General features: G+C 70.7%; 46 protein-coding genes, 7 pseudogenes and 1 CRISPR repeat array (1 of these 54 cut by a window edge). Of the genes and pseudogenes, 30 read left to right on the forward strand and 23 right to left on the reverse strand.

The features are described from left to right. The 4 genes from ACZ5OX_RS32030 to ACZ5OX_RS32045 all read left to right on the forward strand — a co-directional run. Positions 1–634 carry the 3' portion of a sensor histidine kinase gene (locus ACZ5OX_RS32030; protein ID WP_465634862.1) on the forward strand. The gene continues 578 nt to the left of window position 1, outside the view, so the window shows 634 of its 1,212 coding nt (coding positions 579–1,212); its start codon lies beyond the left edge, outside the window; its stop codon occupies positions 632–634. Next, entirely contained in the window at positions 622–1,266 is a 645-nt protein-coding gene (locus ACZ5OX_RS32035; protein WP_449810123.1) for a LuxR C-terminal-related transcriptional regulator, read from the forward strand. Before ACZ5OX_RS32030 ends, ACZ5OX_RS32035 begins: the two co-directional genes overlap by 13 nt. 59 nt (positions 1,267–1,325) lie before the next feature. Next, on the forward strand, positions 1,326–1,934 hold the full coding sequence (locus tag ACZ5OX_RS32040) for a hypothetical protein (protein WP_465634864.1): 609 nt from the start codon (positions 1,326–1,328) through the stop codon (positions 1,932–1,934). Positions 1,935–1,998: 64 nt separating this feature from the next. Continuing rightward, the gene (locus ACZ5OX_RS32045; RefSeq protein WP_465634865.1) at positions 1,999–2,508 is read left to right on the forward strand and encodes a GNAT family N-acetyltransferase; all 510 of its coding nucleotides are present in this window, start codon (positions 1,999–2,001) and stop codon (positions 2,506–2,508) included. A gap of 4 nt (positions 2,509–2,512) precedes the next feature. On the opposite strand, the gene ACZ5OX_RS32050 is transcribed toward ACZ5OX_RS32045, so the two are convergent. After that, complete coding sequence (locus ACZ5OX_RS32050) at positions 2,513–2,746, reverse strand: hypothetical protein (RefSeq protein ID WP_465634866.1); 234 nt, start codon at positions 2,744–2,746, stop codon at positions 2,513–2,515. Between the two features lie 264 nt (positions 2,747–3,010). On the opposite strand from ACZ5OX_RS32050, the gene ACZ5OX_RS32055 reads away from it, so the two are divergent. The 7 genes and pseudogenes from ACZ5OX_RS32055 to ACZ5OX_RS32085 all read left to right on the forward strand — a co-directional run bounded on the left by ACZ5OX_RS32055 (position 3,011) and on the right by ACZ5OX_RS32085 (position 8,912). After that, complete coding sequence (locus ACZ5OX_RS32055; RefSeq protein WP_465634867.1) at positions 3,011–3,244, forward strand: hypothetical protein; 234 nt, start codon at positions 3,011–3,013, stop codon at positions 3,242–3,244. A 219-nt stretch (positions 3,245–3,463) separates the two neighbouring features. After that, positions 3,464–3,772 (forward strand): annotated as a pseudogene (locus tag ACZ5OX_RS32060) (winged helix-turn-helix domain-containing protein); the annotation flags it as partial. Further along, entirely contained in the window at positions 3,766–4,944 is a 1,179-nt protein-coding gene (locus ACZ5OX_RS32065; RefSeq protein WP_465634869.1) for a sensor histidine kinase, read from the forward strand. The pseudogene ACZ5OX_RS32060 and the gene ACZ5OX_RS32065, both read left to right, overlap by 7 nt. A 48-nt stretch (positions 4,945–4,992) precedes the next feature. After that, positions 4,993–5,208, forward strand: a complete 216-nt coding sequence (locus tag ACZ5OX_RS32070) for an IS1096 element passenger TnpR family protein (protein WP_465634870.1) — start codon at positions 4,993–4,995, stop codon at positions 5,206–5,208. A gap of 390 nt (positions 5,209–5,598) precedes the next feature. Next, the gene (locus ACZ5OX_RS32075; protein ID WP_465634872.1) at positions 5,599–5,937 is read left to right on the forward strand and encodes a hypothetical protein; all 339 of its coding nucleotides are present in this window, start codon (positions 5,599–5,601) and stop codon (positions 5,935–5,937) included. After that, complete coding sequence (locus ACZ5OX_RS32080) at positions 5,937–7,367, forward strand: hypothetical protein (protein WP_465634874.1); 1,431 nt, start codon at positions 5,937–5,939, stop codon at positions 7,365–7,367. The genes ACZ5OX_RS32075 and ACZ5OX_RS32080 overlap by 1 nt, the downstream gene beginning before the upstream one ends. A 180-nt stretch (positions 7,368–7,547) precedes the next feature. Then, positions 7,548–8,490: direct repeats of the CRISPR family, unit length 28 nt; unit sequence GAGCAACCCCCGCGAGCGCGGGGCCGAT. A gap of 233 nt (positions 8,491–8,723) precedes the next feature. Beyond that, positions 8,724–8,912, forward strand: coding sequence for a hypothetical protein (locus ACZ5OX_RS32085; RefSeq protein WP_465634876.1), 189 nt, complete (start codon positions 8,724–8,726; stop codon positions 8,910–8,912). Positions 8,913–9,060: 148 nt separating this feature from the next. Here ACZ5OX_RS32085 and ACZ5OX_RS32090 read toward each other — a convergent pair whose 3' ends face one another. The 3 genes from ACZ5OX_RS32090 to ACZ5OX_RS32100 form a co-directional block, all read right to left on the reverse strand. Continuing rightward, positions 9,061–10,140: a PLL family lectin gene (locus tag ACZ5OX_RS32090; RefSeq protein ID WP_465634877.1), complete on the reverse strand. Its 1,080-nt coding sequence runs from the start codon at positions 10,138–10,140 to the stop codon at positions 9,061–9,063. 226 nt (positions 10,141–10,366) lie between these two features. Then, positions 10,367–11,578 carry a hypothetical protein gene (locus ACZ5OX_RS32095; RefSeq protein ID WP_465634879.1) on the reverse strand — a complete coding sequence of 404 codons (1,212 nt, stop codon included), beginning with the start codon at positions 11,576–11,578 and terminating at the stop codon, positions 10,367–10,369. 843 nt (positions 11,579–12,421) lie between these two features. After that, positions 12,422–13,531: a PP2C family protein-serine/threonine phosphatase gene (locus tag ACZ5OX_RS32100; protein ID WP_465634881.1), complete on the reverse strand. Its 1,110-nt coding sequence runs from the start codon at positions 13,529–13,531 to the stop codon at positions 12,422–12,424. 891 nt (positions 13,532–14,422) lie between these two features. Here ACZ5OX_RS32100 and ACZ5OX_RS32105 point away from each other — a divergent pair. Next, the gene (locus tag ACZ5OX_RS32105) at positions 14,423–14,959 is read left to right on the forward strand and encodes a GNAT family N-acetyltransferase (protein ID WP_465635022.1); all 537 of its coding nucleotides are present in this window, start codon (positions 14,423–14,425) and stop codon (positions 14,957–14,959) included. A 323-nt stretch (positions 14,960–15,282) separates the two neighbouring features. Continuing rightward, positions 15,283–16,450: pseudogene (locus ACZ5OX_RS32110) on the forward strand (GDSL-type esterase/lipase family protein). Positions 16,451–16,600: 150 nt separating this feature from the next. On the opposite strand, the gene tpx reads toward ACZ5OX_RS32110, so the two are convergent. Together tpx and ltrA are read right to left on the reverse strand one after the other, a co-directional pair. Beyond that, positions 16,601–17,101 carry a thiol peroxidase gene (gene tpx / locus ACZ5OX_RS32115; protein ID WP_465634882.1) on the reverse strand — a complete coding sequence of 167 codons (501 nt, stop codon included), beginning with the start codon at positions 17,099–17,101 and terminating at the stop codon, positions 16,601–16,603. Between the two features lie 635 nt (positions 17,102–17,736). Further along, entirely contained in the window at positions 17,737–19,170 is a 1,434-nt protein-coding gene (gene ltrA / locus ACZ5OX_RS32120) for a group II intron reverse transcriptase/maturase (protein WP_465634884.1), read from the reverse strand. A gap of 1,505 nt (positions 19,171–20,675) precedes the next feature. On the opposite strand from ltrA, the gene ACZ5OX_RS32125 reads away from it, so the two are divergent. From ACZ5OX_RS32125 to ACZ5OX_RS32140, 4 genes are all read left to right on the forward strand, one after another. After that, positions 20,676–21,764 carry a 3-oxoacyl-ACP synthase III family protein gene (locus ACZ5OX_RS32125; RefSeq protein WP_465634885.1) on the forward strand — a complete coding sequence of 363 codons (1,089 nt, stop codon included), beginning with the start codon at positions 20,676–20,678 and terminating at the stop codon, positions 21,762–21,764. 162 nt (positions 21,765–21,926) lie between these two features. Next, positions 21,927–22,190: an acyl carrier protein gene (locus ACZ5OX_RS32130; RefSeq protein WP_449810299.1), complete on the forward strand. Its 264-nt coding sequence runs from the start codon at positions 21,927–21,929 to the stop codon at positions 22,188–22,190. Continuing rightward, complete coding sequence (locus ACZ5OX_RS32135; RefSeq protein WP_465634887.1) at positions 22,180–23,814, forward strand: amino acid adenylation domain-containing protein; 1,635 nt, start codon at positions 22,180–22,182, stop codon at positions 23,812–23,814. The genes ACZ5OX_RS32130 and ACZ5OX_RS32135 overlap by 11 nt, the downstream gene beginning before the upstream one ends. Further along, positions 23,742–24,887: an acyl-CoA dehydrogenase family protein gene (locus ACZ5OX_RS32140; protein WP_465634889.1), complete on the forward strand. Its 1,146-nt coding sequence runs from the start codon at positions 23,742–23,744 to the stop codon at positions 24,885–24,887. The genes ACZ5OX_RS32135 and ACZ5OX_RS32140 overlap by 73 nt, the downstream gene beginning before the upstream one ends. 170 nt (positions 24,888–25,057) lie before the next feature. Here the strand turns inward: ACZ5OX_RS32140 and ACZ5OX_RS32145 are convergent. Together ACZ5OX_RS32145 and ACZ5OX_RS32150 are read right to left on the reverse strand one after the other, a co-directional pair. Next, a pseudogene (locus ACZ5OX_RS32145) lies at positions 25,058–25,273 on the reverse strand (SDR family oxidoreductase); the annotation flags it as partial. Positions 25,274–25,399: 126 nt separating this feature from the next. Further along, positions 25,400–26,602: a hypothetical protein gene (locus ACZ5OX_RS32150; protein WP_465634891.1), complete on the reverse strand. Its 1,203-nt coding sequence runs from the start codon at positions 26,600–26,602 to the stop codon at positions 25,400–25,402. 163 nt (positions 26,603–26,765) lie between these two features. On the opposite strand from ACZ5OX_RS32150, the pseudogene ACZ5OX_RS32155 reads away from it, so the two are divergent. Then, a pseudogene (locus ACZ5OX_RS32155) lies at positions 26,766–26,852 on the forward strand (helix-turn-helix domain-containing protein); the annotation flags it as partial. A gap of 254 nt (positions 26,853–27,106) precedes the next feature. Here ACZ5OX_RS32155 and ACZ5OX_RS32160 read toward each other — a convergent pair. Then, positions 27,107–27,787 (reverse strand): hypothetical protein, encoded by a 681-nt coding sequence (locus ACZ5OX_RS32160; protein WP_465634893.1) that lies wholly within the window; start codon positions 27,785–27,787, stop codon positions 27,107–27,109. Between the two features lie 432 nt (positions 27,788–28,219). Continuing rightward, the gene (locus tag ACZ5OX_RS32165; protein ID WP_465635023.1) at positions 28,220–28,828 is read right to left on the reverse strand and encodes a TetR/AcrR family transcriptional regulator; all 609 of its coding nucleotides are present in this window, start codon (positions 28,826–28,828) and stop codon (positions 28,220–28,222) included. A 379-nt stretch (positions 28,829–29,207) separates the two neighbouring features. Here ACZ5OX_RS32165 and ACZ5OX_RS32170 point away from each other — a divergent pair, with 379 nt between their 5' ends. The 3 genes and pseudogenes from ACZ5OX_RS32170 to ACZ5OX_RS32180 form a co-directional block, all read left to right on the forward strand. Further along, positions 29,208–29,717: a hypothetical protein gene (locus ACZ5OX_RS32170; protein WP_465634894.1), complete on the forward strand. Its 510-nt coding sequence runs from the start codon at positions 29,208–29,210 to the stop codon at positions 29,715–29,717. Positions 29,718–29,741: 24 nt separating this feature from the next. Beyond that, complete coding sequence (locus tag ACZ5OX_RS32175) at positions 29,742–30,791, forward strand: threonine/serine dehydratase (protein ID WP_465634896.1); 1,050 nt, start codon at positions 29,742–29,744, stop codon at positions 30,789–30,791. Positions 30,792–31,305: 514 nt separating this feature from the next. Beyond that, positions 31,306–31,410 (forward strand): annotated as a pseudogene (locus ACZ5OX_RS32180) (IS481 family transposase); the annotation flags it as partial. 37 nt (positions 31,411–31,447) lie between these two features. Here the strand turns inward: ACZ5OX_RS32180 and ACZ5OX_RS32185 are convergent. Together ACZ5OX_RS32185 and ACZ5OX_RS32190 are read right to left on the reverse strand one after the other, a co-directional pair. Next, a complete protein-coding gene (locus ACZ5OX_RS32185; RefSeq protein ID WP_465634898.1) occupies positions 31,448–32,140 on the reverse strand; it encodes a hypothetical protein in 693 nt (230 codons plus the stop codon). A 185-nt stretch (positions 32,141–32,325) separates the two neighbouring features. Further along, positions 32,326–32,742, reverse strand: coding sequence for an SCO4402 family protein (locus tag ACZ5OX_RS32190; RefSeq protein WP_465634900.1), 417 nt, complete (start codon positions 32,740–32,742; stop codon positions 32,326–32,328). 563 nt (positions 32,743–33,305) lie between these two features. Between ACZ5OX_RS32190 and ACZ5OX_RS32195 the strand changes: the two genes are divergently transcribed. The 4 genes and pseudogenes from ACZ5OX_RS32195 to ACZ5OX_RS32210 all read left to right on the forward strand — a co-directional run bounded on the left by ACZ5OX_RS32195 (position 33,306) and on the right by ACZ5OX_RS32210 (position 35,227). Further along, entirely contained in the window at positions 33,306–33,800 is a 495-nt protein-coding gene (locus tag ACZ5OX_RS32195) for a hypothetical protein (RefSeq protein ID WP_465634902.1), read from the forward strand. Positions 33,801–33,839: 39 nt separating this feature from the next. Further along, a pseudogene (locus tag ACZ5OX_RS32200) lies at positions 33,840–33,932 on the forward strand (ATPase); the annotation flags it as partial. Between the two features lie 156 nt (positions 33,933–34,088). Beyond that, on the forward strand, positions 34,089–34,511 hold the full coding sequence (locus ACZ5OX_RS32205; protein ID WP_465634903.1) for a hypothetical protein: 423 nt from the start codon (positions 34,089–34,091) through the stop codon (positions 34,509–34,511). 311 nt (positions 34,512–34,822) lie between these two features. Then, positions 34,823–35,227: a hypothetical protein gene (locus ACZ5OX_RS32210; RefSeq protein WP_465634904.1), complete on the forward strand. Its 405-nt coding sequence runs from the start codon at positions 34,823–34,825 to the stop codon at positions 35,225–35,227. Between the two features lie 112 nt (positions 35,228–35,339). On the opposite strand, the gene ACZ5OX_RS32215 is transcribed toward ACZ5OX_RS32210, so the two are convergent. The 6 genes and pseudogenes from ACZ5OX_RS32215 to ACZ5OX_RS32240 form a co-directional block, all read right to left on the reverse strand. Continuing rightward, positions 35,340–35,789, reverse strand: a complete 450-nt coding sequence (locus ACZ5OX_RS32215; protein ID WP_465634906.1) for a hypothetical protein — start codon at positions 35,787–35,789, stop codon at positions 35,340–35,342. After that, a complete protein-coding gene (locus ACZ5OX_RS32220; RefSeq protein WP_465634907.1) occupies positions 35,761–36,177 on the reverse strand; it encodes a Ku protein in 417 nt (138 codons plus the stop codon). The genes ACZ5OX_RS32215 and ACZ5OX_RS32220 overlap by 29 nt, the downstream gene beginning before the upstream one ends. Before the next feature lie 68 nt (positions 36,178–36,245). After that, positions 36,246–36,494 (reverse strand): ribosomal protein L7/L12, encoded by a 249-nt coding sequence (locus tag ACZ5OX_RS32225; protein ID WP_465634909.1) that lies wholly within the window; start codon positions 36,492–36,494, stop codon positions 36,246–36,248. A 264-nt stretch (positions 36,495–36,758) separates the two neighbouring features. Next, the gene (locus ACZ5OX_RS32230; protein ID WP_465635036.1) at positions 36,759–36,977 is read right to left on the reverse strand and encodes a hypothetical protein; all 219 of its coding nucleotides are present in this window, start codon (positions 36,975–36,977) and stop codon (positions 36,759–36,761) included. A 184-nt stretch (positions 36,978–37,161) separates the two neighbouring features. Further along, positions 37,162–37,305: pseudogene (locus tag ACZ5OX_RS32235) on the reverse strand (IS5/IS1182 family transposase); the annotation flags it as partial. Between the two features lie 74 nt (positions 37,306–37,379). Continuing rightward, positions 37,380–38,378, reverse strand: coding sequence for an AraC family transcriptional regulator (locus ACZ5OX_RS32240; RefSeq protein WP_465634911.1), 999 nt, complete (start codon positions 38,376–38,378; stop codon positions 37,380–37,382). Positions 38,379–38,452: 74 nt separating this feature from the next. Between ACZ5OX_RS32240 and ACZ5OX_RS32245 the strand changes: the two genes are divergently transcribed. Continuing rightward, positions 38,453–39,271 carry an NAD(P)H-binding protein gene (locus tag ACZ5OX_RS32245; RefSeq protein WP_465634912.1) on the forward strand — a complete coding sequence of 273 codons (819 nt, stop codon included), beginning with the start codon at positions 38,453–38,455 and terminating at the stop codon, positions 39,269–39,271. 429 nt (positions 39,272–39,700) lie between these two features. Here ACZ5OX_RS32245 and ACZ5OX_RS32250 read toward each other — a convergent pair whose 3' ends face one another. Continuing rightward, positions 39,701–40,675: a transposase gene (locus tag ACZ5OX_RS32250; protein ID WP_465634914.1), complete on the reverse strand. Its 975-nt coding sequence runs from the start codon at positions 40,673–40,675 to the stop codon at positions 39,701–39,703. A gap of 301 nt (positions 40,676–40,976) precedes the next feature. After that, entirely contained in the window at positions 40,977–41,450 is a 474-nt protein-coding gene (locus tag ACZ5OX_RS32255; RefSeq protein WP_465634916.1) for a cupin domain-containing protein, read from the reverse strand. 53 nt (positions 41,451–41,503) lie between these two features. Here ACZ5OX_RS32255 and ACZ5OX_RS32260 point away from each other — a divergent pair, with 53 nt between their 5' ends. From ACZ5OX_RS32260 to ACZ5OX_RS32270, 3 genes are all read left to right on the forward strand, one after another. After that, positions 41,504–41,683, forward strand: a complete 180-nt coding sequence (locus ACZ5OX_RS32260; protein WP_465634918.1) for a ribbon-helix-helix domain-containing protein — start codon at positions 41,504–41,506, stop codon at positions 41,681–41,683. A gap of 1 nt (position 41,684) precedes the next feature. Then, positions 41,685–42,029, forward strand: coding sequence for a VOC family protein (locus tag ACZ5OX_RS32265; protein WP_465634920.1), 345 nt, complete (start codon positions 41,685–41,687; stop codon positions 42,027–42,029). A gap of 446 nt (positions 42,030–42,475) precedes the next feature. Then, positions 42,476–44,116 (forward strand): MFS transporter, encoded by a 1,641-nt coding sequence (locus ACZ5OX_RS32270; protein ID WP_465634922.1) that lies wholly within the window; start codon positions 42,476–42,478, stop codon positions 44,114–44,116. Between the two features lie 562 nt (positions 44,117–44,678). Here the strand turns inward: ACZ5OX_RS32270 and ACZ5OX_RS32275 are convergent. Beyond that, positions 44,679–45,041: a hypothetical protein gene (locus ACZ5OX_RS32275; protein ID WP_465634923.1), complete on the reverse strand. Its 363-nt coding sequence runs from the start codon at positions 45,039–45,041 to the stop codon at positions 44,679–44,681. A 410-nt stretch (positions 45,042–45,451) separates the two neighbouring features. On the opposite strand from ACZ5OX_RS32275, the gene ACZ5OX_RS32280 reads away from it, so the two are divergent. Then, positions 45,452–45,973, forward strand: a complete 522-nt coding sequence (locus tag ACZ5OX_RS32280) for an ATP-binding protein (protein ID WP_465634924.1) — start codon at positions 45,452–45,454, stop codon at positions 45,971–45,973. 122 nt (positions 45,974–46,095) lie between these two features. Here the strand turns inward: ACZ5OX_RS32280 and ACZ5OX_RS32285 are convergent, their stop codons facing one another. Both ACZ5OX_RS32285 and ACZ5OX_RS32290 read right to left on the reverse strand, forming a co-directional pair. Next, positions 46,096–46,623, reverse strand: coding sequence for a hypothetical protein (locus tag ACZ5OX_RS32285; RefSeq protein WP_465634926.1), 528 nt, complete (start codon positions 46,621–46,623; stop codon positions 46,096–46,098). A gap of 1,079 nt (positions 46,624–47,702) precedes the next feature. After that, positions 47,703–48,677: a phosphotransferase family protein gene (locus ACZ5OX_RS32290; protein WP_465634928.1), complete on the reverse strand. Its 975-nt coding sequence runs from the start codon at positions 48,675–48,677 to the stop codon at positions 47,703–47,705. Positions 48,678–49,319 lie beyond the last annotated feature (642 nt).

Below are 49,319 nucleotides of genomic sequence, written 5' to 3' on the forward strand. Positions count from 1 at the left end.
GGAACTCCGCCGGATCGAACGGGACCTGCACGACGGCACCCAGGCACGGCTGGTGGCCCTCGTGATGCGGCTGGGCGTGGCCCGCGAACTGCTGGACGACGACCCCCGACTGGTGGCCGGACTCCTGGCGGAAGCCCACGAGAACGCCGAGGAGGCCATGACGGAACTCCGCGCCGTGATCCGGACGATCCACCCGCCGATCCTCGCGGACCGCGGCCTCGCCGGGGCACTGACCGCGCTGGCCGCCCGCTCGGCGATCGACACCACCCTCGACCTCGAAGGCCTCGAAGGCCTCGAAGGCCTCGGAGGCCTCGAAGACCTCGACGACCTCGCCGCCCACGGCGCCGCCGCCCCCGCCGCGGTCGAGGCCGTCGCCTACTACACGATCGCCGAGGCGCTCACCAACGCCGCCAAGCACAGCCGGGCCACCCGCAGCACCGTCCGCGTCGCACGCGACGGCGACCGGCTGGCGATCGAGGTCACCGACGACGGCATCGGCGGCGCCGACGAGACGCTGGGCACCGGCATCGCCGGAATCCGCCACCGCGTCCTGGCATTCGACGGCACCTTCCGCCTCCACAGCCCGGCCGGCGGCCCGACCACGATCACGGTGAGCCTGCCATGCGGGTCGTGATCGCCGAGGACAACGTCCTGCTGTCCAGCGGGCTGGAACTCCTGCTGACCGCCAAGGGCTTCGAGGTCGTCGCGATCACCGAGGACGCCCCCGGCTTCGCCGCCGCCGTCGCCGAACACCGCCCGGACGTCACCATCGTCGACGTCCGGCTCCCACCGACCTTCCGCGACGAGGGCATCCACGCCGCCATCCGCGCCCGCCGCCTGCACCCAGGGCTGCCCGTACTCGTCCTCTCCCAGTACGTTGAGCAGCAGTACGCCGGCGAGCTGATCTCCGACGGCCGCGGCGGCGTCGGCTACCTCCTCAAGGACCGGGTCGGCCGGGTCAGCCAGTTCACCGACGCACTGCGGCGGGTCGCGGCCGGCGAGACCGTCATGGACCCCGAGGTGATCGGGCAACTCCTCACCCGCCCCGCCCACGACCCGATCGCCGCCCTCACACCTCGCGAACGCGAAGTCCTCGCCCTGATGGCCGAAGGCCAGGACAACACCACGATCGCCGACCGCCTCGTCATCACCGACAACGCCGTCCACAAGCACATCGGCCACATCTTCGCCAAGCTCGGCCTCTCGCCGGCCGACAGCGGCCACCGCCGCGTCCTCGCCGTCCTCAGCTACCTCAGCCGCCACTGAGGAGGCCGCGCGGGGACCGTACGCCGCCTCGACGTCCGGCAGTTGATAGCGTGACAGCCGTGACGGACGAGGTGGAAGAACTGTTCCTGACCCCCGGCGAGCGGGCCCGGGGAGTCGGCGTCGACAGCGTGATGTTCACGATGGACTGGACCGGCGATGACCACCCTGGCGGGCTGGCGGCGTTCGCGGCCGACCGGGTACGGGCCTTCGGCGCCGAGCCGACCGGCGTCGACACGGAAGCCTTCGACCGCGTGGCCTTCGACTGCGCGGCCGTCGACTGCGTGGCTGTCGACCGCGTGGCCGAGAACGACCCGACGCTGCGCCGCGGCGATCTCCCGGTCCGTCGGCTCGACCACCTGGCCGCCGTGCTGGCGGAGCTCGGCTTCACCCTCGCGGTGTGGGACAACGGCACCGACACCTACGAGCTCCTGGTCGCCCCCACCGGCGAGCGCGAGCCGGCCGGACTGCTGTACCAGGGCCTGCCGGTACGGCCCTGGGGCTCGGAACCCGAAGCGGCCCTGGTCAGCCTGAACTGTCCGAACTGCTCGCAGATGCTGGTCTGGGAACTACCCCCGACCGAGAACCTGGCCGACGAGCACTGCGACTGCGGAACCGCCCTGTTCGACGCCACCGGCAGCCCGCTGCCCGGCGTGAGGCTGCACGACTGAGTCGGCGGCTTCGCGCGGTGAATATCCCGTCGCGGAAACGTCCTCGCGTTGATGGGATGGAGGCATGACCTCCCCTCACACCGGAGCGGCCGGCATCGTCGTATCCGTTCACGTCCGCGATCTGACACCCGCCGACCTGCCAGACTGCACCTGGTCCGGGTCCGCGGCCCATCTACGCCAGGTCGCCCGGGAGTTGGCCCGGGCGGAGGCCGGCGAGGTGGACTACCTGGCCGTCTGCACCGCGGCCAGCCTGCCCGTGGCGATCGGTGGCGTCGACTACTGCGTCGCCCCGGGCGCGGGCACGCTCTGGCAGCTGGCCGTGCTCCCGGCCCTCCAGTCCTGCGGCCTCGGCTCGTTGCTCGTCCGGGCCGCGGAGGACCGCATCCGGGCGCGGGGTCTGCGGCGCGCCGAACTCGGCGTGGAGGACGACAACCCGCGGGCCCGCGCGCTCTACGAGCGGCTCGGGTACACGGCTTTCGACCGGAAGCCCGATGCCTGGGACGAGGAGGCGCCCGACGGCTCGATCCACAGGCACGAGACCATGTGCACGCTCCTGCGCAAGGACCTGACGTAGGGGCTCATTCCCCGCCGCAACCGCCTCCGCAGCTGCTCCCGCAACTGCTTCCGCAGCCTGAGTGGCCGCCGCCGTGGCCCCCGCCGCCGTCGCTCCCGTTCCAGCCTCCGCCGCTGTCCCCGCCTCCGCCCGTGTAGCGCGACTTCCGGCCCGCGTTGTCGCGGCGCCGCATCCAGGCGACGATCCTGAAGACGATCACGACGATGGCGACGATGACGATGAAGCCCATGAAGTTCATCCGAGTGCTCCCCCCATGACATGCCGTACGGGATGTGTCGTGGACGGCGGCTGAACGGCCTTCGCGGGAGGCGGGATCAGCCGTGCCAGGGCATTCCGATACCGGCGGCGGTACTTCATTGTGCTCGTTGGGACTGACACCGAAACTCCGAGGCGGCCGGAGTAATGATCACCTAAAGAACGGGGAGACGCTGCCGAAACACCGTGGCTGGTGAGCTGGGTACGGCAGACGGCCACAAGGGGCGTATACGGAAGGACAGAGACCATGAACCTCAGCTGGAACCTTCGCCACAAGACCACCCTCGTCCTGGGTGGCGGGGCACTCACCGCGCTCGCGGTGTGCGGCGTCGCCGCCGCACAGGGCCCGGACGGCGGCAGCGAGCCCTCCGGTGGCGCGGGCACGTACGCGACCACGGACAAGGACGGCCACCGGACCTTCAGCGACACCGACCCCTCCGCGGGCAAGGACCGCGCCCCCGCCCAGCCGCTACAGAAGTAGGGCGTTTCCGGTCCCTGGGGTTGTCGGCGTTCGGATCCACGACCACAGCCCCGGTGACAACGCGCTGACGCCGGGTGGCGCCACCTCCCGTCCGGGGAGGTGGCGCCACCCGTGCGACGTACCGCAGTGAGGGCCGACTGACAGCGACGACACCGCGGCACACCGCCGACTGGGGCCGCCGCCGACTCGGGCCGCCGCGACTGCCCTGGTCGCCCTGGCCGCCGGATCGCCCCCGTCACGCCGCCACGCCTGCGGCGCGCCGGCATCACCCTGGACACCGTCCGTCACCGCGCCGAACGCGACGGCCGCACGCTGTCCCTCACGGCGAAGGAGTTCGGGGTGCTGCGCGTGCTGATGGAGGCCGACGGGGGAGTGGTCAGCGCGGAGGAGCTGCTGGAACGGGTCTGGGACGCGCACGCGGATCCGTTTACCGGGGCCATCCGCGTCACCATGAGCAGGCTCCGCGGCAAACTCGGCGCCCCCGACCCGATCCGCACCCTCCCCGGCACCGGCTACGCACTGTGCTGAGACACCGCACCATCCGCACCCGCATCGCCATCGTCTTCGGGACCGCCTTCCTCGGCCTCGGTGCCCTCCTGCTGACCGCCGTCTACCTGCTCACCCGGCACGGCACCGACGCTCTCGCCACGCGGATCGCGCACTCGGTCGGCCAGCCCGCCGCCATGGCGCCGGCCCAACCCACCACCGGCCACCCCTCGCCGGGAACGACGGTGTTCAGCGCGGACGGGAGCATCGCCACCACGGTCAGCCGGCAGGTCACCGACGCCGCAGCCCAGCAGCAGCTCCTGTGGTCCCTCGCGGCGCTGGCCGTGGCCGCCGTCCTGGCCGCCCTGGTCGGCTGGTGGACCGCCGCCCGCCTCCTGCGTCCCGTACACCGGATGACCACCACCGTCCGCCGCATCAGCGCGGCCAACCTCCACCAGCGCCTGGAGACCGCCACCCCCCACGACGAGATCACCGCCCTCGCCGACACCTTCAACGCCCTCCTGGACCGCCTGCAGACCTCCTTCGACGCCCAGAGCCGCTTCATCGCCAACGCCTCCCACGAACTGCGCACCCCACTCGCGATCCAACGCAGCCTGATCCAGGTCGCACTCCACGATCCCGAACCGGCCGAACTCGACCAGATCCGCGACGACCTGCTCGACGCCAACCGCCGCAGCGAAAAACTCATCGACGCCCTGCTCCTGCTCGCCCAAGGCCGACACGGCCCCGAAACCCGCGAAAGCGTCGACTGGACCGCACTCGTCACCCGCGAGAGCGACGCCGCCGCCGATGCCGCACACACCGCACAGGTCACCATCCACCTCACCCAGCGGCCCGCCACCACCCACGGCGACCCGGTGCTGCTCGCCCACCTGGCCCGCAACCTGATCACCAACGCCGTCACCCACAACCACCCCGGCGGCACCGTCCACATCGATGTCGACGAGGACGGACTCCGGATCCACAACACCGGACCGCGACTGGACGACGCGACCGTCGCCGAACTCCTCGAACCCTTCCGACGCGGCCCCCGCCCCCGGCTGAACACCCCCGCCGGCGGAGCCGGCCTGGGCCTGTCCATCGTCCAGGCCATCGCCACCGCCCACCACGCCACCCTCACCGTGCGAGCCAACCCCGACGGCGGCCTCACCACCCACATCCGCCTGCCCGGTCGGACTGCCGCTGTCGCATAGACGATCAGCTGCGCGGGCCCTGCGTAGTGCCGGCCGGGTGGGATGTCCATGCCGGTCAGGATCCGTCCGACCCGGGAATCGGAGATCCTATGTCCTACTGGGGAGTCGGCGATCGGCCTCACCGGCCGTCGCGCCGGCCCGCCCGAGGACTGCGGTGGGATCTGGGGCTACGACCACCTCGCCGAGATTCCTGCCGACCCCGACCCCGACCCCGACCCCGGCCACGAAGAACACGAGGAACACCTCGAAATGGCTCGGCCTTGAGTCAGCCGGCCAGTTCGACCCCGCCGCCTTCGATCCGAACGAGACCAACACCGCGCTCGCCGACCACGCGACCGTGCTGCTCCCGAACTGAGACCCGGCCCCAGCCGGTCCTGTCCGCCCCGGCCACCACCGGCTTCACCGCGCGGCGGTACGAGACGTTCAGACCGGGGGAGCCGGTCTCGGCACCGGGGGGCCGTTACGACGGCCTCTGCCGCTGGCCCGCCCCTACCGGTACCCGACCGCATCCCGTCGGGCGGGTACTTGTTGTGGTGCGTGCGCCGTTATGGCTGTGTTGGGGAGCGCTGGGCTTGTTCGGGTTCGTCGGTTACGCTGGGCGCCGGTTCGGTTACGAGATCTGCGTGACCGCTGGGGGATAAGAGAATTGGGGCAATGTCAGGTTTCCGGGTGAATCCGCAGGACCTGCGGGACGCGTCGACGGCCGGATACGCCGTGGCGAAGGGGATCAGCCAGGACTGGTCGCAGGAGTTCGGCCAGACGCCGCCGGATCTGGGCCTGTCGTCCTGGTGGTTCGAGGGACCGGCCAAAAGTGCCGTCTACGACTTGGGCAGGCACATCTACTTCATCACCACCACCAGGCTGGAACAGGCGGCCGGCAACCTGTCCGTCATGGCGCGGTCCTACGAGGCCGTGGACGGCACGGCCGCTTCGACGGTCAGTGGGGCCGGGGCCGGGGCAGGGGAACAGAACGCGGCGGGGGGACAGGGCTGATGGGGCCGCAGTACTGGGGGATGATCAAGGAAGCCGACGTCGGCAAGCTCAAGGCGACCGCGCAGGCCCTGGCCACCTTCGAAGGCAAGTTCAAGGAGCGGATCGTCGGCTGGCAGACGATGCAGCGCAACCTGGCCGACTCCAGCTGGCACGGCCAGGCCTCGAACGCGACCGACACCGCACTCCAGGAGCGCACCAACCAGCTCTTCCTCGTCGACCAGATGACCGAGGACCTGCGCCGAATGCTGACGGACGCCGTCGACAGCATCCTCCTCCTGCAGGCACGTCAGAAGGAGCTCATCACGCAGGCGGCCGGCAACTGCCTGGAGATCGTCGCCGCCGATGTGAACGCCGTGCCCGTGGTGCAGATTCTGCCCCCCGACAAGCACTCCCGGAACGACCCCGAGTGGCGCAAGGAGGTGGAGGCCGCCCGCGACCGACTCGTGGATGCCGTCACCCTGCTCTGTACGGACGCGCAGGCCGTCGACGAACGCCTGTCCAAGGCCCTGAGCAGCTTCGACTACATCGCCAAAGCGGAGGGGGACTACGACCCGGCGAAGGTCGCCGAGGCCAACAAGTCCGCCGGCGAGCTCGACAAGAGCGTGGACCAGAGCATGGGAAGCGCGGCATCGACACCCGACGCCAACCGGAAGTGGTGGGACTCGCTGCCCGAGAGCACACGCCAACAACTCCTCCAGGACCACCCCGGCCGGATCGGGGCCATGGACGGCCTCCCCGCCGAGACGCGTGACCAGGCCAACCGGGCCTGGCTGCCCCAGCTGCGCACCCAGATGGCCCAGGAGCTCGCCGACCCGTACCGGCCGCTGAACGTGACCCAGACGAACCTCGACGGCCTCAACGCCCTGCAGAAGCAGATCGACACCCCTGGCGTGCCGCCCCAGCTCCTGCTCAGCGTGGACGATCCACGGGGAGTGCCGCACGCGCCGGGCGCCGTCATCGCCTACGGCAACCCGGACACCGCCACCAACATCGCCTCCTACATCCCGGCGAACCCGGCGGTGGGCACCCTCCCCGCCGACGCGGCCGCCGCACGCGGCCTGGCCGTCGCAGCCGGAAAGGCGGACCCCACGAAGCCGACGGCGAGCATCGTCTTCACGAGCCTCGGCCCGCCCGGGGACGCCTCCCTGACCCCCACGGCGGTCGCCGGTCCCATGCGAGACAGCGGGCCGACCTACTACCGGGCGTACAACAGCCTGCGGGCCTCCCACCAGGACGGGAACGCCGTGCTGAGCGAGGTCGCCGCCACCCTGGACGGATCTGGGTACGTCGTCGCCCGCACCCCCCTGGACAGCACGAAGACCCCGGGGTGGGAATTCACGGCCGGCTCGGTCGTGGCCACGACGCCGGGCAGCCCGGACGACCCGGCCTCCCGCCACACAGCGGCCAACGCGATCGTCGGCCGCCGGTAGCGGGGCCCCTGTCCCGCTGCTCGGGTCGGTCTCTCGGGAGGCGATTCCTGGTTCGTCGCCAGGGTGAATCGTGCGGCCCCCGAGGACCGGCCCGAGGACGGGAGTTGTTGCAGTGACAGAGAGCAACCCCGCGAGCGCGGGGCCGATGTGACGTCGGCGTTGGAACCCTGGATGTGGCTGGAGCAACCCTCGCGAGCGCGGGGCCGATGCGTGCCGCCGGACCCGCTTCCCGCTCCGGTGGGAGCAACCCCCGCGAGCGCGGGGCCGATAGCACGGTCGTCGGCTACATCGACATGAGCCGCGAGCAACTCCCGCGAGCGCGGGGCCGATCGGTCCCGGCTGTCGAGCGCGACGGGCACGCCGGAGCAACCCCCGCGAGCGCGGGGCCGATAAGGGGCGACTGGGCGGCGGCGCCTGCTTTCCCGAGCAACCCCCGCGAGCGCGGGGCCGATGGCATAGCCGGTATTCAATTTGTCATCGCGCTAGAGCAACCCCCGCGAGCGCGGGGCCGATCCTTCACAAAGGGGCGTCCCCCTCTTGGCGTTGGAGCAACCCCCGCGAGCGCGGGGCCGATATCCCGGGCCCTGCGGTGAAGCACCCACGGATGGAGCAACCCCCGCGAGCGCGGGGCCGATTCAGACGAGATGGCCGAGTGGCTGCGCGGGCAGGAGCAACCCCCGCGAGCGCGGGGCCGATGTTCTCCGTGCTGACCTGCTTCACCAGCCACTTGAGCAACCCCCGCGAGCGCGGGGCCGATCCGGCGGCGAATGGCGAAAGGCCAACGGCGGTGGAGCAACCCCCGCGAGCGCGGGGCCGATATCGCCAGCAACCACGGCATGATGCCGCGCGAGGAGCAACCCCCGCGAGCGCGGGGCCGATTATTCGGCGGGCCCGAGCTGGATGCCGATTCCGGAGCAACCCCCGCGAGCGCGGGGCCGATATGGATGATCCCGACTTGCGGTTCGCCTTCCGCGAGCAACCCCCGCGAGCGCGGGGCCGATCTCTGCCGACACGTCAAACCGTAGCGACTACGGGAGCAACCCCCGCGAGCGCGGGGCCGATCATGCTCCGGCTCACGAAATTGCTGGAGACGTAGAGCAACCCCCGCGAGCGCGGGGCCGATACTTCCTGACCTGCAGGGATTCTCCTCAGAGGGCGCCGATTGATTCAGTTCGATTTGGTAGGTGGTTCATGACGCCCCTATGAGGCATCGGCATCTCTTCTCGCGGCCAAGCCAATCGTCAGTGCTGCGTTCTTGGCCCCCCGAAGCGTACTCGCACATGGAGGTCGGGACGATGGCTGAGGACCGCCGGCGGTGGTACTTGCCCGAGGACAGGGGCTGGTTGGGCGCGTTGTGTGTGTGGGCGGGCGGGCCGGGAGCTGCCGGCCACCGTCCTGGTCTCACTCGCCGACGCACTCCTCCCGGACCCGTCGTCCGGTGTCCCCCTGGACACCGACTGGGTCTCCATGCCGACCATGTCCGCCCTTGCCGCAGGCGCGGTCCTCCTCGCCATCGCCCTCGGACTGCCCCAACCCTCCGCCTGATGATGCGCCCGGACGCCCTGCGTCACGAATAGCCCAGCCCCCGCCCAGCGCCCGCCCGGACGGCGCTGGGGGCCAGCGCCGTCCGCGTACGTGCCGGTCGGCCGGCCCGGGTGACGGTCCCCGGGCCGGCCGACCATGCAAGGGGCGGTCAGCCGCCGACGGCCGATCCGTCCGCGACCGGCCGCCAGGGGGAGAGGTCGACGGCGCTCTGGACGTACCCGGCCTTGTCCCAACTGCCGTTTCCGTGGCGGATGGTGTGGTAGAGCGTGCCGCTGTCGGTGCAGGTCTCGAACACCAGGTGCAGCTCGTTGTTCACGTTGGCACCGTCGGCGCCGCACACGTAGAAGGGCTGGTCGAGGATCTGCCGGCCGATGGGGCCCCAACCGCCCCAGTTGCCGTCGGAGGTGCGGATCGTGTGGTAGACGGCGATCTGGCTGTTGTTCACCACGGCGACCTGCAGCTGTCCGTTGATGCCCGCCGCGACCACGTCGTGCGGCCAACCCCACGGAGAGGGGGTCCCGGCCGCGCCCATGACGTTGCCCCAGCCGTCCCAGGTGCCGTTCGCGTGCCGGATGGTGTGGAGCACGCTTCCGTCGTTCCACATGGTGGCCACGATGTGGAGTTCACCGTTCACCTCGGCCGTCGCGAGGCTGAAGAACTTGTCCGAGCCGAGCCCCGGAGGGGCGCTGATCGCCCCCCAGGGCTGCCAGCTCCCGTCCGGGCCCTCCACGGTGTGGACGAGCCGGCCCGAGGGGTCGATCGCCGCCAGCTGGACCCGGCCGTTCACCACCGCCGCGCCGGCCCTGCCCGTCTGGAAGTACTCGCTGGAGACGGGCAGTTCCGCCAGGCCCTTCATCGGGGTCGGCGTGGGCCAGCTGCCGTCGGGCTGCTGCGTCGACTGGACGAACTGCATGCTCATCGGACCGGAGTACCTGAGGCCGAACAGCCGCAGCTGTCCGGCGTCGACGACGGTCGTCCAGTACCGGAGGTTGGAGAACTGCGGGACCTCCCTGGCGGCGTCCCAGGTCCCGTTCGGCGCCCGGCGGGTCTGGACGACCTTCCACGGATCGGCGCGCAACATCAGGTTCAGCCCGACGGTCGGGGCCTCAGTCGTGGCGGCCCGGGGCGTGGCCCCGGCCGGCGCGGCCGTCACCGCGGCGGTGAGTGCCACCGCCGCGGCCACCACCGAGGCGACGCGCCTCCGGTACTGACGCTTGGTCTTCCACATGTCGTGATCCCCCCTGGGCAGATGGGCCCGATCTGGCCGGGGGCAGTCCTATCAGAGCCCGAAGGTCGAGGGAAAGCGGAAAAACGCCGCCCGCCGCACACCCGCACTCCACCGGCACGCCGGGACCGTCACCGGCCGACCCGACCCGCCCCGCCCCGGCCCAGCCCGTCCGACCGGACCGGTCACCGGGGCCGACCCGAAGCACCTGCCTCTGCTCCTGCTCCTGCTACCGCCGCGCGACGGCGGCGATCATCGGCCGTAGGACCTGGGCGGCGGGGGTGTGCGTCAGGTAGGCGGTGAGCTGTTCCCGGTTGGCCGGCGGGATGCCGTGGGTGAGGCCCGCGGCGAGCAGCGCGACGGTGAGGGCCTGCTCCACGATCGCCTGCGGGAACCGCCCGCGCAGCTCGGCGGCGAGGCGGGCGGCGTGCTCCTGCCGGTTCTTGCGCTCGGCCTTGACGAGGTCGACGGCCAGCCGTACGGCGGGCAGCGCCGCGGCGAGCCTGAGCTGCTGCTCGGGGCCCTTGGTGCCCGTGCTGAGGAAGTGTGCCAGGTGTGGGCCGAAGCGTCCGGCCAGCTTGCGCAACTCGCGGGGCGCTTCCGGGAGTTCCGGTTCCGGGTTGCCGGGGCTGCACCAGTCGTGCCAGGCCGTGGACGCCTTGAACGCCGGCGGCTCGTCGAACCACTGCCAGGCCAGGACGGGGCCGAGGCCGGTCACCGGAAGCCCCGTGGTCCGAAAGCGCCGCTCGGGGCGGACGGTGAACTCGGCTCCGTCGTCCGCGCGGAAGACCGTGGCCAGCTGCCACGCGCAGCAGGAACGGCGGATCTGCGCGGTGACGATGAAGCGTTCGGACTCGTCCGGGGCCAGCCGTACATGGGTCCGGTCCAGGAACGGGCGGGCGCCGACCCGTTGACGGGTGAACTCGTCCACCTCCCAGAGCACCGGGCGCTCCTGGTCGAGGTCGAGTTCCAGCTCGGGAACGCTACGGGATCCGGCGGGCTGCAGTTGGACCATCGCCCCGCGGAACGGCTCGACGCGGTCGAGGACCTCGGCCCGCAGGTCGCGCAGGGTGAGGTGGGCGTCCGAACGGTTGGTCACGGTGACGGACAGCACGGTGCTCTCGAAGTCCGCACCGCCGTGCCCGCGTGCCCAGCCGAGCACGTCCTCCTCGCCCTTGAGCTGTCCCGGTAACCGCACCGGAAGGTCGGTCACCTCCGCATCCGCGGGGATCACCACCCACTGGGTGACCGGATCGCAGTACTCGGCCAGGACCTCCACCGTGCCGGCGCCCGGCGGCCGCATCGGTCGCGCCGCCGAGTGGACGTGCACACCGCCGTTCACGGTCCCGGCCTGCACCACCGAGCCGCCGACAGTGGACCCTCCGGCAAAGAGGTTCTCCACACGGGTCGTGGTGGACGGGTCCGGCTCCTCCTGCGACATGCCGCCCATGGTGGCAGGCGCGGACGCGATACGACAGCCGTTCGCCCGAACCGGCACCCGGCATCCTCGGCGCCCTCACCGACCCCGGTGGCCTGGTGCACCATGGGTGGCCGTCGTCCGTGTGCGGCCGACCGCTCGGTGAGGGTCGGCGCGTTCGGCTGTGCCGCCGGCCGTTCGAACTCCGCGGGTGCCCGTGCTCACCCTCTGACGCCGTTGCCGTCCCAGGGGCGCCAGAGGGTGAGGTGGACGGGCCCGTATACGCTACAGAACTGGCAGTCACAGCTGGTGAGGGCGTTCGCCCGGCAATGGGCGGTCGGCCAGTAGCGGGATGCGCAGGGGCCCGGGTCGAGCGACGCCTCGTCGCCGGGCACCGTCCGGTCGCACCAGGTGCAGCGGACGGCTGCGGCACGCCGGCCTCCCGCAGCCGCCGGGCGGCGGTAACGGCGATGTCGAACGGGACCTCCTCCAGAACCACCGCAGGGGCGCTGCCCAGGAGCAACTTGCTGTGCCACAGGCTCAGCCCGGTCACCGCCCTGACAGCCCGCAGGGAATCCGGCCCCCGTTTCCGGATCCGGTCACCAGCGCGGTGAACTGCGGCTCCTCCACGGGCTCATCTCCTACTCCGGCGACGGGACGACCGCCCCAGTGTGTCGGCGGGCCCGCCTTCGGCCCACCGGTTATCGGCGGCCGCCGCCCCTTCGGCGCACCGCCCAGTAGCGCTCGTCGGTACCTGTTCGTGCCCACTGCGCCTGTGGGACCAGGGCGAGGGCGCCATCGAGCCCTGGCAGGCGGTCGGCGCACCGCACCAGGAACAGTTCGGCATCGCCGCGACCGCGGGCCAGGTCAGCGGTCCCAGCGCAGCGCCAGCAGCGCGGCGTCGTCGATCAGCCCGTGCTCGGCCCAGCGGCCCACGTCCGCCAGCAGCAGATCCAGCAAATCCTCCGGCGAGGAGGCGCGCAGGGCCGCGAGGCGTTCGGCGAGCGGGTAGAAGCGATCGGCGCGGTCCCGAGCCTCGGAGACGCCGTCGGTGTGGAGCAGCAGCAGATCACCCCTGCGCGGTTCGAAGAGGCCTGCCTGGTACCGGCCGCCGACCAGGTCGCGCAGGCCCAGTGGCGGGGCCGCTGTAGGAGGCTCCAGCTCCACCACCCGCCCGGCCCGGCGCAGCAGCGGGGATGGGTGGCCGCAGTTGACGAACTTGGCCGGTCCGGCGGGAGGCACCTCCAGCAGCAGTGCCGTGACGAACCGCTCCTGCATCGCGTGGCTCGCCTGGATCCTGTCCATCCGCTCGGCCAGCTGGGCGAGGTTCGCCACGATGCGTGAGCCCGCGCGGAACGCCCCCAGCACGTCGGCGGCCGTCTCCACCGCCGCCAGGCCGTGGCCCTGGACGTCGCCGAGGATGATCCGTACGCCGTACGGGGTTTCCGTCACCTCGTACAGGTCGCCGCCGATCCGTGACTCGGCCGCCGCCGCGGTGTAGCGCACGGCGATCCGTAGCTGTCCGATCCGCTCCGGCGGCGGGCGCAGCAGGGCCCGCTGCGCCGCCTCGGCGACGTTGCGTACGTGGAACAGCTCGCGCTCCCGGGAGGCCATCAGGGCGACGGCGGCGGCGCTGGCCAGGCTGGCGGCGGTGATCGAGAGCAGGGAGGCGATGTGGACGGAGATGGGCAGAGCCACGTCGACGAAGTACGCGATCAGCGCCGCCACCACGGCCGCGACCGCCCCCGTCGCCAGCGGGACCCGCGGATTGCGGGTGGCGGGGGCGGACACCATGGGTGTCACCGCGAGCATGGGGGTGAGCGTGACCCCCGGGCCGGCGAGCACGTCTGCCGCCACGGCCCCGACCAGCACCAGCAGGGCCGCCCACAGCAGCATCCGGGTGCGCCGCGGCAGGTGCAGCGGCGGCAGGGGGCCGTGCGAACCGTCGGCGTTCACGTGCGGGCTGTCGGCGTTCAAGCGGGCTCCTCCGGATGCGGGCGGGCCGGGGCCGGATCGGTTCTACGTCCACTCTCCACCGCGCCCGCCGTCGTCAGCACCTCGCCACACCAGTACCACCTCGAGCGTCTTCGCCTGCTCTCCGGCCACGGCATCGGCTGGCCGGTGTACGGGTACGACAAGCAGCCGCTCACCCGGGGGGAGTTCCCCGACGTCCAGTCCGCCGCGGTCTCGCACTTCGGCCTCCTCGCCGACTTCCGAGCCGCCGCCGCGGTCGGCGGCCTGCCGTCGCTCACCTTCCTGGGCCTCGGGGGGCGACTTCGGCTCGCGTGTGGCCACGCGCCACGCATCATCCGGGACGGTCGCCCGGCCGCGTCGCTGTTGGTCGTCTTGCCGCTGTTGTGTCCGCTCCACGAGACCGTGCCGGGGCCGCTCGCGCCCGACGTCGGCGGCGGCACCGTGCGCTTCCGAGCCACTGGCGACCCCGCCGATGTCGCGGCGGGTCGGCTGACCCTCACGTCATCCGCGCAAGCCGGCCCGGATCGTCGCCCGCCGCGGTGCCGAGGGTGGCCGTCGCTTGCAGTACGTGGTCGCTCTCGCTCTCTACGGCGGATCCGACCGGGACGCCTACCCGTTTCCGGGCGGCTTCCATCCCTGTCCGCGGGCCCGTCGGCTCATCGCGGGCCTCTCGCCGAGCTCGCCCTCACCTCCGGGGCGGGCGCGGGCGCGGTGAGGGCCCCGGCCGGTTGGTGGGTGTGGGAAGCCCGCTGGTGGGTGGAGGGTGCACAGGTCCAATACGCCGCTCAGCAACTGGCCTCGGTGGTCCCGCACATCGAGCGTCCACGATCGGCAGGACCGACCACGCGCCCCGTGGCCCCCGACAGTGCGTTCGCCCGTGAGATGGTTGATGTCATGGCAGATGGCGCGACTCCGGGCAGCGAGGTTGTACTCGAGACGACTCGCCTGCTACTCAGACCTTGGCGGGTGGCCGAGGCAGTCGTCCAGCGTGAGCTGTGGACCGAACGTGATCCACGAGTGCCGCCGCACCGCCGAATCGATGCGGACGGACACCCCACGGTTGCGGAGCTCGAGGATTCGATCCGCACCAACCAGCTGTGGTCGATCGGGTTGCTGGCGGTCGAGCGGAAGGCCTCTCGTGACGTCATCGGCTACTGCGGGCTGGTCGACAACGGGCGAGGACCGACCGGGGAACCGGAACTGGCGTTCGAGCTGCTACGCCGAGTTTGGCGTCAGGGATACGCGACTGAGGCATCGTTGGCGGTTCTGGAATGGGCGAGATCATCTGGATACGAACGTCTCTGGGCCACGGTCTGGGACTGGAACACCGCTTCTCGCCGTGTGCTGGCCAAGGTCGGGTTCACCGAGACCGAGCGGAAGGAAGTGGACGCGGCGTACGGGACCACCCTGTTCACCACGAGACGGCTCTGACACACCGGATAGGTGGCCTTGCGGACCGCTCCGAGCAGTGCCGGCAGGCGTCAACTTTCCCATCCCGTCAGCAGAAGCGGATGCGCCACGCGGTCGATGCCGGGGCGCTGGGGACGGAACAACACGACTGCCGCCGGGCCTGCGGGGAGCGGGTGGCACCGAGAATGCAGACGGCCGTTGACCCTTGACGCCCTGCTGGGCGTGGGTGGAGTCCGTTCGGCCGGCTGATCCGTTCCTTGTGCGGCCTGGGGTGTGCCCGCACCGGCCGTACGTCCCAAGGAACTTGCTTGACCTGTTTGCCTGGACGAATCGAGAGTGGCGCCATGACGACGATCACCACCCCTGTCACCGAGGGCCTCCTTCGCGGCCACCTCGATGTCGAACACACCCACCGCGGCCTGTTGCCGCACCGCCTGCCCGCCGGTGCCCGCCGGTGCCCGTCGGCGGATCCCGGACGAGCAGCTCGCGATGGCCGAGTCGCAGCCTTCCGGTGTGCGGTTGGCCTTCCGTACCCATGCCACCGCCGTCACCCTGCACGCCGTCCCCACCAAGCGGGCCTATCCGGGTGTCCCGGACGTCCCGGACGGCGTCTACGACCTGCTGGTGGACGGCCGACTGGTCGCGCAGGCCGGTGTTCCCGGAGGGAACGTGCGCACCGTCGACCTCGCCACCGGCCGCGTCGAACTGACCGAAGGGCCGCCCGGCAGCGCCCGGTTCACCGGCCTGCCGGGGCGGGACAAGACCGTCGAGATCTGGCTTCCGCACACGGAGACCACCGAGCTGATCGCCCTGGAAACCGATGCCCCGATCGAGCCGCTCCCGGCCGGCACCCGCAGGCGCTGGGTGCACCACGGCAGTTCGATCAGCCATGGCTCCAACGCCGAGCATCCGACGGGTACCTGGCCTGCCCTGGTGGCCAACGGCGCGGGTCTGGACCTCGTCAACCTGGGCTTCGGCGGCGGCGCGCTGCTCGACCCGTTCACCGCGCGTGCCATCCGTGACACCCCGGCGGATCTGATCAGCCTCAAACTCGGCATCAACGTGGTGAACGCCGACGTGATGCGGCTGCGTGCCTTCACCCCGGCGGTGCACGGCTTCCTGGACACGGTCCGGGAGGGTCACCCGACCACACCGCTGCTGGTCGTCTCCCCGCTGCTGTGTCCGCTCCATGAGACGGTGCCTGGCCCGCTCGCGCCCGACTTCAGCGGCGGCACCCTGCGCTTCCGCGCCATGGGCGACCCCGCCGATGTCGCGGCGGGTCGGCTGACCCTTACCGTCATCCGCGCCGAACTGGCCCACATCGTCGCCGACCGCAGAGCCGAGGGCGACCACCACCTGCACCACCTGGATGGTCTCGCCCTCTTCGGTGAGCACGACCAGGAAGCCCACCCGCTGCCCGACGGCCTCCACCCTTCCCCGCGGGCCCACCGGCTCATCGCGGAGCGTTTCACCGAACTCGCCCTCGCCCCAGGGCGGGCGCTGGCGCGGTGAGGGCCCCCGGCCGGTTGGTGGGTGGGTGAAGGCCCGCCCCCTCAGCCCTTGGTCCCGCCCCCGGGGCGGGGGTGGGTCGCTGGGTGTGGGGGCGGGCCTTCGTGGTACGCAAAAAAGGGGTGGCGCCCGTCGGATGGGGTGCGGGGTGGGTCAGTTGAGGACGGCGAGTGCGGCGTCGTAGTTCGGCTCGTCGGCGATCTCCGCGACCAGCTCGGTGTGGAGGACGGTGTCGTTCTCGTCGAGGACGAGGACGGCGCGGGCGGTGAGGCCGGCGAGGGGGCCGTCGGCGATGGCGACGCCGTAGGTGTCGTGGAAGTCGCGGGCGCGCAGGGTGGAGAGGGTCTTGACGTTGTCGAGGCCTTCGGCGCCGCAGAACCGGGCCTGGGCGAAGGGGAGATCGGCGGAAATGCACAGCACGACGGTGTTGTCGAGCGAGCCGGCCTTGGCGTTGAACGCGCGCACCGAGTTCGCGCAGGTCGGGGTGTCGATGCTGGGGAAGATGTTGAGGACCTTGCGCTTGCCGGCGAAGTCCTTCAGGGACACGTCGGCGAGTCCTTCGCCGACGAGGGTGAATGCGGGGGCCTGGGTGCCGGTGGCGGGCAGTGCGCCGCCGACCTGTACCGGGTTGCCCTTCAGCGTGACCTGAGCCATGAAAAGTCTCCTACCAGCGGTATGCGGGATGCAACGCGCCGATCCTACTGCCCGTCCCTGTTCCCGCCAGGGGGCGACCACCGATCCGGCTGCCCCGGCCGCCCGTTGCATCCCGGCACCCGGACACCCGGACCGTCCGGCACCTGTTGCGTCCCGCCTTCCTATGCCCGGGTGTCAAGGGACAGTGGGATCTGGTTCTGGCGCGAGTTCCGTGAAAGCCGCCCGCGGATCTTGACGGTTGGCGATCATGTCGGGTGTCTGTTGCTGATCTTCTGGCCGTCTTGTTTCCCCAGTTCGCGTCGCTTCACGTGCGCTCTGCAACAGCCGCAGGAGTTCGGTGACGTTCACGCGGCCAGCCCCACCTCGTCGCGCCAGGCGGGGCAGGGGGTGGTGAGGCGGCGGAGCATGCCCGCGGCGGAGGCCCAGCAGACGCGGGAGGCGGCGTTTTGTCCAGCTGGTGGTCGTAGTCACGGGCGAGGCGCCGGTGGAGCATGAGGGTGCCGTTGACGGAGAGTCGGCTCGGGGCGCGGTGGCCGGGTTTCCCCTGCTCCGTTTCCCCGAGCCGCTCGCCGAACCGGACGTGCGACTTTCACCGCATCCGGCTCTCCACGGGTCGCTGCCGCTGGGGCGATGATCTATGCGGCCCACGGTGTCGGAATGTTCAGCCCGCGCCAGCGGTAGCGGGTGACCGGCACCGCGGCGATGTTGAACAACTCGACTCCGTCCAGAGCAATCTGCCGCCAGCCCTGGGGGCCTTTGAACTGTCGGCGCAGGGCTGTCCACGTCATGCGCCGCCGATACGTGATCATGTTGACCACCCGCCACCACACGAACGATCGGAGCGCGTTGAAGGTGTGCTTGGCGACGGCGTGCTTGAAGTAGTTGGCCCAGCCGCGAAGGATCTGGTTGATCCTCGACAGCACGGCGGCGAACGGGACCTGTGACCTCCTGTGGGTCAGCGCCCTGATCTTCCGCTTCAGTTCACGGACTGGCTTGTCCGCGATGAAGGTGTAGACGTAGCACTTGTCCGTTCCTCGCTTGCGCATCCACTTGATGTGGAAGCCGAGGAAGTCGAACCCGTCGGCCATGTGCACCACGCGCGTCTTGGACTGCGACAGACGCAGCCCGAGCGGAGCGAGGACCTCGCCGATCTCCGTTCTCAGCGCCTCGACGTGATGGCGTTCGCCTCTGACCAGCACGACGAAGTCGTCCGCGTAGCGCACGATCCGCCAGTTGGGCAGGTTCTTGGCCACCCGCGTGAAGCGGCGTGAGTCGCTGGACATCGTTCCGCCCGGCTTCCACGGCCCCATCACGTGCTCGTCGAGCACCGAGAGTGCGATGTTGGCCAGCAGCGGGGAGAGGATTCCCCCTTGCGGGGTGCCGGTCTCGGACGGTTCCATCGCCCCGGTCTCCCGTAGGATCCCGGACTTCAGGAACGCCTTGACCAGGGCGAGCACGCGCTTGTCCTTGATTCGTCTCCGCACCCGGTCCATCAGGGCCGTGTGGTCGATCGAGTCGAAGCACGCCTCGATGTCCGCGTCCAGGACCTGGCGGTAGCCTTGGGTGCCCCAGAAGTGGATCTCGGCGATCGCGTCGTGCGCCCTCCGGTCGGGCCGGAACCCATAGGAGGCCGAGTCGAAGTCGGCCTCGAAGATGGGCTCCAGCACCAGCTTCAGTGCCGCCTGGACCACGCGGTCGGCCACGGTCGGGATGCCGAGACTCCTCAGCTTCCCGCCGTGTTTGGGAATCTTCCGTTCGCGCACCGGCAGCGGGCGGAACGCCTGCTGCCGCAGCTGCTCGCGCAGCTCGTCCAGGAACACTGGCGCTCCCACCTGCTCGACGATGGAGCGGACCGTGGCCCGGTCCACCCCGGCCGTGCGGGCACCGGTGTTGCCGGCGACCCGGCTCCACGCCATCGCGAGGAACCTGCGGTCGCAGACCAGGTGGTACAGATCATCGAATCGGTGGCCGGGTTCGGCCACCGCCCAGCGGTGCAGTTTGGTCTGCATCTTCCGTACCCGCAGCCCACGCACCGGTGGCGCGTCGTGCTGCGCGGCCAGGGTCTCCACCCCGGCTTCTTCGAGCATTGCAGTCCCTTCCTACTCGTGTCCCGCTGCCGCCCTTCGCCATGCACGCGGCTTTCCCGCGCTCGGACTACTACGGCGGCTCCGCCCCGCCCCGGCCCGGTCGGCCGACGATGGGCCCAGCCTGAATCTCCGTGCCGGATACACGGCTCGTGGCGGGACTGGGACGGTTCCCGTGTTCACTTGTGATCGGTTGTCGGAGGAGGCGCCCGGCTATACCCCGGCGGCATCGCCACGGCTACGCCGCAGACTTTCACCGTGGCCTTGCGCGGCGGCGAACGAGACCGCCACGCAAGTCGCCCGCCCGAGCATGAGGCAGGCGTGCACCGCTCCCAGCCCAGATCCGCCAGGTTCGAGCTGGTGGGATTGGTTACGAGGCTTCACACACCGGTTTCTCGCGTACACCTCTCCGTCTCGCTCGCCGGGCACACGGCCATCTGGCAGTACTGGCCCCGCCCCGGCTTTGTCAGGGCTGCTTCCCGCCCTCCCCGGCACCTCCCGGATCAGGCTGCCCTCAGCTTCAACTTGACTGCTGCGACAGCAAGTTGGTGCAGGTCTCTCACCTCCACACGATCAACAAGCGCCTCACGGCGCACCTGCTCGACCACCCACCGCTTCGGTTGCGGAACGAAGCCCTTGCCCTGGGTGTCGGGGGTGCGGCGGACCACCTCGACGGCGATGGCCTCCCATGCCCCGGCAGCAAGGCACGCGACACGCGAGTCAGCCTGAATGACTCCGTACACACGAACGGGCGACACCAGTCATCCAGAAACGGACTTAGCATCCTCTGAGTGACTTCAGTTCCTCGTTTTCCACGGGTTTCAATCGGAGCGGACCGTGCCGGTTCCGGTTCTTCCGGGGCGTTTTGATTCCGGCCATTGATCGGCCTTTTTTGGTAGGCCGGGCGGTGGTGGTCGGACTGTTCGACGGGAAACGTCCGAAAAGTGGGACTTCGGCACGGTCGGTATTTTTTGGTATTCCGCCCCTTCGTGGGGCCTCATGAGTGCACCGGTCTCCAATTCCGGCACAGGAGTCACACCGGAAGGCGCCTGCGTTCGTGAGCGACTGGGGAGCCTTGAACGCGGGGGACTTTTCTGCAAGGATCTTCGAAGCGGAGCCCGATCACTGCGGGAAAGTCGGAACGAATTCCCGCGGCGGTCGGACCGCCCAGTTCCTCGGTAAGCACGGCGCGGGGTCCGCATCCTGCATGCGAGACGCCCGTGGGTACCGTCTGCAATTCCGGTCGCCGGTGTCCGGTCCTCTCCCTTGAAACATTCGTCGGCGGGTGCACCCGCGCCCGCCGACGGCTGCGGAATTCCGGTCGAGCCTGCGGCCGATCCGCCGGAGGTGGTTCGAGGCCCGTGGCGGCACGGCCACGGCGGTGTCCCCTTCAGGGAGGCGCCGGCCGTCGGATTCCCCGTGCCCCGCACGCTCCCCTCGCCGGCAGCACCACCGCACCCGCTCCTTGTCGTCCAACGAAAGGTTCGGTCATGACATCCGTCGGGATCCTGTCCCTGGCGACGTACCTGCCCCAAGGCCTGCGAACGAACGACTGGTGGGGGCTTCCGCCCACCACGCCCTCGGGGGACAGCGTGGGCCCCACGCCCCGCAACCACTTCGACGCGGCCATGCAGCCCTACATCGACGACCCCTTCTTCGGGAGCGTGGAACGCCGCGTCGCGGCCCAGGGCGAGACCTCCCTGTCGCTCGGCGCGCAGGCGGCCACCCGCGCGCTGACCGCGGCGGGACTCGAACCGGGCGACATCGACGGGCTCATCGTGGTCTCCATGTTCCCCGACCGGGTGGGATCCGGTGACGCCGGCTACCTCGCGAAGGAATTGGGAACGGGAGGCGGCGCCTTCAACGTCGAGGCCACCTGCTCGGGATCCCTCTCCGCGCTGCTGACCGCGTGCGCGCTGGTCCGCTCGGGGCTGAAGAAGCGCGTCCTGGTCGTGGCCACCTCGATGCTGGCGAGGGCCATCGACGCCGACGACGTCACCCTCCGGCTGTGCGGCGACGCCGCGGGGGCGATCGTCGTGGGCGAGGTCGAGGAGGGCTTCGGACTCCTGGGCGCCAAGACGCTCAACACCAGCGAGACCTGCGGCACCTGGATGATGGACACGGTCGAGGACGGTTCGGGCACCACGGCCGGCGGTCGGCGCATCCGTCTCCGGGTGGACCCGTCGATCGCGCACGTCTTGCGCTACACCGCGGAACCGTTTCTTCTGGAGACCGTCGACGGCGCCCTTGAGGCAGCCGGCGCCACCCGGGACGACGTGGCCGCCTTCATCGTGAACACCCCGACCGCCTGGCACGCCGACTTCTCCGCACGCGCACTCAAGGTCGCCTCCGAGAGGGTCGTCAACACGTTCCCGCGGGTCGCGAACATCGGGCCGGTCCTGATGCCGTTCAACGCCTTCACCGCCGCCTCACAGGGCCTCATCAAGCCGGGGGACCTGACCGTCCTCTACACCTTCGGCGGCCAGGCGGAGGCCGGGGCCGCGGTGTTCCGCTGGTCCGACACGATCCTCGCGCCCGAGCCGGAGCCGGCCACCGTCTTCAACGCGCCGCGCCTCTGACCCACTGCGGCTCCTCTGCCTCCGCGCCATCCCCGGTGCGGCAGCACGGACACCCCGACACGCCATCACCCCGACACGCCATCACCTCGGAACGCCATCACCGCGGACACACCATCGCGCCAACACGCCCTCGCGTCAGCACACCGACACACGGAGACCACTGTGAGCGACATCCACGACAGCATCCACGCCTACATCCTGGCGAACATCATCAAGGACACCGACCCGAGCGCGCTGCCCGACGACCTCGAGCTCGTGGAGAGCGGCGTCCTGGACTCCATAGGCATCATGAAGCTGGTCACGTTCCTGGAGACCACCTTCGACATCGAGGTCGGCGTCAGCCACCCGCGCGAGTACTTCAAGACCGTCACCCACATCGTCGAGTACGTCGAGGTGCGCGTCGGGGGCGCCGGTAATGAAGGCTGATCCGACCGTAGCGCCGGACTCCCTCGACCAGTACCTCGGCCGCACCGCCGAGCGCTTCCCGGACGGCGAAGCCGTCGTCGGCAGCGACGGACGCGGCATCACCTTCCGGGAGCTCCACCGCCTGTCCGCCAAGGTCGCGGCGTACCTGTCACGCCACGGCGTGGGGCCGGGCGACCGCGTGGGCCTGCTGCTGCCCAAGTCCCCCGAGACGGTCGCCGTCATGCTCGGCACGCTGCGCGCCGGCGCCGCCTACGTCCCCATCGACGCGAACGGCCCCGCCGAACGCGCGGCCAAGATCCTCTCCGACTGCGCGGTCCGTGTCGCCTTCACCACACCGGACGCCCTTCTGCGCCTCGACCGGACCGCCGCCCAACCGCACCTGACGCCGGTTCTGCTGGCCCCCGGCGCACAGGAACCGTCCGACACACCCCACGCAGTGTGGGCCGATGTCCTCGCGGCGGACGAGAAGGACGCCCCGCAGGTCGAGCCCGATCCCGACCGACTGGCCTACCTGCTCTACACCTCCGGCTCCACCGGAACCCCCAAGGGCGTGGCCATCACCCACCGCAACGCCGTCAGCTTCGTCGAATGGGCCTCGGCCGCCTTCGCCGTCACCGAAGCCGACCGGCTGTCCGGCCACGCGCCGTTCCACTTCGACCTGTCCGTCTTCGACGTCTACGCCGCGCTGCGCAACGGTGCCGGCGTCCACCTCATCGACACCGACCTCGCGGCCAGCCCGCGCCACCTCGCGAGATTCGTCTCGTCGCGCAGGATCACCATCTGGTACTCGGCCCCGGCCATCCTCGGCGCGATCGGTGCGATGGAACCCGCCCCGCCGGCCCCCGCGGACCTCCGGCTCGTCCTCTTCGCGGGCGAGCCCTTCCCCCCGGCGAAACTGCGCCGCATCAAGCAGACCTGGCCGGGCCCCGACTACTTCAACCTCTACGGGCCCACCGAGACCAACGTCTGCACCTACCACCCCATCCCCGACGAGGTCCCCGACGACCGCCACGACCAGTACCCCATCGGTGCGCCGTGCTCCCACTGCGACGCGCTGCTCGTCGACGAGGACCACAACCCCGTCGACGGGGAGGAGGGGTTCCTCGCGATCGCCGGCCCCTCGGTCTTCCCGGGGTACTGGCGCGACGGACGGCCGGTGCAGGCGGCGTCGCACTTTACCACCGCCGACGGGCGCCTCTGGTACGACACCGGCGACGTCGTCCGGCGGGAAGGGGGCGTCTTCGTCTTCCGGGGCCGGCGCGACCGGATGGTCAAGCGCCACGGCTACCGGATCGAGCTCGACGAGATCGAGAAGGCCCTGGCGGCGCACCCGGACCTGAGTGACGCGGCCGTGGTCAGCACCGAGAGCGACGGCCAGAGCGTCATCACCGCGTTCATCGTCGCTCCCACCGGGGCGCCGTCGGCACCGGACCTGAAGCGCTACACCCAGGGGTACCTGCCCCGGTACATGCTCCCCGACCGGTTCCAGGCCCTGGAGGAGCTGCCCCGCACGTCCACAGGAAAGACCGACTACCGTCATCTGGAGGGCCTGTGCCAAGCGGAACCGACGAGCGACAACGGGAACTCTTCGAACGTGCTGCGGACTTCGCCCGCCAGAATCTGAACGACGACATCCCCGGCCGCAACCGGGACGGAGTCTTCGACCGGGCCGCCTGGAAGCTGTGCGCCGAATTCGGGCTGCTGAAGATGGCGATCCCGGACGAGGGCGAGTCGATGCCCCGGCTCAGCGACCTGATCGCGGTCATGGAGGGGCTCGGCTACGGGAGCGACGACCAGGGCCTGCTCTTCTCGCTCAACGCCCACCTCTGGACCACCATGGTCCCGCTGGTGCTGTACGGCACCCAGGAGCAGCGGGAACGCTACCTGCCCGGGCTGGCCGACGGAACGCTGATCGGGGCCAACGCCTCGACCGAGCCGGAGGCGGGCTCGGACGTCTACGCGATGAAGACGACCGCGCGACCCGCCGACGGCGGCGGCTACTTCCTCGACGGCACCAAGACGTACATCACCAGTGCCCCGGTGGCCGACCTCCTCGTCATTTACGCCACCCTCGACAAAGAGGCCGGACCGCTCGGGATCACCGCCTTCCTCGTGGACGCCGATACCCCCGGCCTGGAACGCAGCCCCGCCTTCGACAAGATGGGGCTGCGCACCGCGGCGATGGGCCGTGTGGACCTGAAGCAGTGCTGGGTGCCCGACAGCGCCGTGCTGGGGCGGCCCGGTCGCGGAAGCTGGGTCTTCGAGAGCGCCATGGAGTACGAGCGCGGCTCCATCCTGGCGGCATGCTTGGGCGTGATGCGCCGCCAGGTGGAGAACGCCGTCCAACACGCCCGCCGGCGGCAGCAGTTCGGTGAGCCGATCGGGAAGTTCCAGGCCGTCTCGCACCGCATCGCCGAGATGAAGGTCCGGCTCGACGCCGCGCGTGCACTCGTCCAGCGGATCGGCGTGCTCAAGGACGAGGGCAAGGACGCCACCCTGGAGGCGGCCGTCGCCAAGCTGTACGTCTCCGAGGCGTACGTCCAGTCCTCGCTCGACGCCGTGCGTCTCCAGGGGGCGAAGGGCTACCTGTCCGCCAACCCCGAGTCATGGCAGCTCAGGGACGCCGTCGGGTCGTTGCTCTACTCGGGGACGTCCGACATCCAGCACAACATCATCGCTCGCGAACTGGGCCTCTGAGGCCCGTCCGACGACCGGGCCGTGACGGCGCGGGGGGGGGGGGGGGGGGGGGGAGGGGGGGGGGGGGGGGGGGGGGGGGGGGGGGGTGTGGGGGGGGGGGAGGGGGGGGGGGGGGGGGGGGGGGGGGGGTGGGGGGGTGGTGGGTGCCCCCCCCCCCCCCCCCCACCGCGTCACATCCCACCGCCGGGAGTGACCCCGCCGTCGACGACCAGGCTCTGGCCGGTGATCCAGCCGGCGTCGGGGGAGCACAGGAAGGCGACCGCGCCCGCGACGTCCTCCGGGACGCCGAGGCGGCCCAGCGGGAAGGCGGCGACCTTCTCCTCGCGGCCCTCGTGCAGCGCCTCGGCGAACTTCCTCGTCACCACAGCGGGGGCGACGGCGTCGACCATGGGCCTCCACAACCCCGAGCTGCACCGGAGGCCCTGTCTTCATGCCCGGAGGGCGACAAGATCGCCCGACCGAGTTCCCGCAGTCGAACCCGCGTCCACCAAGATCGGTACGACAACGGCTTCTTAGACGCAGCCGGGTACGGTGCTGGGGCTACCGCAGTTGTTGGGCTGGTTGAGGACGACGGGACTGACGTTCAGTGTCACCGTGCCGCTGGCCCTGAAGATGCCGCCGGCGTCTGCACCCGTTCCCAGCGCCTGGTTCTTGGTCACCGGGCTACGGGTGAGAGTCGCGTTGCCGAAGGCCGTGTTGACGATGCCGCCACCGCGGGAGTTCGTACCGTTGGTGGTGTTGCCGAAGACCGGGCTGTCGGTGAGCCGCACCGTGCCGGTCACGTTGTAGATGCCGCCGCCCTGCGCATTGTTACCAGTGGCGGTGTTGCCGGTGACCGTGCTCGTCTGCAGCGTGATGGTGCCGGCTTGTGCGATGCCGCCGCCCTGCGCACTGCTCCCGGTGACGTCGTTGCCGGAGACTGCGCTGCCGGATAGCGTCACCGTCGTGCCGACCGCGGCGGCGATCCCGCCGGCCAGGGTTCTTGCGTGGTTGCCGACGATCGTGCTTGCGGTGACGGACGCCGTGCCGGAGCCTCCGAACGGGCTGACGAACAGGGCCCCGCCGGCCGCCGCGGTGTTGTTGCGGAGCACGCTCCTGTTGACGGTCAACGTGCCGTTGTCGTTGTCGACGGCCCCGCCGAAGCTGTCGGCGGTGTTGGTGGTGAGGACGGTGTTGTTCAGCGTCAGTTCGGGCCCGCCGCCACTGAGCCAGATGGCACCGCCCCGGCCGTTGCCGAGGCTGCTGGACGCGTGACCGTTGCTGAGGGTCAAGCTGTTGAGAGTGAGGTTCCCATTGGAGCCGTTGACTTGGAAGAAGCGGAAATTGGCCGCGCTTGCCGCTCGCGTGATGGTGTCGCCGCTTCCGTTGATCGTAACGGTGCTTGTGATGACCGGCAGTCCGTTGTCGTCGTTCGGCGGTGCGGCGTCAGTGAGGGTGTAGGTGCAACCCGGTCTGAGGTTGACCGTGCCGCCCACCGTCGCGACAGCGCCGATCGCGGATTGCAGGTCGCTCTCGCTGCAGCTGGCCACGTTCACGATCGGCCCCTGGGTCGTGGCGCGATCGGTCCTTCTCGCCTCGGCGGAGGGCATGCCGGGCGCCGGGTTGACGGGCCCCGTGGCCGACTGCGAAACGCCGAGTACGTCCGCGTCCGAGGCGGCCGCTTGTGCGGTAGCGGGTGGCGTAATGACGCCAAAAGCGACGAGGGTGAGTCCCATGCAAATGGGGGTCCTACGAGAGATGCTCAGCCGCATCGGGGCTCCTTCGGGTGGATCGCGAATATCGTTCCAGTGAGCGACACCGGAACACAGAAATGATCCATGTCGTATCAGCCGGTGAAATGAACCGGGACGCTCCGATGTCACCCGGATGGGGTGTGCCGTGAGGTATGCGCAGGGCGGCGGTTTGACCGACTCGGAGAGAGCCGCGCGGGAGCGGGTTCGGCGGCGGGCCATGGAACGCTTCGAGACGTGGACATGAGGGGCCCCGAAGATCCCGGACAGCCACTGAGACCTCCTGGAACGGATCCTGCCGAACCACGCCCGCAAGTTCCACCGGCGCGAGGCTCTGATCAGGGCGCCCATCGGATTGCGATCAACGGGTCCTCCGGGTGAGTTCCTTGATCCGGATCATCGAGGCTCGGAGATGGAGCCCGGCGCAGGTGGGCGGTTGCCGCGGGAAGAGCAGGCTGTGCGTCGGCCTGGCCGATCGGGGCGGGACCGCTACCTTGACCGGCCCGCGTTGGGGTTCGGGATAGGGGCTCGATGGGCGGTGGGCTTGGGGCTGCCGGGCGTTGCGCCGCGCGTCCATGACGGGGGCGGCCCAGCACTCGCGGAGGTGGCCCTGGCCGCGTCGGTCACTACGGCGGCCGACGCGACGGCGTCGTGCGCCGGCCTGCGCAGTGCTTCGGTGGCGGCCTGGACGAGGCGCGGCACGAGATGAGAGACGGGGCCGGACTCCCACCCGCGGTCGCCCATCAGCCGCGCCAGGTGGTCCCGGACCGGCTTGCCGTCGTCCTGCATCCGCGCCATCCGGGCGGCCAGCAGCGGCCACTGGCGGGAGTTCACCAGCAGCGCAGCCTCACGTTCCCGGCCGGGCATCGCCTCGTAGACCCAGCGAACGAAGCGGGCGTTCTCCGTCTGGCTCACACCCAGCTGCGCCAGTGCCCTTCGGCGGTCTCCGAGGTCGAGATCCCTCGGCAGATCCAGCCCCACCGTCAGCGGACCGTAGGAGCGAAGGGCATCCCGGCTCGGCGGGCCCGCCGGCCGCCGAGCGGCATCAGGCCTCCGGCCGACCGTCCGATCGACACCGACCCCCTCCGCGTAAGCGGCTGCCAGAAGCCGTCGAACGTCGACGCCCCGTTCCTGGAGCTCCTGCATCGTCGCGGCGATCTCCGGCCACATGGGGGAGGCCAGGATCGCCTCGCCTCGTGGAGTAGCTGCCCACAGCGAGTTAGTGGTTGTTGTTCCGTCAACACCGGTGTCGTCGTCGCCTGGCGCTCCAGCGCCCGCCCGCCCGGCCAACGCGCCGGTGATCTGGAGGACGGCGCCGGCGGTGCGGGCGGCCCGGCGCCGGTCGCGGGTGACGGCCGGCGGCCCGGTGTGCCACTGGCCGCCCGGGCTGGGGACGGTGAGCCGCCGGCCGTCCAGGGCGGCCGTCCACAGCGGGTGCGGCTCGGCCCAGCCCTCCGGCTGCCGCCGGCCGGCCCAGCCGTCGCTGCCGCGCGCCGGGCCGGCGGCGAGCTGGTGCGGGTAGACGACGGCCGGGCGGCTGTGGATCAGCTCGGGCCACGCGGCTTGGCCGCGGTAGGCGGCGGGGGTGCTGTCCGCGCTGATCTACTTCCCCTCGGCCGCCGGCCCGGGCACCAGCGCGGCCCGGGCCGGGTCGGCGGCGGCGATGAGCTGGTGGAGCGCGCCGAAGTAGACCTCGTGGTCGACCACGGCGGGCAGGACGGCTCCGAGCTGCCCGGTCAGCACGGGGAACTCCTCCGGGTCGAGTTCGGCCAGCGCGCGCCGGGTGGCGGCCCGGGCGGCCTTGGGGTCGCGGTGGTTGACGAAGCTCGCGCTGCCCAGGGTCAGTAGGTACAGCCGCCGGTAGGTGACGATCGCCTCGGCCGGGGTCATGCCGGCGGCGAGGGAGTCGGCGAGCTGCGGCTCCACCAGGCGTTTGAGCAGCTGCGGGCCGAGCCAGGGCCGGTCGCCGCGCAGGGCGACCAGGCCCGGACGGTCCGTCAGCAGCTCGTACAGCGCGGTGAAGCGCGCCTCCGTCGCGGTGGCCCAGTCGGTGCCCGGCGGGATCTGCGGCAGGCGGGCGGCGAGGTGGTCGGTCACCAGGTCGAGCAGGCCGGCCAGGTCGGTGACGCGGCGCTGGAGGGACGCCACGGGGATGTCCAGCGCGGTGGCCAGGGTGCGGAAGCTGAGCGCGGTGTGCCCATCCTGATCCACGATCAACAGGGCTTGCTCAGCGATTCGTTCGGGAGTCGCGCGGTTGAGGGAAGTGGATTGCCTCGGCATGCGAGTCAGCGTACGGTACACCGTACCGTCACGGTAGGCTCATGCATCCTCACGGAGGCGACATGCCCCGCACCACGGCACTCGACCCGCTGTCCACCGCCGTGGGCAGCACGTCCTTCACCGACCGGCACCTGGCCGACCTCGCCGCCGGCACCCTCGCGGCCGTCCGCGTCCCCGACTTCCTCGACCGGCAGACCTGCGCGAGCGCGCTGTCCGCGCTGGATCGGCTGCCCACCGCCGACTACGACCCGGCCCGGTGCCGACCCGATCGTCCGGTTCGGTCCGGTCCTCGACGACTACCGCGGCCAGGATGGCCAGCTGGATTCCGGCCGGTACTGGCGCGACGCGGAGACCGCCCGCGCGGCCTGGCAGTGGGCCGGGATGCGCCCGGACCCGATCGCCGTCTCGCCGGCCCGCCCCGGCTCCGCCTGGGGCGCCGCCGTCGCCCCGGCCACCCTCGTCGGCCGCCCGGTCTTCGGCGGCACCCTGCGCGAGATCAGCGCCGGGGGCCCTGGTCCACTACGACGACATCAACCGCGAGTTCCCCATCGGCCTCTGCGTCCCGGAGGAGGGCGGGGCGACCACCGTACGGCGCCACCGCTGGGAGCCCGCCGACGAACAGCACCGCCAGGCGTACGGCTACCGGGTCGAGGCGGTCGAGTACTGCCAGCGCGTCGACCTCGCGCCGCAGCTCGGCGACGGCCTGCTGTTCAACCCCGCGAACTTCCACGCGGCCGCCCCGAACCCCACTGGCCGCCGGATCGCGTTCGCGTTCTTCCTCGGCCTGACCACCACCGGCCGGCTCATCGCCTGGTCGTGACCACCCCATCGCAGGAGCAACGAAGTGCACCAGCTCACCTACGGCGACATCAAGGCCGCCACCGATCGCATCGCCGGACGCATCCGTCCCGTCGCCCTGGCCCAGGTCGACCCGGGTGCGATCCGCACCGCCCACCGCGACCCCCTGGACGAGCGTGAGGTCATCCCGTGCGAGGCGTGGGTGGCCATGGAGTTCATGCAGCACACCGGCTCGTTCAAGGCCCGCGGCGCGCAGAACTTCATCCAGGCCCACCGTGACGCCGACACCCTGCCGGACTCCGGGGTGACCATCGCGTCGGGTGGCAACGCCGGGCTGGCGTGCGCCTGGGCCGCCCAGCAGCAGGGCATCCGTGCGACGGTCTTCCTCCCGGAGACCGCTCCGGCGGTGAAGGTGGCCAAGCTGCGTGGCTACGGCGCCGAGGTGCGGCTGGTCGGCGCGGAGTACGCCGAAGCCCTCGCGGCCTGCGAGGAATTCGCCGTCGCCACCGGCGCGCTCGCCTCGCACGCCTACGACCACCCGCTGATCGCCGCCGGGGCCGGCACCCTGCTGGAGGAAATCCACCAGCAGATCCCCGGTCTGGACACCGTGCTGGTCGCGGTCGGCGGCGGCGGTCTGTTCGCCGGCGTCGCCACCGCCGCCCAGCACCACGGCATCCGCACCGTCGCCGTCGAGCCGGAGAACTGCCGCGCGCTGAACGCCGCGATCGAGGCCGGCCGCTTGGTCGACGTCACGGTGGACTCGATCGCCGCCGACTCCCTCGGCGCCCGCCGAACCTCCGCCATGGCCCTGCACGCCGCCCAGCAGGACGGCGTGCACTCCGTGCTGGTGCCGGACACGGAGATCGCTCGGGCGAGGCAGGCGCTGTGGGACCACCACAAGGTGGCTGTCGAGATGGGCGCCGCGACCGCGCTGGCCGCGCTCACCGCCCCGGACCAGCACGTCGCCGACCGCGACCTGCCGACCCGCCCCGCCACGGTGGGCAGCTACCGGCCCGGCAGCGGGGAGAAGGTCTGCGTGGTGCTGTGCGGGGCGAACACCGACCCGTCCGACCTGGTGAAGTCCACCGCGCACTGACCAGCAGTACGACGAAGGGGCGGCCGAGCGGTCTGCCCCTTCGTCGTGCTCGAAGGCGCTGTCGACAGCCGCCCGGCGGCTGCACGGCGCCCTCGCTGCCGACCGCGACTGACGGCGGCCCGGGGCGCATTCCGGAGGTGTGCCCCGGGCTGCCCGAACGTGCCGGTGCTGCCGCAAGCCGCTGCCCCGGGGGTGCTCGCGGCGGCGGCTCTACTGCAGTGCGGCCTGCCGCTCGAGTGCGACACGGCCATGCCGCCGCCCGGCGCCTTCGGGCATCGGGCGTTCCTCTGCTCGTCCCGCTGCCGCAGCCGGATCTGCCGCAAGCGATATACCAAGGACCGGTGCAGGATCTGCCAGAAGTGGATGAAGATCAGGGTCGGCACAAGCCACGCACGCCCCGGGCACCGAAGCCGATCAAGACCACGATCACGGTGACGGACTGCCCACGCTGCCTGAATCCGTGCCCCATGCCCAACGTCCCGGCCGCTGCGTCAGGTTGAGGCGGGGAACACCCGACGCCTTCCCGCACTGGTTCCACACCTACAATCACCACCGCGGACACACCGCCCTGAAGGGTCAGCCACCCGCCAGCCGTGTCCCCAACCTCACGGGTCAGTACATGGGCCGTGTCTGCACCGTACTGGCCGGGCCGTCGATCAGTCCTTCGCCTCAACCTCGACGGCGGCCCGGATGTCCAGCGTGCGACGGGCCAGTTCCTCGGGCTCGCTGGCGCCCGTCTCGTCGACGACGATGCCGACGGTGCTGCCGTCCGCCCAGGCGCAGGTGGTCTGGGACGCGGCCGGGTAGTCGAGCACCGCGCAGTCCAGGGCGCCTCCGAGGGGGCCGGCCGGATAGTCCTGGCGAGCGGTCACCGTCTCATCCGACGGGTCGTTCATCGTCAGCCTGCCGAAGTACTTGTCCAGCTCCCGTCGGACGTCCGGGTAGCTGCCGGTCAGCCCGATCACGGTCAGCGTCGTCCTGGCCGACCCGGCGGAGCCGTAGCCGGCCACGGTCAGCTCCCGATACGGCCGCAGGGCCGTCATTCGCCGCTCGTAGTCGGCGCGCAGGGCGAGGGTGCTGCCGTCGTCCGGGAGCCGCACCTGGTCGCCGATCCGGTCTGCGAGCACGATCCGGTGCCTCGTCGGGGCGCCGGCCCCGGTCACCGCCGCGATGGTCAGCGCGGCGAACAGGCCGACGACCGCGACCACCGTGATCACAGCTTTGCGGGACACCCGCCGGTACCAGGGCAGTGGAGCCACCGGCTCCAGGGTGTTCGCCCAGATCGCTTGGAGGCCGCTGGGCTTCTCGGCCCCCTGAGGGCCCTCGAAAGTGGTCGTATCACTCTGCACAGGGGCGGATCCTACGTCAGCGCCCGGAACTCCCGCCGGGAGTGTTCTCGCGAGGTCGGGGGCAACCGCGTCGGTACCGGCACCTGCGACGGGCCATCAACAAGCTGAAGGAAGCCTGGGTCGCTGCGACTGACAAGCACGACTACGTCTTCCAGAACGGTCACTGCCACGACCCCTTGCGGTCATTACTCGATGTGCTGGTGTTCCGTCCCGGACATAGCCGGCTCGGTACCGAGCGGCCAGGAGTGGCCGGCGTCGCGCAGCTTGCTCAACGCCGAGTGATCATTGGCCACCAACACCTGGGCCAGTCGGGCTGCCGCGGCGACTACGGCAGACCAGTCCGGTGAGTCCAGATAGACCTCATCGCGGGCAGCGGCGCCAACCGAGTCCTGTACCGCGCTGTTGGCCGCACCAAGACGCGCCATCAGCTCCACTTCCTGCTCGCTGCGAAGGCACCGCCCCAGCCAGGGCAGAGGGTTGTTCGCATCGCAGAAGTCGTCGAAGAGCACGCGCACGGTGTAGTCGAGATCCTCGAACTGATCCGGACCGAGCCACAGCTCCCGCTGCCATGTCAGGCTGGCCAGCGCCACGACCGCAGGCACGACACCTTCGGCCTGGTCACCGACCCGGTCGCCCTGTACACCGCCACGGCCAGCTCGCTCCGCGGGGTCCTTCGCGAACCCGGACGGGTACCTGGGAGGCGGTGGCGCCGGTCGCCGCAGGCCCGTCCGCCGGGGCCTGACCCGGGCGGCCCGCGGCCATGTTGAGTCCGTGCCGTTCGTAGGAAAAATGCCGCGCGTGCCCCTTGGGCGAATGATCATAATGACCGTACCCGCCCCGGCCTGTTCCGCCAGGCCGTTGTCCGGCGGGAACCGGGAGATCAGGAGGCATCCCCTTGACGCGGTTCGTCGTCCGTGTGGCGCCGGTGATGCTGGCGATGACCGGCCTGTTGGCGGGTTGTTCGTCCGCACCGACCCCGGGGTCCCCGCCTTCGGCCGGTCCTGACCATGGTGCCGCTGCGTCTCCGTTGGCTCCACCAGCCCCGGCGCCCCCGCCGGCCGCGCCATGGCGGCCGCTCGCACCCCTGTCCCGCGAGCAACTGGACGCCTCGCTCCTACAGGTTGCCGACCTACCGTCGGGCAGCACGACCGAGCCCGCCAAGGCCGTGCCGGGCACGCCGGCCGAACTGGCCGACCAGATCCAGCGGCACCCGGCGTGCGGGCCGGTCCTCACCGCGGTTTCCGAGCAACTGCCGAACTCCGCCCGTCGCTGGTACGTCACGGGCAACAACGTGCTGGGCAACCGAACCCTGGCGGATCTCGGGAACGTTTCCGACGGGCGGTCCCGGGAACGCTTCGACGCGCTGGAGCAGGCCGTGTACGGCGGCGGCTGCACCGGCTTCCGGGTGGACGGCGGGCCGCAGCTGCGGGTCGAGGCGGTTCCCGTCGAGGGGCTGGAGGTTCCGGCCGTGGGCTTCCGCATCGTCGCACCGACCGGCGCGGTGGCGTCCCAGGGCGGGTTCACGCGTGTCTACCTCTACGCGGCCGTCGGCGACAACCGCGTCCTCCTCCTCACCGCCGACGACACTGCTCACACACCTGCCCTGCGCAGCGACCTGGTGACCGCCCAGGTCCACCGCCTCGCGACCGCGTCCGGCTGATCCGGGCCGGCGCGACACGACCGGGGCACGACCGAGGGGACCTTCAACGGCACCATCCCCGAGACCGGCACCCGCTCCTACCAACTAGCCTCGACCCGGGCGCGGGCAGAGGAACCGGCGAAGGCCGGCTGACCGCCACGAACCTGCTCGACAGCCCTCCGGGCGGGGGGCCGTCACCGCCTTCCGCCATGTTCTTCCGGGCTCGCGTCGACGGGCCAGACGTGAGGGCCCCGCGACAGCCTGGTGCTGGACGTGGACGGCCTGCACGCCCGAACAGGGGGCAGGGACGTGCTCCACGCCTACACCACCGGCGGCGCCCCCACGCACGACCTCGACACCCTCCTCGACTGGCAGCCGCTCATCTTCGCCGAGGAGGCCGCCCTGGAGGCCCTCGACCTGCTCACCACCCGGCGCGGCACCAACAGCGACCTGCTGTTCACCAGCCTGTTCAACGAGCCGGTCTTCGAAGGGCTCACCCCCCGCCATGCCACCGCTGCCGCGCTTCCTGCGCGCCCGCCGCGCCAACCTCAACCCCACGCTGCGCCTGCCTGCGCAAACGCCCAAGCCCGCACTCACCCTGCTGCTCGCCGGGCAGGCACTGGTGGGGGCGGTCGACGGTGTGCCGGGCGATCCGCGGGTGAAGCCGGTTCTGGCGCAGTGCCTGACCCGGTTGGCGACGACTTCGTTGGGGGAGCGGGGCCAGCCGGGTGACCTCGGCTTCGCGATGACCGACGAGGAGCGGCAGAACGCCGACCCCGAGGTGTACGCGCGTGACGAGCTCCGCGGGGTCCTCGTCGAGGCCGTACCGCTTCGCCGCGCCGTCGCGGCTCCGGGCCGGCCCGCGCTTCTCGTCCTGGACCTCACCGCGATAGGCGACGTCGAGGACCTCATGCGCGTGTCATCCAGACATCTACCGACTCTTTTGACTCCCGAGTCAGTGGCGGACCGCAGCATGGGGGGCTCGGAAGCTCCCCTCGATCACCCCATCCCGTCCGTTGGCCACTGCCGGAGAGAAGGTTGTCATGAGCGCATCTACCCGTACCAAGTTCGCCCGTTTCCTGGCCGTCCCCGCCCTTGCCATGGCGAGCGCGATCCTCGCAGCCGCGCCCGCGAGCGCCGGGGGACTCTCCATAGGCGTCAACGGCGCCACCGTCGCGGATGCCGGGCAGACACTGAACGTCTCCGTCAGCTACCGGTGCCTCCCGGTATTCGATTGGGTCAAGATCACCGTCCAGGCCACGCAATCCGCCGTATCGGGCCGCGGCTCGGTCCAGCTCCCCTGCACCGGCGGGGAGACCGTGACCATTCCGGTGGGCGTCACCTCGCCCGGTGACACGTGGATCAGGTCCGCCGTGAACGTGGTCGTGCACATCTACGACGCCGAGCTCGACCGCGGCGGGGCCGCGGCCACCGTCGTCGCCAACTGACCGGCGTCCACGGAAGACGAAACGGCCGGTCGAACCGAAGATCGACCGGCCGTCCCGGTTTGTCGGGGCCGGCCCCCTACCCGGGCACTTGTGCACCGGCAGCCCGGCCGTGTCATGCGCCCCCGGTCGGCCCCTTGCCTCGGGCCACCCCGCCGGCCTTCGGTGGCAGGGCCTTCCTGGTGCTCTTGCGGGCCGCGGTATTCTTGGCGGTTCGCTTGGTGGTGCTGGTGCTCTTCACGGCACCGGTGGTCTTCGGGTGCCGCTCCTGGGCGTCGGCGAGGGCGCGCTCAAGCACAGCCATGAGGTCCAGGACGGTTCCGCCGGGCGGCAGGACTCGCGACTCGGGGGCGTGCGGGGGCTCGATCCCGGCGAGGCGGGCTTCGACGACCTGCTCCAGGGCATGGGCGTACTCGTCGTGCTCGGCCTCGATCCGGAAGTCCTCGGTGACGGCGTCCATCAAGGTCCGGGCGAGCTGGGCCTCCGTGGGGCGCAGCTGGACGGTCTCGGGGGCAATGCCAGCGGCGGAGCGGATCTCATCCGGCCAGGGCAAGGTCTGGAGCACGATGACGTTTTCGCACCCGCAGGACCGCCAGGCACTCGCGGGTCCGGATCGCCACGCGGGCGACGGCGACCTGGCCAGCCTCCAGCATGGCCTGGCGCAGCAGCGTGTACGGATGGGCACCAGCAGGGCTGAGACCGAGGTAGTAGGTCTTGTCGAAGTTGATCGGGCCGACGCGGCCCTGGTCGAGGAAGCCCAGCACCTTGATCTCCCGGGTGGTCGCGAGCGGGAGGTCGGCGAGGTCGTTGTGGGTCAGCACGACGGTGCGCCCGTCCGGGGCCTCGTAGCCGCGGGCGACTTCCTCGTACGGCACCTCCGCGCCGTCCGGCTCGCAGACGCGTTTCTGTCTGATCCGGCCGCCGTCGGCGGCGTGGACCTGGTGCAGCGGCACGGTGTGCCGGCGGTGATGACGCTCTGTTGGCTCTGACCGGAGTTCCGTGAAGCGCCCTGTAGGCGCGCCTATCGTCGCACTTCAGCCTTGGCTCCTACTTCGAGGAGTTCGCAGACCGCGGCTTCGGCCGCCTCCTGCGATACATCTTCGAGGATGGTTGCCGGAAGGTGATCCAGGAGCAATTTGCTGTCCCACAGACCCAGCCCGGTCCGTCGGCGAAGCACCTTCACGACCTCGATCGTATGAGGCCCGGGATGGGTCAGAACCACGGCGTTGGGTACGTTGTCGCAGATCAGCTCGAAGTACTCGTCCGCCATAGTGACTCCTTGGTCGAAGGGGCGGATAACAGCGTAGAACACAGGTCTGATGATCCTTGTTGGCAGTGGATGAGGATTCGGATCCGAAGGAGTCGGAACGAGGCCCGGTGTGGGGTGTTCAGGGACGGTGCAGTCGCAGTTCGGCCAGACCGTTGGCTGCGGCCCGGAGCACGCTGGTGACGGGCGGCGGTACCAGTTCCCGGTGCGACCGGCCGTCGAAGGCCTGTGACTCCCATGACCGTGCGGTGTTCTCGTCGCCGCCGGTCACCAGGACCGCGCGCCCGTCGGGCAGTTCGGCCCAGGCGGTGAGCGGACGGAGCTGTCGTGCGCGCTGGCGGCGGGGATCACCATACGGATGATCAGGCCCGGCACGTCGACGGCGAGTCCTCGCTTTCTGCCGGGTGTCTTCTTGTTCGCGTCCGGTCCCGTGGTCTTCTTCGGTGCCCCGGCCGTCACGCGCACGGATTGGGTGTCGGTGATCACCAGGGACGGGTCCTCTGATCGTCTGGCTCGTTCCCGCACCTGGCGGCGCAGGATCTCCTGGGTCCGCTGGTCGAGGACGTCCTGGTGCCGCAGGCTGGAGTAGTAGAACCCTGCTGACCAGGGTGGAAAAGTCGTGCGGCAGGAGCTGCCACTGGCAGCCCGTCCGGTTCTGGTACGGCAGCGCGTTCACGACCTCGCGCAGGTCGCAGGAGCCGGGGGCCCCGATCGCCGAGCGCGACACCCGCTCCTGCTCCCAGGCGGTGAGCAGCGGCTCGATCAGGGCCCACTGCCCGTCGGACAAGTCCGTTGAGTGCGGCGTCCGTTCCATGCCCCAGCAGCCTCACGCACACGACATGCGAGTCGGCCTGAACGACTCCGTACGCACGAACGGGCGACATCAGATCATCCGGAAACGGACTTGACGCTCTCCCGCAGTGATGAAAACGGCTCATTTGACTTGACAACTATCGTGTCCCGATGAGCGGACGGCGCCACCCCCCGCAACCGCTTGAAAGCCGCACTGAACGCGAACCCGTCCGCATATCCGACCTCCTTGCCGACTTTCGCCACTGTCGCACCCGGCATCCGCAGCCGATCGGCGGCCAGAGCCATCCGCCAGTCGGTGAGGTAGGCCAGCGGCGGCCTCCCGACCAGGGCCGAGAAACGCCGGGCGAACGTGGTGCGGGACATGCCGGCCTCGGCCGCGAGCGAGGCGACCGTCCACGGCCGGGCCGGTTCCTCGTGCAGCCGGCGCAGTACGTGCCCGATGTGCGGATCGGCGAGGGCCTGGTAGCCGGGGGGCGGGGTGGCGCCCGGGTGTGCGAACCACATCCGCAGGGCCCGGACGAGCAGCAGGTCCAAGAAGCGGTCCAGGACGGTCTGTTGCCCTGGCTCATCGTGCTCGACCTCGGCGGCGATCAGGCCGAGGAGCGCGGACAGACCGGAATCAGGGTGCACGATCGTGACCGGCGGCAGCGCGTCGAGCAGTGGCCGGGACAGATTGCCACCGCCCCGGTATCCGGCGGTGACCAGTAGATCCGTCGTGCTGTCCGCCGTGTCCCCGACGGTGCGGCCGGTCACCCTCCAATTGCGCCCCGTTCCTTCCGGATCACCAACAAGGGTGCAACGGTCGGCACCGTCCACCAGCACCCGCACCCCGCTGCCCGGCCGATCCGCGACGCTGTAGGGCGACCGCGTCCGCACGAGCGCGACGGCGCCCTGCGGCAGCTCGACCGGTTCGCCCTCGGCAGGCACGAGCCACGCGTCGCCGCGCAGCATCGCGCTGAGCGTCAGCGGCGCCGGGTCGGTGAACCGCATGCCCCACGGCGGCGCGCTCACCGTGCTGCAGAACACCGCCCCGCGTGCCCTGACCCCGGCGAGATAGTCATCAAGAAGATCCATGCTGGAACGATCGCACATCGATCTGGCCGTCTCGGCCATGGAACGTCCCAGGGAACCGTTGTTGACTGACGGACATGACACAGATTCTCGTTCTCGGTGCCACCGGTAAGACCGGCAGCCGCATCGTTCCCCGCCTCACGTCCCTCGGCCACACCGTCCGCTCCGCCTCCCGCTCGGCGGAGATCCGCTTCGACTGGGCCGACCGCTCCACCTGGGACCGGGCCCTGGCCGGCACGGAGGCGGTGTACTTCGTCCCGACCGAAACGCTCGGCCTGCCCGAACGCGCCGAGCTGGCGGACCGGGCGAAGACGGCCGGGGTCCGGCGGATCGTCCAGCTGTCGGTACGCGGCCTCGACGCCGACGGCGGCGTACCGGAGACGGAGGCGGCAGTTCGTGAATCTGGGCTGGAATGGACGATGTTGCGGCCCTGCTGGTTCTCGCAGGACTTCTCCGCACCGGATTTCTTCCTCCCATCGGTCCTGGGCGGCGAACTCGCGACTCCCGCCGGAAACGGCCGTGAACCCTTCGTCGACGTGGAGGACATCGCGGACGTCGCGGTGGCCGCCCTCACCGACGACGGCCACGCGGGCAGGACCTACGAACTGTCCGGCCCCCGCGCGCTCACCTTCGCCGAGGCTCTCGCCCTCATCGGCGCCGCCGTCGGACGCGAGCTGCACCACCGCCACCAGGACCCGGCCGACTACGTCGCCGCCCAGGTCGCGGCGGGCCACGACATCGCGGACGCCGAAGCCGTCGCCGCCTTCCTGGACGGCATACGCCTCGGCGAGGACGACTACGTCAGCACCGGCGTACAAGAGGCACTCGGCCGGGCCCCGCGATCCTTCGAGGACTACGTACGGACGACGGCACCCACGGGGGTCTGGAACCCCTGACCGATCGGGGGCGACCTGCCAGCCCTTGAGAAGCGATCCGCAAACCCGTCACGCGGCTTGGGATTGGCACGAGTGTTCTCGGGTTCCCGATTCGGGTGATCTCGGCGGTGTCGCCGCATGAAGACAGGGCCCTTGTGCGGCTTGGAGGTTGTCGAGACCGAAAAGCCGCAAGGAGGCCCTGTTGCCGTTTTGGTACGCCGTCGCTGCGGTCGGGGGCAACTCTGGTCCCCTGAGGTTTGACTGCTGTGCGCACCGGTACGGCAATGCGGGCGACCATGGCGCGTGTGTTCGGCGCTACGACAGCGACATGACCGACGCCGAGTGGGCGGCGGTGCGGGATCTGCTGCCGGTGCCGGCTCATAGCCACTGAGCCGCGAAGACTCGTGAGTTCGCCTTGGTGGTCAGCTTCGGAAGTTCTTGGGGGGTTGATCAGGCTGCCAGCGCGACGGAGGATTCTTTGTGTCGGCCAGCGGTGTGCGGGTCTAGCCGGGCCAGTAGATCGTCCAGGTCGGAGGTGGTGAACTTCCACTGGAACGGCTGTGCCGTGGCGTTGGAGCGGTCTTCGAAAGCTCGAAGCCGGTCCCCGACCTGGGCAAGGTCGGTGAAGTCGTTCGGCGAGACGACCTTGCGCTGCACGACGGAGAAGTAGATCTCCACCTGGTTCAACCACGAGGCGTGGACCGGGGTGTGGACCATCACCGCGTTCGGGAGTGCCGCAGCCAGCCGGTCGGCGGCCTTCGTGTCGCGGTGGGAGGAGCCGTTGTCGACGATCCAGAACACGCGCTTGGCGCTGGCGTAGGGTTCAACGCTCATGGCCTGGGTGACCAGGTTCATGAACGGTTCGATGCCGGTGCGTGGCTCGGTGCGACCGAACACCCTGGCCTGGTGGACGTCGTAGGCGGCGAGGTAGGCCAGCGCACCGCCGCTGCCGTAGGTGTGGTTCACACGCATGGCTCTGGCTTGCCCGGGGGCCAGGGTGGGGTGGCAGCGACAGCGGGCCTGGATGGAGGTTTTCTCGTCTGCGCTGATGACGTACTCATTCGGTCCGAGTGGATGGCCTTGCCAGGTGCGGGCGTACAGATCCAGGACGCGTCCGGCCTTGGTACGGAAGCCGGGGTCGGTGATGAAGATCCACGAGCGGTGCTGCCAGGGCTTGAGCGCATTCTGGGCCAGCCGGCGGCGCACGGTGGCGGCCGACACGAAGGGCGTGATGCCCCGCTCGACGACCTCACGGGCCAGTCCAGCGATGCCGCCGTCGGCGAAGCGGCCCCGCCACACCCGCACGGTATTCAGGTGCAGACCGGTTTCAGCCGCGATACGGGAGTTGGAGCGGCCGCGGGCGGCGTGCAGCACCACCTGGGCACGCATCCGCAGCCGGTACTCGGTCTTGAGGCCATAGGCCATCGCCTTCAGCCTCCTCCGCTCGGCGGCGGTCGGGTCTATCGGGCGGGCAGTGGCAACAGGCATGGCAGGCGGGCCCATCGAGAGAACGGATCACGGACGGGCCGCAGCCTGACGCCTCGACAACACACCGGTCGGCACGACAGGCCGCGAACCTTGGCAGCGAGCAGGTCGCGTTGCCGCCACGCAGCGAGAGTGGCTCGCCCTCGGTCAGCCGGCTTCGGCTTCGCCGCTCCCCTTTCAGCCCGCGATGGGGCTGGGGTGCTGCCGCCGGTGTGGTCGTGGAGGTGGTGGTGGTCTTGCCTTACCAGGCAGGGCTGGTGACGAAGTGGGTGTCGTAGCGGTGTTGCTCGGTGAGCAGGCTGTCGTGGCTGGCTTCGCCCCGGCGGATCCTGGCGACCTGCCGAAGGTAGTCGAATCGTTCGATGCCAGGGGTGATCACGATCAGGGCATCGGCGGTGTTCCCTGGGGCGGCGCGGAAGGCGTGGTCACAGCGCGGTGGGATGACCAGGAAGTCACCGGAGCTGGCGGTGATGACCTTCGCCCCCACAAGCACCTGGAGCATTCCGTCGACGACGAAGAACAGTTCGGACGAGTGGTCGTGCCGGTGCGGGACCGCGCCGTCGGCGCTGCGGGCGAGTTGGATGCGGTGGGCGCTGAGCGCACCGTTGGTGGCACTGGCGTCAGCCAGTAGGCAGTGTCCGATCTCGGGTAGTTGCTCGGCGTCGCCTGCGCGGACGACGACCGGGTCGTGCGGATCGGCTGCAAAAACAGACATGAGTGACCCCCTGGGGCTAGAATGCTAGCAATCTAGCGAGCTAGTATCGGCCTATGGGTGATACGGAAGTCAAACAGTTCAACGTGTATCTGCCGCTGGGGCTGATCAGGCAGGTCAAGCATCATGCGATCGAGACGGGCATGTCATTGTCCGCGCTGGTCGCAGACGCCTTGCGCGCCTACCTCGACGACGCCCATGGACAGCGGCAGTCCTCTTCCGAAAAGGAGTCATGACATGGCAACCGAAGGGTTCGAGGCGGTGTTCGTGGAGACCCACAACTGGGGGAAGAGCGCAAAGTTCTTCCAGGAACTGGGTTACAAGTTGGAGACCTCCACCGGCGACGGCTCCGGCGTGTTCCGCAACGGCGAGGGTCCCTACCTCGTCGTTGTCGAGATCCCCGAGAACCGGGAGCCCGGCGTGCAGGTCGCACTGAAGGTGCCCGATGCGGATCTGTTCCGTCCCGATCCGGCCGTGGAGGTCGTCACCCCGTTCCACGACACGCACTACGGGACCCGGGAGATGACCGTCCGGGACCCCGACGGGCGGCTGTGGAGTCTGCAGGCCCCTGCCAAGAGCTGACATTTTCCCTCCCGTCCGGGTGGGCTGATTCGCCTCGGCTGACGGTGCCTGCGGTCCGCCCGGCGAATCCTGCGGCAGTGACGACCTTCGCCCTGCCCGGCAGTGGCCATTGCGCCCGAGGGGGTTCAGCAGCGTGCTGCTGAACCCCCTGTTCGCGAGCACGACCTGATCGAACCGCCGAGGCGAACTCCAAGGAACGGCACCGGCTATGCCATGACGGAGACCTCACGCGACCGACCAGCGAGCAGGTTCGCGCGCTCCTGGAGCAGCCCATGCAAGCGCCGTGAGTCGCCAGGGCGCTCGTCTCCCCTGTCAGGCGCACGGGAGAGGCCCCGTACGCGGGTACCGGGCGAGGACATCTGGAGCAACAAGACGTATTGGGCCCACCTGGTGGCGGTGCTCTGCCACTGACCGTGGGGACACGAGGAGTGGAGGATGGGACACGAATGAGCAGATGGCGCGGCAATCCCTGGGCGGTGCTGCTGACACTCAGCCTGGGATTCTTCATGACACTGCTGGACCTGACGGCCGTCAACGTCGCCATCCCCAGCATGATCGGCGACCTGCACGCGACGCTGGACCAGATGTTATGGGTGATCAATGTCTACATCCTCGTCCTTGCCGCGCTACTGATCACGTTCGGCCGACTGGGCGACGTGCGCGGGCCGCGCGCCATGTTCATCGCAGGTGTCGCGCTGTTCACCGTGGCATCCGTACTGTGCGCTCTGGCCCAGGAGCCGGCCCAGCTCATCGCCACCCGGGCCGTGCAGGGCCTGGGTGCGGCGGCGCTGATGCCGCAGACGATGACGATCATCATCGGCACGTTCCCCGCTGAGCGCCGGGGCGCCGCACTCGGTGTCTGGGGCGGAGTCGCGGGTGTGGCCACGATCGCCGGGCCCACCCTCGGCGGATTCCTGGTCAGCACGGCCGGCTGGCGGTGGATCTTCTTCGTCAACGTCCCGATCGGGGCGATCGTCCTGGCGATGGCCGTCACGATCGTGCCTGACATCCGGCACGGCAACCACCGAAAGTTGGACATTGCGGGTGTCGTCCTCGCCGCAGCGACGCTGGTATGCCTGACCTTCGCGCTTACCGAGGGCCAGCGGTATGACTGGAACGCCGGGATCTGGGCGCTGCTGGGCGCGGCGGCCCTACTGCTGGTGCTGTTTCTGATCCACCAGGGCACCCGGCAGCACGGCGAACCGCTGCTGCCCTTCGTGCTCTTCCGCGACCGCAACTACGCGGTCATGAGCTTCGTGTCCGCGACCGTCCAGGTCGGGATGCTCGGCCTGTTCCTGCCGGTGATGATCTATCTGCAGTCGGTGCTGAACTTCAGCGCCCTCACAGCCGGACTCGTGATGGCGCCGGCGATGGTGGTGTCAGCGGTGCTGTCGCCGGTTGCGGGCCGGATGGCGGACCGGATCGGCGGCAAGTATGTCCTGATGACCGGTCTGACCCTGTTCGCGGCCGGCATGGCCTGGCTCACCTGGGTCACCGATGTCGGCCGCGCGTGGTGGGAGTTCCAGCCCGCCCTGGTCACGGCGGGGGTAGGCATCGGCTGCGTGTTCGGCCCGATGGTCACTGTCGCCATGTACAACGTGGACCCCACGATGGCCGGGGCGGCCTCCGGCGTGATGAACACGATCCGCCAGATCGGCACAGTGATCGGCAGCGCCGCAGTCGGCGCAGTACTGCAGAACCGCCTGGCCGCCGCGCTGCAAGACGAAGCGGCAAAGCGGGCTGCCGGCCTCCCGGCCGACGTCCGCGGCCAATTCCTGGCCGACTTCCGCAACGCCGCCAAGAGCGGTCAAGAGGTCGGCATCGGGCGGAACGGCGCGGTGGTCCACCCACCGCAGGGAACGCCGACAAGCCTGGCCCATCACATCGATCAGGTGGCGGCGTCCACGTTCGAACACGGGGTCGTCCACGCGATGCGGCCGACCCTGGCACTGCCCATCATCGTGATCGCGGTCGGCGCCGTCTCGTGCTTCTTGGTACGACGCCGACAGGTCGGCAGCCCGAGCCCCGCTCCGGAACCAGTCGACCTCAGCACCTCGGCCTCAACGCGCCAGGAGTTCCTGGGCTGAGGCCGTTGTCGACGGGGGCCGTGCTGTGGTCAGTCGCCCTTGCCACCTTTGTGGCGACAGCGTCCGGCGGCGGCCAGCCACCCTCCGGCTTGTACGGCTCGGCGGCGGTACCCGCCCTGTCGGCTGTGCTGGGGTGCCACACCATCTCGACCCGTCCGGCCGCGACCTGATGGCGCCAGCTCCGACCTCTGACCAGCGCTCAGACGCGTGATCGGCTCCGCAGTCAACCCCCGAGGGACTTCCGGGGCTGACCACTGAGGATCGGCGGCCTCCCATGATCTGGACGCCTCCGGTGGCGACAAGGTGCGCTACCGGTTCAGCATTGGCGGTAATCGGGCGTTGATCTCGGGCTTGCTTGTCCTCGCGGTTGTTCGGGTCGGTGACGGTGGCTGTGGCCCTGGGGTGCTTTCGGTGCGGGTTTGTGGGGTCGTGGCCGGCTGGTTGGCTGGGTGGTCGGTTGTGTGTGGTGGCACCGCTCGGGTGGGTGACGGTTCCTCGCGGGGACTGCCGGAGTGTCGGTTGGAGTGTCGGGTCTCCGAGCGGTGCTGCTGTGTCTTCGTGGTCAGTTGAAGACGAGGATGTCGGTGCGCATCGGCAGGGGGCTGTTCCAGCCGATGTTGATCTTGAAGGTGACGACGCCGTTGCCGGGGGCGATGCTCGACACCTGGAACGGTGCGGCGCCGACGAATCGGTTGCCGTTGGCGTCGGTCTCCGAGGCCGTGATGACGACGGTCGAGTTGATCCCGATGACGTTCCACGAGATCTGCAGGTTGAACGTCCCGTTGCCGGGGCTCCAGTTCACCCAGCCGCGCCACACGGCGCCGACGTTGCCGCCGATGTCGGCGAGGTGCTGCTCGGTGTCGGTGGACTGCAGTGCGCCGGTGATCTGCGGGACCTGGGAGGCGGTGGGTTCGGCTGCGGCCATGACGGCCCTCCTTGTGCCGGGAGGGCCCCCACGAGCCCTCCGGATACTCAGAGTGTCCGCCTGTGCGCGTAGTGTCACAATCACTCGTGAGGGTGAACGCCCGGCGTGTCGCCGCGCCACTCGCCCGTCCGCGCCCTGCGGCCGCCCGCCACCCGGCGCGCACCCCGCCCCCATCCGCCCGCGCACCCGCCCACTCGCCCGCCCGCCGCCCGCCGCCGCCCCACCGCCTCACCGCCCGCCCTCCCGTCCTCCTGGCCTGCGGGGTCGGCCGGTCGTTCTGGTCTGATCGGGGGCTGCGGGAGTGGCAGGTCGTATCTGCTGGTCGGGGTGGGCGTTGTGATTGCCGGGGCCGGTGGGCGCGTTTGCTCCATGGCGGGCCGTGGACCTGGTGAACGGGCTTGCCGGGGCCGGTGGGTGGCGAACGGCTCGGCCGCATGATCGGGAAGTGTGGCCGTGTCGGCTTTCTCTGTCTGGATGGGCTCGGCTGCGTCAAGGTCGACCGGCGCGGTGCGGGGCTGCTGTTCCGGATTTTCATCGAGCGCGGGGAGCGCCACGCGATTGCGATCGCGATCGCTTCGAAGTGGCTGTTCGTCGGGTGGGGCGAGGCCTTTACCGGCGGGTGCGTGTGCTGGGCTGTCGTTGATCGGCTCGCCGTCGGGGTTTCCGTCGTCGGGGTCGGTGCGGGGTTTTGCCGGTTTGCCGGTACCGCTGCCAGGTGTGGGACGGTCGCCGTGTGGCCGGCGTGGGCCCGAATGGCCTGGTTCGCCGGTTCCTCCGCGTCCTGGCCGATCTTTTTCGCCTTGGTCGGCGGGTGCGTCGATTGGGCGGTCGACGGACGCGATGGCTTCGACGCCGTGGTCGATTGGATCATCCCGATCGCTGGAATGCCAAGCGGACGAGCCGATCTGGCAGGTCCCGGGGTCCCCGTGTGAGAACGCCGGCGGCAGAGCGGGTTGCGGGCGGTGGGCTGTGTGGAGTTCTGTCCGGAGGGAGCCGTCAACGGCCGCCGGGCATTCGTCGCCTGCCCGCCGGCCGCTTCGACGGCTTTCCCGGTTCAGATGGGGATGACATTGCCGGGCGTCGACGACCCGTCCAGTCGGAGTGTCGTGGTGGGTTTCAAGCCGCCGGGAATGTGATGGTTGACCGTCAACTGATAGGACGCGCCCCAGATTTGCGTGTGCTGGCCCTGCAGGTCGAGTGTCAGTGCGAGGAAATTGAACGTTCCCGCAAGACCGGGCAGGGCCTGGTTCATGAGTCCGACCTCGGCCTTGTTGAGCTGGGCCGACGCCCCTGGGCCGTCACTGTTGTAGTAGACGGTCAGTGAGGCCGTCAGGGCGAATTCCAGTGAGGAGAGATCCAGGTCGTCCTTCCAGAAGTCCACAGTTTGGTCGGAATTCGGCAGAAGGGACAGTGCTTTGCCCTTGATGAATCCGCCACTGGAGTTCGTGTTGTCGAGCATGAGGTCGTTGATGAATCCCGTATAGATGATCAGCGCGCTGTCTGTCGATCCGGGCTCGGTGGTTCTCATCTTCAGACTCATCGGGCCTGAAACCTTGTCAAGCGGAACTTGCACCGTGCTCATGGGTGCCACCACACTTCTCTTGGTAAGGGCGCCACGCGAACAGTCCTGGGGCCGGCGGCCATGGGGGCTGACGCAGCCCGCACGGCCCCCAGCATCTTCTCCGCCCCAGGCTTGCGCCCGCCTGGATCCGCCGAACGGTGCAACTCCGTACATGGTCGACCTGCCGGGTGGGTCAGACTGTGGGAAACCGGCTCCCGGTGGCCGGCCCCGTGGTGTCGGAACCCGGTTCCGGCGAAGATGCCGGTCCGGTGCCGCCGCGCGGGCACCGAAGCGAGTTCCTGCCCCGGCCCACGGGCTCTGGCCGGCAAGGGATCCACCGGCGTGTGACCGGTCCTGCCGGCCCGGGTATCCGAAAGACCTCCGGGAACGAAGCCGGCGAGAGCGCCACGGAGGACCACGAAGCCACGCGAGCCGAGGACGCCCGCCCGCCCGGACGCGTCCTGTCGGGGGTGCGATCGGGGCGGGCGTTGCTCACCTCACGCGACCGGCCCACCGACGGTCCCCGCCGGCGCCACCACCCCGACGGGCGGCCGGCGGCGGGTGCGGGTGCCGGGGGTGGGGGGTGGGGGTGGTGCCGTTGTGGGGGGGTGGCTCGGGTGCGGAGGACGGCGGAGGGAGCGGCTGGCGAGCGCCCTGACGGCCCGCGGCTGCGGTAGGAGTGCCCGCCCGAGACCCCCGGGCGCTGTCGCGGCCCGGGGGTCGCATTCGCGCCCGTGTCCCTGTGCTGCGCTGCTGTCTGTCCCGCGTGTGGGGGCTGCCGGTGTGTGTGGGTGCCGGGGGGTGGGGGGTGGCTGGCTGGTCGTGTGGGGTTTGGGTGGTGGTGCTACGGGTGGCGGTCCGGTCGGCTTGCGTCGGCTTCTGCCGGTGCCTGGGCGTGCCGGCCGGGTCCGGTCGTGGGAGGCGGGGCCCCTTGTGCCGGCGTTTCCGGGTCCGGGGGCGGTGCTCGCCTGCGGCCCGCCCGCCCGCTTGCTCGCTTGTGTGGGGTGCGGCGTGCGCGGGTGGGGTGGGTGGGGGTGGGTGTGTGGGGGTGGTTTTGTTGTGGGGTGTTGGTCTGGGCCGGGGGGTTGGGGGGTTGGTGTTCAGGTGTGGTGGTCGAGGAGGGCTTGTAGGTAGTTTTCGAGGCGGGTGGTCAGGAGGGTGGGGGTGAGGTCGGTGCGGCCGAGGTCGTGCCAGGGTTCGGCGATTTTGCGGGCGTCGGGGGCGAAGGCGAGGGCGTCGAGGAGTTGCCAGTAGAGGTGGGCGGGGCCGGTGGCGAGGGTGTGGCCGCCGGCGGCGGTGTAGCGGTCGGGGAAGGCGAGGCCTGTTTCGGGGCCGTGGAGCAGGGCCAGCGTGGTGGAGCAGTGGGCGACGTCCAGGTCGGCCGGTCCCCAGGAGGTCTCGACCCAGTCGACGACCGCGCTGATCTTCAGGTCCGGGCCGTGGCCGGTGAACAGTACGTTGCCGGGGTGGAAGTCGCGGTGCAGGAAGCAGGGCCGGTGTGCGGGCGCCGGGTGGCGGATCACGTCGATCGCCCGGGCCCACAGTGCGGGCCGTGCCGTGTCGGGGGGCACGGTGACGCGTTCGGGTGCCGTCCACGGCTGCCAGGCGCGTGGGCGGTCCCGTTCGGTGACGGGCAGGGCGTGTACGGCGGCGAGCTGTGCGGCCAGCAGGTCCGTGCGTGCCGCCCGGTCCCGGTCCTCGGCCACGCGGACGGTGCCGGGCAGGTGGGTCATCATCAGCGACGGGTGCTCGCACACTTCCCCCCGCGCGTCCACGGCGACCAGCCGTGCCGCCGGGACGCCACTGCCCTCCAGCAGGCGCAGCACGCCCGCCTCGCGGGCGAGCAGGGCCGGGGCGTGGCGGCGGTAGAACGGTTTGACGAAGGAGCGCAGGACCAGCGCGTACGGGCCGGCTCCGCCGGGGCGTTCCACGTCCAGGCGGCGCATCCGCGAGGTCCATCCGCCTTTCAGCGCGCTGACCGCGCCGATGCGTTCACCGGGTGCGAGGTGTTCCTCGACCCACCGGCGCGTGGCGTCCCATCCCTGGCCCCAGTCCCCACCCTCGGTCACGGACACCGAGCCTACGCCCCGGCCCGCCGCACGCCCCCACCCGGACCCGGGCCCGCCGTACCCGGACCGGGGTGGACCCCTGGTCCCCGGCCTGCTGTACGCGCCCACCCGGTCCCTGGCCTGCCGTGCGCGCCCACCCGGCCTGCCGCACCCTATCCGCCCCGCCCGGACCCCGGACTCGCCCGGACCCGGTCCCGGGCCCGCCGTACCCGGACCGGGGCGGCCCCCCGGTCCCCGGCCTGCCGTATGAGCCCACCCGGACCCCGGTCCGCCGTACCCGGACCCGCCAGGTTCCCGGCTTGCCGCACCCGGTTCCCGCCCGGGCGCCGGCCCCCGGCCTGCCGTGCGCGCCCACCCGGCCTGCCGCACCCTATCCGCCCCGCCCGGACCCCGGACCCGCCCGGACCCGGTCCCGGGCCCGCCGCACCCGGACCGGGGCGGCCCCCGGTCCCCGGCCTGCTGTACGAGCCCACCCGGACCCGGGCCCGCCGTACCCGGTCCCCGGCCTGCCGTGCGCGCCCACCCGGACCCTGGCCTGCCGCACCCGGTCCCTGGCCTGCCGTGCGCGCCCACCCGGCCTGCCGCACCCTATCCGCCCCGCCCGGACCCCGGACCCGCCCGGACCCGGTCCCGGGCCCGCCGCACCCG

The sequence above is a fragment of the Kitasatospora sp. NPDC032121 genome (assembly GCF_055580145.1).

Excerpts from the sequence above, each read along its gene's own strand:
- tpx (WP_465634882.1), bottom strand. The coding sequence starts at position 17,101 with ATGGCTCAGGTCACGCTGAAGGGCAACCCGGTACAGGTCGGCGGCGCA.
- ACZ5OX_RS32245 (WP_465634912.1), top strand. The coding sequence starts at position 38,453 with ATGACACAGATTCTCGTTCTCGGTGCCACCGGTAAGACCGGCAGCCGC.
- ACZ5OX_RS32045 (WP_465634865.1), top strand. The coding sequence starts at position 1,999 with ATGACCTCCCCTCACACCGGAGCGGCCGGCATCGTCGTATCCGTTCAC.
- ACZ5OX_RS32050 (WP_465634866.1), bottom strand. The coding sequence starts at position 2,746 with ATGAACTTCATGGGCTTCATCGTCATCGTCGCCATCGTCGTGATCGTC.
- ACZ5OX_RS32210 (WP_465634904.1), top strand. The coding sequence starts at position 34,823 with ATGAGCGCATCTACCCGTACCAAGTTCGCCCGTTTCCTGGCCGTCCCC.
- ACZ5OX_RS32285 (WP_465634926.1), bottom strand. The coding sequence starts at position 46,623 with ATGAGCACGGTGCAAGTTCCGCTTGACAAGGTTTCAGGCCCGATGAGT.
- ACZ5OX_RS32090 (WP_465634877.1), bottom strand. The coding sequence starts at position 10,140 with ATGTGGAAGACCAAGCGTCAGTACCGGAGGCGCGTCGCCTCGGTGGTG.
- ACZ5OX_RS32240 (WP_465634911.1), bottom strand. The coding sequence starts at position 38,378 with ATGGATCTTCTTGATGACTATCTCGCCGGGGTCAGGGCACGCGGGGCG.
- ACZ5OX_RS32055 (WP_465634867.1), top strand. The coding sequence starts at position 3,011 with ATGAACCTCAGCTGGAACCTTCGCCACAAGACCACCCTCGTCCTGGGT.
- ACZ5OX_RS32080 (WP_465634874.1), top strand. The coding sequence starts at position 5,937 with ATGGGGCCGCAGTACTGGGGGATGATCAAGGAAGCCGACGTCGGCAAG.
- ACZ5OX_RS32250 (WP_465634914.1), bottom strand. The coding sequence starts at position 40,675 with ATGGCCTATGGCCTCAAGACCGAGTACCGGCTGCGGATGCGTGCCCAG.
- ACZ5OX_RS32255 (WP_465634916.1), bottom strand. The coding sequence starts at position 41,450 with ATGTCTGTTTTTGCAGCCGATCCGCACGACCCGGTCGTCGTCCGCGCA.
- ACZ5OX_RS32150 (WP_465634891.1), bottom strand. The coding sequence starts at position 26,602 with ATGGGACTCACCCTCGTCGCTTTTGGCGTCATTACGCCACCCGCTACC.
- ACZ5OX_RS32070 (WP_465634870.1), top strand. The coding sequence starts at position 4,993 with ATGCCGGTCAGGATCCGTCCGACCCGGGAATCGGAGATCCTATGTCCT.
- ACZ5OX_RS32095 (WP_465634879.1), bottom strand. The coding sequence starts at position 11,578 with ATGTCGCAGGAGGAGCCGGACCCGTCCACCACGACCCGTGTGGAGAAC.
- ACZ5OX_RS32225 (WP_465634909.1), bottom strand. The coding sequence starts at position 36,494 with ATGGCGGACGAGTACTTCGAGCTGATCTGCGACAACGTACCCAACGCC.
- ACZ5OX_RS32260 (WP_465634918.1), top strand. The coding sequence starts at position 41,504 with ATGGGTGATACGGAAGTCAAACAGTTCAACGTGTATCTGCCGCTGGGG.
- ACZ5OX_RS32170 (WP_465634894.1), top strand. The coding sequence starts at position 29,208 with ATGGCCAGCTGGATTCCGGCCGGTACTGGCGCGACGCGGAGACCGCCC.
- ACZ5OX_RS32125 (WP_465634885.1), top strand. The coding sequence starts at position 20,676 with ATGACATCCGTCGGGATCCTGTCCCTGGCGACGTACCTGCCCCAAGGC.
- ACZ5OX_RS32135 (WP_465634887.1), top strand. The coding sequence starts at position 22,180 with ATGAAGGCTGATCCGACCGTAGCGCCGGACTCCCTCGACCAGTACCTC.
- ACZ5OX_RS32035 (WP_449810123.1), top strand. The coding sequence starts at position 622 with ATGCGGGTCGTGATCGCCGAGGACAACGTCCTGCTGTCCAGCGGGCTG.
- ACZ5OX_RS32105 (WP_465635022.1), top strand. The coding sequence starts at position 14,423 with ATGGCAGATGGCGCGACTCCGGGCAGCGAGGTTGTACTCGAGACGACT.
- ACZ5OX_RS32265 (WP_465634920.1), top strand. The coding sequence starts at position 41,685 with ATGGCAACCGAAGGGTTCGAGGCGGTGTTCGTGGAGACCCACAACTGG.
- ACZ5OX_RS32270 (WP_465634922.1), top strand. The coding sequence starts at position 42,476 with ATGAGCAGATGGCGCGGCAATCCCTGGGCGGTGCTGCTGACACTCAGC.
- ACZ5OX_RS32160 (WP_465634893.1), bottom strand. The coding sequence starts at position 27,787 with ATGTGGCCGGAGATCGCCGCGACGATGCAGGAGCTCCAGGAACGGGGC.
- ACZ5OX_RS32075 (WP_465634872.1), top strand. The coding sequence starts at position 5,599 with ATGTCAGGTTTCCGGGTGAATCCGCAGGACCTGCGGGACGCGTCGACG.
- ACZ5OX_RS32275 (WP_465634923.1), bottom strand. The coding sequence starts at position 45,041 with ATGGCCGCAGCCGAACCCACCGCCTCCCAGGTCCCGCAGATCACCGGC.